This is a genomic window from Escherichia sp. WS2035 (assembly GCF_046487065.1).
GTDB classification, from domain to species: Bacteria; Pseudomonadota; Gammaproteobacteria; order Enterobacterales; family Enterobacteriaceae; genus Escherichia; species Escherichia coli.
Genome location: NZ_JBJQKD010000015.1, coordinates 57,672 through 113,716, shown reverse-complemented (window position 1 = coordinate 113,716; position 56,045 = coordinate 57,672). Strand labels below are relative to the sequence as shown.

Here is a 56,045-nt window from a genome sequence, read left to right as displayed (position 1 = left end):
AAAATTAAGAATCTGCGCCCTTTCAAAGCCCGATAGGCGTAGCGCATCAGGCGATTTAGCGTCTGCCATCAGTCAAAGAAACCATTCCGGCTTAACGCCAAATCGGGCTGAAAGTGCCTTAATGTGGGATATCGTCAGGGAACGTTGTCCAGATAAAATCTGGCTGACCAGGGATTTAGAGCCGATTTCGTTCTTCAAATCTGCATAGGTCAGATTATGTTGATCAATCAGCGTGCGAAGTAACGCCACACCAACAGGCATTGCTGCAACGGCTTTGTCGAACTCTGCAAACTTTTCGTTATTGTTTTCATATTCTGCAATGCGGCTCGCCAGAAAGTCGATAAGTGGATTAGTATCATCTTCTTCAATCAAATATTCGACCAGTTCCAGTGCTTCACGGTAATCATCTTCTGAGTCACTGCCTCCCAGAAAGGGGACTGCATTGACCAGTTCTCTTGTTGCTTTAACAGCGCGTGCAGCATTAGCAGTCATTCTTTGTTCTCTCTGTAGTAACGTGTCAGACGCCCACTTTTCTAAAATGCCAGGTTTGCTCGGCATCATAAGGCATGGTCAGGAGAGGTTTCAGCGCCCGCTTTTGCGCGTATTCGCTGTCACTCATTGGCAGATATTCGGTAAAGCTGGTGGCCTGTGCAGGCAGCACTAAGCTCAATAAAAAAGCGCACATCCCTGTTTTGATGTTCAATTCCCTGAATTCCCTAATGAAGAATTATTCTTCCACCGCTAACTGCGCGAAGCCGCCATTTCCTTCCCAGCCTTCCAGCCGCTGATACACCGTTTCCACCGCATCTTTAATCGGCTGAGTCATCGGGTAGTAAAAGCCGACGATATCCGGCTGGATGCCAAGGAAAATCACTTCGCCAATATCTTCTTTCAACTGGTCGATAAGATAGTTCAGCGGCATGTTATGGGTAGTCATCATAAACATCTCGGCGATGTCAGCCGGGTCGATGATGCGGATCTCGCCAGGGTTTAGCCCCATATCCGTGGCGTCGACAATCAGCAGCCGTGTCGGGCGCAGTTCGCGGATAGCGACAATGTCGTTTTCCGGTGCGCTACCGCCGTCAATCACTACCCAGTTACCTTTCGGCGCGGCGGCGCACTTTTCCGCCAGTAGCGGGCCTGCGCCATCATCGCCCATCATGCTATTGCCAACACAAAGTAAAACGTCAGTCACGCAGTCTCCTCACCATCAAATAGATGGCGTTTTCCTGATGAATATCATGCAGCATACTTAACAGCATTGTACTCCATTCCTTCTGCTGCGAAGTTTGCGCTGCCCGGGCTTTATCGAATGCGTTGGCCAGCATCGGCACATGGTTAATGTCGATGACGATCTCACCATATTTCGGCACGCCTTCCATTTTACGGCGGGCTTCGCTGCCCGCCTCCAGAGTGGCAATCCATGCCAGATAGTCATCCCACGGGCAGGTAAGTGCCGCTTCCAGGCAATCGATAACCCCAAGGTGGTGACCAATCGCCAGGCTGTAATAGACCACCTGCTGCGCCTCGGCGGGCGTGGCATCGTTCTCATCAATAAATTTACGGCTCAGTTGACTGAACACCACCTTTTCACTCATCGGATACGCGCCTCTTCAACAACATGATTCAGATGGCTGACAATCTCGTTCAGACGCGGATCGTTTTCCGCTTCCAGCCAGCGTGCAACCTGTTCTTCGCCCTGCCCTAACTGTGTCAGGAAATCATCGGCAATCTGGCGACCGTAACGATAACCCGCCAGACGACGCGCTTCACGGTCCACTTTCACACGCAACGGTTGCACCATATCAGGATGTAGAATGTCTGCCGGCTGCTCATCTTGCTCACCCGGCCCACGGGCGTGGATTTTCTGCTCCAGCAGGCCGAGCGCCATCGCAAAGCCGTACAGCGTGGCGGCAGGCGTTGGCGGGCAGCCAGGGATGTAGACATCTACCGGAACGATTTTATCCGTACCGCCCCACACGCAGTAGAGATCGTGGAAGATCCCGCCGCTGTTACCGCAGGCACCGTAAGAGATACAGATTTTCGGGTCCGGCGCGGACTGCCACGCACGCAGCGCAGGGGATCGCATTGCACGGGTGACCGCGCCGGTAAACAGTAAAATATCCGCATGACGCGGTGACGGAACGACTTTAATGCCGAAGCGTTCTGCATCGAACAGCGGCGAAAGCGTGGCGAAAATTTCGATTTCGCAACCGTTACAGCCGCCGCAGTCCACGCGATAAACGTAGGCAGAACGTTTGATTTTTTTCAGTAACGACGCCTTCATGCTGGCGATGGATTCATCCACCGTCATCGGGACCGGAATGCCGTTGGCGTCACGGGGGCCTAATAAATTGCTCATCAGATGGCCTCTTTCATATGGCGAGTCAGTTCAATACGGTCGGACGGCACCAGGCATTTCTGGCGCTTACATTCCGGGCAAGTCTCAAAGCTTTCGCGGTGGTTTTCCGCGCGGCTGTCGCCGTTGTGCTTAAGCAGCGCAATGGCGTAGTCGATCTCTTTCTGGACGGCGAAAGGACGATTGCAGACGCGGCAGTTGCACAGCGCGAAGCGGGACTGTTGCAGGAAGTCTTCTTTCTTCCACACCGCCAGTTCGTATTCTTGCGACAGCTTAATCGCCGCCGTCGGGCAGACTTCTTCGCAGCGTCCACAGAAGATGCAGCGTCCAAGATTGAACTGCCACGCCAGCTCTCCTGTGGCGAGGTCAGTTTCAACCGTTAAGGCGTTTGACGGGCAGGCATTGACGCAGGCCGCACAGCCGATGCACTGCTGCGGGTTCTGCTCTGGCTTACCACGGAAGTTTTTATCAACCGCAATCGGCTCCAGCGGATAAGACGAAGTCGCCGTGCCGGTTTTGATGACTTTTTTGATAAAGGTAAACATGGCGATTCCTTATTTCAGCGGCGAGTTTTTACGCTCAATGCTGTAGCGCTCGAGTTCTTTGTACGGCACCACTTTGCTCTTCTTCTTACGTACATCGACCACGGTTATGCGGTCGGTACAGGAGTAGCAAGGGTCCAGGCTACCGATAATCAGCGGCGCATCGGAAACGGTATTGCCACGCAGCATGTAGCGCAGGGTCGGCCAGTTCGCGTAGGTCGCGGCACGGCAGCGCCAGCGGTACAGCTTCTGGTTGTCGCCGGTCATGCTCCAGTGGATATCGTCGCCGCGCGGCGCTTCGGCAAAGCCCAGCGCGAAACGGTGCGGAATGTAGGTAAAGCCTTCCACCATCAGCGGGCCGCCCGGCAGGTTATCCAGACCGTAATCGATCATATTCAGCGCGGTATAGACTTCGTTGATACGCACTTTCAGACGGGAAATAACGTCGCAGCCCTGCTCGCTGTGGACTTCCATTGGCAGCAGGCCATAACCAACAAACGGGTGATCGGCGCGGGTATCGCGAGCGTGTCCGCTGGCGCGGACCATCGGGCCAACGTTACTGAAATCGCGGGCAATTTCCGGGTCCAGACGACCAATGCCGACGGTGCGCTGTTCCATGTTCGGTGTGCTCAGCAGCACATCCACCAGCTCCTGCACTTCACGACGCATCTGTTGCGCCAGCTGGCGGGTCTGAATCATGTCGTCTTTCAGCAGATCGCGACGAATCCCGCCGATCAGGTTCAGGCCGTAGGTTTTACGCGCACCGGTAAGGATCTCTGCCATTTTCATGGAGGTTTCACGCACGCGGAAGAACTGCATAAAGCCGGAGTCAAAGCCGGTAAAGTGACAGGCCAGGCCGAGGTTGAGCAGATGCGAGTGCAGGCGTTCTACCTCCAGCAGAATGGCGCGGATCATCTGCGCGCGTTCTGGCACCTGAATACCCATCGCGTTTTCCACCGACGTGGTATAGGCGGTGCTGTGAGCAAAGCCGCAGATCCCGCACACACGGTCAGAGAGGAAGGTCACTTCGTTGTAACCCATACGGGTTTCCGCCAGTTTTTCCATGCCGCGATGGACGTAGAACAGGCGGTAGTCGGCGTCGATAATGTTTTCACCATCGACGAACAGACGGAAGTGACCCGGTTCGTCAGAAGTGACGTGCAGTGGACCAATCGGCACGACGTTGTTTTTCTTGTCGCCCAGTTCGTTGATGAACTCGTAGGTTTCAGCATCGGTAGTCGGTGCCGGACGCTGACGATAATCCATGCTGTCTTTACGCAGAGGATAAAGTTCATCCGGCCAGTCATCCGGCAGCACCAGACGGCGTTCATCCGGCAGACCAACCGGAATCAAACCGTACATATCGCGCACTTCACGCTCGCCCCACACCGCCGCCGGAACGCGCGGCGTCACGGAAGGATACTCCGGTTTGTTGGCGTCAACTTCAACGCGAACCGTTACCCAACACTTGGTGCCCTTCTCCATCGACAGCACGTAATAAACGGCGTAATGACCATTCAGTTTGCGTTCGTCGTTACCAAACAGCACCGACAGCCAGCCACCCTGCTTGTAGTAGAGAAACTCCACCACTTCCGGCAGGTAGTTCACCTTTACGGTCACGGTCAGCTGATCTTTGGTCTGCCAGGCGTGGTCCAGCACGACGCCAGGAAATGCCTCATTCAGCGCGGCGAGATAATGTTGACCTAATTTTTCTTCAGACATGCTCAAACTCTCTTTAATCACGCCGCCAGCAAGGAGACGAACGCTAAAAATGCAAAGCCAAACCCGGCCCAGGTAATGCGCGGAGTAATATCAAGACGCAGACGGGCCATGCTGTTTTCGAACAGCGCGATAACCAGGACGCCAACCACCAGTTTGACGATGGCAATCACCAGCGCCAGCAGCAGCCCACCGACGGTGAAGGTTTCCATTTGTCCCCACGGAATAAACACCCCGACGAACATCTGCAACACCACCAGCTGTTTCAGGCTGATACCCCATTTCATGACGCCAAAGCCGCTGCCGCTATACTCAGAGAGCGGACCTTCCTGCAACTCCTGCTCGGCTTCCGCCAGGTCGAACGGCAGTTTGCCCATTTCGATAAAGGTGGCGAATGCACAGGCACAAAGCGCCAGCACCAGCGGGATGCTCTGGCTCAGTGGCCAGTGATAAACGGTGTCGGTGATGTTGCTGATGTTGGTGGAACCGGCAACCTGTGCGGCGACCCACAGACCAAGCAGCAGCATCGGTTCAACCAACACGCCAAGCATCGCTTCACGGCTCGCGCCGATAGCGGTAAACGGGCTACCGGTATCCAGACCAGAAATGGCAAAGAAGAAACGCGCGATGGCGAAGAGATACAGTAAGGTGATCAAATCGCCCAGTTGCGGCAGCGGAGAACCGACGGTCACCACCGGCAGCGCAGTGGCGATAGTCAGCATGACGCCCACCATCACATACGGCGTCAGGCGGAACACCCAGCCGGAGGCATCCGGGCCAACGCTCTGGCGGCCCAGCAGTTTGATAATGTCGCGATACTCCTGCAACACACCCGGCCCACGACGGTTATGCAGACGGGCGCGTGCTACGCGGGTAATACCGGAGAGCAGCGGCGCAACGGCAAATAGCACCAGCGCCTGAATTAACGGATATAAAACACTCATTCTCAGGCTCCTCGTGAAACAATAATCACCACCAGCACCGCCAGTTCAACCAGCGCCATCCGGCGGAACAGCAACGCACTCCCCTCGCACTGCCAGCCCGGCACCAGAGACACCGGATTCAGCCATTTGCGTAGTTTCAGCACCGGCGCAAACGCCTGTTTCACCGGCATGGCAAAACCGTGAGCGGTAATCACCATTGATTTTTCATGATCGTAGCCGCACACCCAGGCCGCGCCGCGGGAACGCGACGGCAAACGATCGCCTTTGCAAATCGCCATAATGATGAATGGCAGCAGCGGGCAGGCAATCAACAACAACGTGATCATTGGTTGAGAAACGGTGGTGTTAGCAGGCTCCAGCGGCAGAGGTACAGCAGCAGAGAGCATCGGCAGTAGCCACGGCGCAGCAACACCGCCAATTACGCAGCAAATCGCCAGTGCCACTACGCTTACGCTCATCAGGAGCGGCGAACAGGTGGCGTTTTCGGCTTCTTTGGTACGCGGCGCGCCGAGGAAAGTAACGCCATAAACTTTCGCCATACACATCACCGCCAGCGCACCGGTAATTGCCAGCCCCACGGCGAGCAGCGGCCCGAGAAGACGGGCAACAAACGCGCCACTATTGCTCAGTTTGAAGAAGGATTGATAGATAACCCATTCCCCGGCAAAACCGTTCAGCGGCGGCAGCGCAGCCATTGCCATCAGCCCGACTAACATGGCGATGGAGATAACCGGCATTTTCTTGCCAATACCACCGAGTTTTTCGATATCGCGATGACCGGTACGGAACCAGACGCTCCCCGCACCAAGGAACAGTACGCTCTTGAACAGGCTATGGTTAAGCAGATGGTACAGACCACCAACCAGACCAAGGGCAATCAGCGCCGGTTGTTCGAGCGCGATACCCGTTACGCCAGCGCCCAGCCCCAGCAGGATGATGCCGATATTTTCCAGGGTGTGGTAAGCCAGCAGACGTTGGATATTATGTTCCATCAACGCATACAGACCGCCGACGAATGCGGTGATCATGCCGAGTACCAGCAGTGCGATCCCCCACCACAGCGGTGCATTACCGCCCAGTAGTGACAGAGTTAAAATGCCCAGCAGGCCAATTTTCATGACTACCGTGGAAAACAGCGCGGCAGCTGGCGCAGAGGCGTTGGCATGTGCCTGTGGCACCCAGCCGTGCAGCGGAATAATCCCGGCCAGCAGGCCAAAGCCAATCACACCGAGCAGCCAGATATCGGAACCGAGCGGCAGCTGTTGCATACGCATATCCAGCAGGCGCAGATCCAGCGTGCCGTAACGCTGCCACAGCAGCCAGCAGGCAATCGCCAGCAGCAGAGTGCCAAGACGCCCCAGCGCAAACCACAGTTTGCCCTCTTTGCTGTTGCTGGTGAGGAACACCGCACACAGGGCCATGATTTCGGCCATTACCACGAACATGCCGAGGTTGCTGGCGATGACGGCACAGACGGCGGCAGCCATCAACATATTGATCTGCAAGCCGTTGCACTTCACCTGCGCGTGGCGATGCCAGTCAATGTTGTAGAGGCTGACAAACAGACCGCACAGACCGAGCGTAATCAGCCAAATCGCGTTAAGCGGAGAGATTTGCACATCGTAGCTTACCAACGACAGCGCACCGCTCACGCCAACCGCGCCAGTCAGCACAGTGAAGCCCGCGGCTGCCGTATACAGGCTACCCACCGCGCCGCCAATTCCGGCTATCCAGCCACTTAGCGCTTTTTGAAAAGAAAAGAGAAATGCCAGAACAGCGGCGGCGACAAACCACGCCACGCCGCTATTGATCAGGGAAATTGCGCTCATTTAGCCTCTCCACTTTGAGCCTGCTGAAACAAGGTGAGATCGCCAAAGTCCGTGTTAAAAGTCAGCTCACGCTTACGTTTGCTGACGCGGGCGATATCGGTGTTATCCACCAGATGCAGGGCTTTAGTCGGGCACATCCGCACGCAGGCCGGACCTTGTTCATCAAAGCTACAAAGGTCACATTTGACGGCGATCGCGCGAATACCTGGCACCCAGTCAAGCAATGTGCTGACACGCGCCGGAGCAGGCGGTGCCGGTGGCGCTTTCGGGGTATTGGTGTTTGCCGGAATATCCAGCGGACGGCTGCCGGAAAATTCAATTGCGCCAAACGGGCAGGCGATGCCACACAGTTTGCAGCTTACGCACAAGCTTTCATTCAGCTGTACGGCACCATCAACACGAGTGATGGCGTTAACCGGGCAGACCGTTGCGCAGGGTGCATCTTCACAGTGGTGACAGAGCTGCGGCGCAGATTCTTTTTCATTGAGCATCACTCGCAGGCGCGGCATTGATTGCAGGCCGTGCTGGCGATGCGTCTCTGAACAGGCAGCCTCACAAGTGTGGCAGCCGATACAGAGCGTGGAGTCAGCAATTACAAAACGATTCACCAGGCATTCCTCAGGTGATTGTCATTTTTGACGAAAACATGCCGATGAAATGTCATTTTCGACACTCATCGACACGCCCATCCCCAAACAGGCGTAACGCCTGCAAAACGGGCAAAGCCTCAGCTCATGCTACCGGGCTTTGTCCCTTTACCAGTTGGCTTAAATTCACCGGCACATTGTTTTCAATGGCGGTATATAAGCTGTCGTAAACGCCAGCGATTTTTTCGAGATAGTGTTCCAGAACTTGTTCGCGATCGCGGATGTTGACCTTGCCATCAATCATGCCGTCAATGCTCAACTGCGCCTGCGCAATCCGCTGTTTGTCTTCGCCATCTTTTGTTTCGACGTAATACTCGATGGTGTGGCTGTTAAAGCCATCCGCCAGGGTGACGTAAATGCGAAAATGTTCAAAAAGGACGAAACAGAGTTCTTTGTCCGGCGCGCAGCTCATGGCGTGATGCAGGCGCGCTTTCGATAACGTGATCCCCTGAACCAGCGAATTGCAGTAGATGTGCCACTGGTCCTGTAGGCGACGATGCCGCTGTGCGATGTAATCGGCTTTCTCGCTTATTTCCCAAATAGTCATTGTCAGGTTACCCGTTTAACAGAGATGCCAGCTTTAAGCATTTTCTGTGCCAACTTTTAATTCATTGTTATTAAAGCGATTTCTAAGCTAAAGATGAATTTCGTCGCCGTGTCGACGTGTCATTTCGACATCATCGACATTATTCACCGCAGGGATAATCAACACTGGCACAATTATTGCTTGTAGCTGGCAATAGTTAATGGGAGGCGATATGCACGAAATAACCCTCTGCCAACGGGCACTGGAATTGATCGAACAGCAGGCCGCAAAACACGGCGCAAAACGCGTAACTGGGGTCTGGCTCAAAATTGGCGCATTTTCTTGTGTCGAAACCAGCTCTCTTGCCTTTTGTTTTGATCTGGTTTGCCGCGGCAGCGTGGCGGAAGGTTGTAAACTGCACCTCGAAGAACAAGAGGCCGAATGCTGGTGTGAAACATGCCAACAGTATGTGACGCTACTGACCCAGCGCGTCCGCCGCTGTCCACAGTGTCATGGTGACATGCTACAGATTGTGGCAGACGACGGTTTACAGATTCGGCGGATAGAAATAGACCAGGAGTGAGCGATGTGTACAACATGCGGTTGCGGTGAAGGCAACCTCTATATCGAGGGTGATGAACATAACCCTCATTCCGCGTTTCGTAGCGCGCCATTTGCCCCGGCGGCACGCCCGAAGATGAAAATCACCGGCATTAAAGCGCCTGAATTTACCCCCAGCCAGACTGAAGAAGGCGATCTGCATTACGGTCATGGCGAAGCGGGCACTCACGCGCCGGGCATGAGCCAGCGTCGGATGCTGGAAGTCGAAATTGACGTGCTGGACAAAAATAACCGTCTGGCTGAACGCAACCGCGCGCGCTTTGCTGCCCGCAAGCAACTGGTGCTCAACCTGGTTTCCAGCCCTGGTTCCGGTAAAACCACCCTGCTGACGGAAACTTTAATGCGCCTGAAAGACAGCGTTCCGTGCGCGGTTATTGAAGGTGACCAGCAAACCGTGAACGATGCCGCACGCATTCGCGCTACCGGCACCCCAGCGATTCAGGTGAACACCGGTAAAGGCTGCCATCTTGACGCACAGATGATTGCCGACGCCGCGCCGCGCCTGCCACTGGACGATAACGGTATTCTGTTTATCGAAAACGTCGGTAACCTCGTTTGCCCGGCCAGCTTCGATCTCGGTGAAAAACACAAAGTGGCGGTGCTTTCCGTTACCGAAGGTGAAGACAAACCGCTGAAATATCCGCACATGTTTGCCGCCGCCTCGCTGATGCTGCTCAACAAAGTTGACTTGCTGCCGTATCTCAACTTTGACGTTGAGAAGTGCATCGCCTGCGCCCGTGAAGTCAATCCAGAAATTGAAATCATCCTTATTTCCGCCACCAGCGGCGAAGGGATGGACCAGTGGCTGAACTGGCTGGAGACACAGCGATGTGCATAGGCGTTCCCGGCCAGATCCGCACCATTGACGGCAACCAGGCGAAAGTCGACGTCTGCGGCATTCAACGCGATGTCGATTTAACGTTAGTCGGCAGCTGCGATGAAAACGGTCAGCCACGCGTGGGCCAGTGGGTACTGGTTCACGTTGGCTTTGCCATGAGCGTAATTAATGAAGCCGAAGCACGCGACACTCTCGACGCCTTACAAAACATGTTTGACGTTGAGCCAGATGTCGGCGCGCTGTTGTATGGCGAGGAAAAATAATGCGTTTTGTTGATGAATATCGCGCGCCGGAACAGGTAATGCAGTTAATTGAGCATCTGCGCGAACGTGCTTCACATCTCTCTTACACCGCCGAACGCCCTCTGCGGATTATGGAAGTGTGTGGCGGTCATACCCACGCCATTTTTAAATTCGGCCTCGACCAGTTGCTACCGGAAAACGTTGAGTTTATCCACGGTCCGGGTTGCCCGGTGTGCGTACTGCCAATGGGTAGAATCGACACCTGCGTGGAGATTGCCAGCCATCCGGAAGTCATCTTCTGTACCTTTGGCGATGCCATGCGCGTACCAGGGAAACAGGGGTCGCTGTTGCAGGCAAAAGCACGCGGTGCCGATGTGCGCATCGTTTACTCGCCAATGGATGCGTTGAAACTGGCGCAGGAGAATCCAACCCGTAAAGTGGTATTCTTCGGCTTAGGTTTTGAAACCACCATGCCGACCACCGCCATCACTCTGCAACAGGCGAAAGCCCGCGATGTGCAGAATTTTTACTTCTTCTGCCAGCACATTACGCTTATCCCGACACTGCGCAGTTTGCTGGAACAGCCAGATAACGGTATCGACGCGTTCCTCGCGCCGGGCCACGTCAGTATGGTTATCGGCACTGATGCCTATAATTTTATCGCCAGCGATTTTCATCGTCCGCTAGTGGTCGCTGGTTTCGAACCCCTTGATCTACTTCAAGGCGTGGTGATGCTGGTGGAGCAGAAAATAGCGGCCCACAGCAAGGTAGAGAATCAGTATCGTCGGGTGGTACCGGATGCCGGTAACCTGCTGGCGCAACAGGCCATTGCTGATGTGTTCTGTGTCAACGGCGACAGTGAATGGCGCGGCTTAGGCGTGATTGAATCTTCTGGCGTGCACCTGACGCCGGATTATCAACGATTCGATGCCGAAGCACATTTCCGCCCGGCACCGCAGCAGGTCTGCGATGACCCGCGTGCGCGTTGTGGCGAAGTCTTGACGGGCAAATGTAAGCCGCATCAATGCCCGCTGTTTGGTAACACCTGTAATCCTCAAACCGCGTTTGGTGCGCTGATGGTTTCCTCCGAAGGAGCGTGCGCCGCGTGGTATCAGTATCGTCAGCAGGAGAGTGAAGCGTGAATAATATCCAACTCGCCCACGGCAGCGGCGGCCAGGCGATGCAGCAATTAATCAACAGCCTGTTTATGGAAGCCTTTGCCAACCCGTGGCTGGCAGAGCAGGAAGATCAGGCCCGTCTTGATTTGGCACAGCTGGTAGCGGAAGGCGACCGTCTGGCGTTCTCCACCGACAGTTACGTCATTGACCCGCTGTTCTTTCCTGGCGGTAATATCGGCAAGCTGGCGATTTGCGGCACCGCCAATGACGTTGCGGTCAGTGGCGCAATTCCGCGCTATCTCTCCTGTGGCTTTATCCTCGAAGAAGGATTGCCGATGGAGACACTGAAAGCCGTAGTGACCAGCATGGCAGAAACCGCCCGTGCGGCAGGCATTGCCATCGTTACTGGCGACACCAAAGTGGTACAGCGCGGCGCGGCAGATAAACTGTTTATCAACACCGCTGGCATGGGCGCAATTCCGGCGAATATTCACTGGGGCGCACAGACGCTAACCGCAGGCGATGTATTGCTGGTTAGCGGTACACTCGGCGACCATGGGGCGACTATCCTTAACCTGCGTGAGCAACTAGGGCTGGATGGAGAACTGGTCAGCGACTGCGCGGTGCTGGCGCCGCTTATTCAGACGCTGCGTGACATTCCCGGCGTGAAAGCGCTGCGTGATGCCACCCGTGGTGGTGTAAACGCGGTGGTTCATGAGTTCGCGGCAGCCTGCGGTTGTGGTATTGAACTTTCAGAAGCGGCACTGCCGGTTAAACCTGCTGTGCGCGGCGTTTGCGAACTGCTGGGACTGGACGCCCTTAACTTTGCCAACGAAGGCAAACTGGTGATCGCCGTTGAACGCAACGCAGCAGAGCAAGTGCTGGCGGCGTTACATTCCCATCCATTGGGAAAAGATGCGGCGCTGATTGGCGAAGTAGTAGAACGTAAAGGTGTTCGTCTTGCCGGTCTGTATGGCGTGAAACGAACCCTCGATCTACCGCACGCCGAACCGCTTCCGCGTATATGCTAATAAAATTCTAAATCTCCTATAGTTAGTCAATGACCTTTTGCACCGCTTTGCGGTGCTTTCCTGGAAGAACAAAATGTCATATACACCGATGAGTGATCTCGGACAGCAAGGGTTGTTCGACATCACTCGGACACTATTGCAGCAGCCCGATCTGGCCTCGCTGTGTGAGGCTCTTTCGCAACTGGTAAAGCGTTCTGCGCTCGCCGACAACGCGGCGATTGTGTTGTGGCAAGCGCAGACTCAACGTGCGTCTTATTACGCATCGCGTGAAAAAGACACCCCCATTAAATATGAAGACGAAACTGTTCTGGCACACGGTCCGGTACGCAGCATTTTGTCGCGCCCTGATACGCTGCATTGCAGTTACGAAGAATTTTGTGAAACCTGGCCGCAGCTGGCCACAGGTGGGCTATACCCCAAATTTGGTCACTATTGCCTGATGCCACTGGCGGCGGAAGGGCATATTTTTGGTGGCTGTGAATTTATTCGTTATGACGATCGCCCCTGGAGCGAAAAAGAGTTCAATCGTCTGCAAACATTTACGCAGATCGTTTCTGTCGTCACCGAACAAATCCAGAGCCGCGTCGTTAACAATGTCGACTATGAGTTGTTATGCCGGGAACGCGATAACTTCCGCATCCTGGTCGCCATCACTAACGCGGTGCTTTCCCGCCTGGATATGGACGAACTGGTCAGCGAAGTCGCCAAAGAAATCCACTACTACTTCGACATTGACGATATCAGCATCGTCTTACGCAGCCACCGTAAGAACAAACTCAACATCTACTCCACTCACTATCTTGATAAACAGCATCCCGCTCACGAACAGAGCGAAGTCGATGAAGCCGGAACCCTCACCGAACGCGTCTTCAAAAGTAAAGAGATGCTGTTGATTAATCTCCACGAGCGGGACGATTTAGCCCCCTATGAACGCATGTTGTTCAACACCTGGGGCAATCAGATTCAAACCTTGTGCCTGTTACCGCTGATGTCTGGCGACACCATGCTGGGCGTACTGAAACTGGCGCAATGCGAAGAGAAAGTCTTTACCACTACCAATCTGAATTTACTGCGCCAGATTGCCGAACGTGTGGCAATCGCTGTCGATAACGCCCTCGCCTATCAGGAAATTCATCGTCTGAAAGAACGGCTGGTTGATGAAAACCTCGCCCTGACCGAGCAGCTCAACAATGTTGATAGTGAATTTGGCGAGATTATTGGCCGCAGCGAAGCCATGTACAGCGTACTTAAACAAGTTGAAATGGTGGCGCAAAGTGACAGTACCGTTCTGATCCTCGGTGAAACTGGTACAGGTAAAGAGCTGATTGCCCGCGCGATCCATAATCTCAGTGGGCGTAATAATCGCCGCATGGTCAAAATGAACTGCGCGGCGATGCCTGCCGGATTGCTGGAAAGCGATCTATTTGGTCATGAGCGCGGGGCTTTTACCGGTGCCAGCGCTCAGCGCATTGGTCGTTTTGAACTGGCGGATAAAAGCTCACTATTCCTCGATGAAGTGGGCGATATGCCGCTGGAGTTACAGCCGAAGTTGCTGCGTGTATTACAGGAACAGGAGTTTGAACGTCTCGGCAGCAACAAAATCATTCAGACGGACGTACGTTTAATTGCCGCGACTAACCGCGATCTGAAAAAAATGGTCGCCGACCGAGAGTTCCGTAGCGATCTCTATTACCGCCTGAACGTATTCCCGATCCACCTGCCGCCACTACGCGAGCGTCCGGAAGATATTCCGCTGCTGGCGAAAGCCTTTACCTTCAAAATTGCCCGTCGTCTGGGGCGCAATATCGACAGCATTCCTGCCGAGACGCTGCGCATCCTGAGCAACATGGAATGGCCGGGCAACGTGCGTGAGCTGGAAAACGTCATCGAGCGCGCGGTATTGCTAACACGCGGCAACGTGCTGCAGCTGTCATTGCCAGATATTGCTTTACCAGAACCTGAAACGCCGCCTGCCGCAACGGTTGTCGCCCAGGAGGGCGAAGATGAATATCAGTTGATTGTTCGCGTGCTGAAAGAAACAAACGGCGTGGTTGCCGGGCCTAAAGGCGCTGCGCAACGTCTGGGGCTGAAACGCACGACTCTGCTGTCACGAATGAAGCGACTGGGAATTGATAAATCGGCATTGATTTAACAGATGTGGTTATACTCGATCAACATTCAATGAAAGGAGGCAGTATGGCAGTTTCAGCAAGAAATCAATTAACCGGAACAGTTAGCGCAGTAGCAATGGGCGCGGTGAATGACGAAGTAGAACTGACGCTGGCAGGTGGTGCAAAGCTGGTGGCAATTGTGACTCACAGCAGCCAGCAAGCGCTGGGTCTGGCGAAAGGGAAAGAAGCGATTGCCCTGATTAAAGCCCCGTGGGTAACGCTGGCAACGGAAGACTGTGGACTGAAATTCTCTGCTCGCAACCAGTTTGCTGGCAGCGTGTCGACAATCACCGAAGGCGCAGTGAACGCCACTGTCCATATCAAAACGGATGCGGGTTTTGAAATTGTGGCAGTGGTAACAAATGAAAGTCAGGATGAAATGAAACTCACCACTGGCTCGCGCGTTATTGCATTGATCAAAGCATCAGCCATCCTGATTGCCACCAAAGCGTAAGCGCCGTATTTGCCGGAGAGTATGGCTCTCCGGCAGATTTATTTCTTTGGACGATATTTTTCTGGCAACTCCGGCACCGGACGCTTGTCATCGATGAGATGACGCACGGTTAAGATCGGATGACGCCACAGCATTCTCGGCCCGGCCCAACGCATAATCTGTTTCATCTCTTCACGCTTTGCAGGCTGGTAACAGTGCACCGGACACTGCTTACAGGCTGGTTTCTCTTCGCCGAACACACATTTATCCAGCCGCTTTTGCGCGTAAGCAAACAACGCCTCGTAATGCTCCGGCTCTGCTGACGCCTGCGGGCATTTCGCTTGATAAAGATCGATCATTTTTTTAATCGTCAGTTTTTCACGAGAGATACGCTTGCCGGACATGCTGCCTCCATACTCTTAAGGTGCATTTATATTACAACTTAATTTTAAAGGGGACTATGGCTCTGAAGGAGGAGGTTTCTTCAACCGACGAATTTGGCGATCTTGTTTCATCGTCATCACGCAAAAGCTGCAAAGCAGCATTTTTCGCGGAACCGACATCAAGAACTCACCTTTCGCGTCTTCCCCTGAAATGATTAACTCCGGTATCATGTGCGCCTTATGTGATTACAACGAAAATAAAAACCATCACACTACATTTAACATCAGGGAGCCGGACTTAACCCCATGAGTACAATAGAAAATTTCGACGCCCATACGCCCATGATGCAGCAGTATCTCAAGCTGAAAGCCCAGCATCCCGAGATCCTGCTGTTTTACCGGATGGGCGACTTTTATGAACTGTTTTATGACGACGCAAAACGGGCGTCGCAACTGCTGGATATTTCACTGACCAAACGCGGTGCTTCAGCGGGAGAGCCAATCCCGATGGCGGGGATTCCCTACCATGCGGTGGAAAACTACCTCGCCAAACTGGTGAATCAGGGCGAATCCGTCGCTATTTGTGAACAGATTGGCGATCCGGCGACCAGCAAAGGGCCGGTCGAGCGCAAAGTTGTCCGTATCGTTACGCCGGGCACCATCAGCGATGAAGCGCTGTTGCAGGAACGTCAGGACAACCTGCTGGCGGCTATCTGGCAGGACAGTAAAGGTTTCGGCTACGCAACGCTGGATATCAGTTCCGGTCGTTTTCGCCTGAGCGAACCGGCGGACCGCGAAACGATGGCGGCAGAACTGCAACGTACGAATCCAGCGGAATTACTGTATGCAGAAGATTTCGCCGAGATGTCGCTGATTGAAGGTCGCCGCGGCCTGCGTCGTCGCCCGCTGTGGGAGTTTGAAATCGACACCGCTCGCCAGCAATTGAACCTGCAATTTGGCACCCGAGATCTGGTCGGTTTTGGTGTGGAGAACGCACCACGCGGACTTTGTGCTGCCGGTTGTCTGTTGCAGTATGCGAAAGATACCCAACGCACGACCCTGCCGCATATCCGTTCTATCACTATGGAACGTCAGCAGGACAGCATCATTATGGATGCCGCGACGCGTCGTAACCTGGAAATTACTCAGAACCTGGCCGGCGGTGCGGAAAATACGCTGGCTTCAGTGCTCGACTGCACTGTAACGCCGATGGGTAGTCGTATGTTGAAACGCTGGCTGCATATGCCAGTGCGCGATACCCGCGTGTTGCTTGAGCGTCAGCAAACTATTGGCGCATTGCAGGATTTCACCGCCGAGCTGCAGCCGGTACTGCGTCAGGTGGGCGACCTGGAACGTATTCTGGCGCGTCTGGCGTTGCGTACCGCTCGCCCACGCGATCTGGCCCGTATGCGTCACGCTTTCCAGCAACTGCCGGAGTTGCGTGCGCAGTTAGAAAATGTCGATAGTGCACCGGTACAAGCGCTGCGTGAGAAGATGGGCGAGTTTGCCGAGCTGCGCGATCTGCTGGAGCGAGCAATCATCGACACACCACCGGTGCTGGTACGCGACGGTGGTGTTATCGCATCGGGCTATAACGAAGAGCTGGATGAGTGGCGCGCGCTGGCTGACGGCGCGACCGATTATCTGGAGCGTCTGGAAGTCCGCGAGCGTGAACGTACCGGCCTGGACACGCTGAAAGTTGGCTTTAATGCGGTGCACGGCTACTACATTCAAATCAGCCGTGGGCAAAGCCATTTGGCACCAATCAACTACATGCGTCGCCAGACGCTGAAAAACGCCGAGCGCTACATCATTCCAGAGCTAAAAGAGTACGAAGATAAAGTTCTCACCTCAAAAGGCAAAGCACTGGCTCTGGAAAAACAACTTTATGAAGAGCTGTTCGACCTGCTGTTGCCGCATCTGGAAGCGTTGCAACAGAGCGCGAGCGCGCTGGCGGAACTCGACGTGCTGGTGAACCTGGCGGAACGGGCCTATACCCTGAACTATACCTGCCCGACCTTCATTGATAAACCTGGCATTCGTATTACCGAAGGTCGCCATCCGGTAGTTGAACAAGTACTGAATGAGCCGTTTATCGCTAACCCGCTGAACCTGTCGCCGCAGCGTCGCATGTTGATCATTACCGGTCCGAACATGGGCGGTAAAAGTACCTATATGCGCCAGACCGCGTTGATTGCGCTGATGGCGTATATCGGCAGCTACGTACCGGCGCAAAAAGTCGAGATTGGCCCGATTGACCGTATCTTTACCCGCGTAGGTGCTGCGGATGATCTGGCTTCCGGGCGTTCAACCTTTATGGTGGAGATGACCGAAACCGCCAATATTTTACATAACGCCACCGAATATAGTCTGGTGTTGATGGATGAGATCGGGCGTGGAACGTCCACTTACGATGGTCTGTCGCTGGCGTGGGCGTGTGCGGAAAATCTGGCAAATAAGATCAAAGCGTTGACGCTGTTTGCTACCCACTATTTCGAGCTGACCCAGTTACCGGAGAAAATGGAAGGCGTCGCCAACGTGCATCTCGATGCACTGGAGCACGGCGACACCATTGCCTTTATGCATAGCGTGCAGGATGGCGCGGCGAGCAAAAGCTACGGCCTGGCGGTTGCAGCTCTGGCGGGTGTGCCAAAAGAGGTTATTAAGCGCGCACGGCAAAAACTGCGTGAGCTGGAAAGCATTTCGCCGAACGCCGCTGCTACGCAAGTGGATGGTACACAAATGTCTTTGCTGTCCGTACCGGAAGAAACTTCGCCTGCGGTCGAGGCACTGGAAAACCTCGACCCGGATTCACTGACTCCGCGTCAGGCGCTGGAATGGATTTATCGCTTGAAGAGTCTGGTGTAATAATAATTCCCGATAGCCTTTTGCTATCGGGAATATTAACGACAACTGACGAATCAAATAAAAATACCCTGTATAATAGGAAAACTTATTTTACAGGGTAAAACCATGCCATCTACACGCTATCAAAAAATCAATGCCCATCACTATCGCCATATATGGGCCGTTGGTGATATTCATGGTGACTATCAATTATTACAATCCCGCTTACATCAACTCTCTTTTTGTCCTGAAACCGACTTACTTATTTCGGTAGGCGATAACATCGATCGTGGGCCGGAGAGTCTTAACGTGCTGCGCCTGTTAAACCAGCCCTGGTTTATCTCCGTCAAAGGCAACCACGAAGCGATGGCGCTTGAGGCATTCGAAACTGGCGATGGAAATATGTGGCTTGCCAGCGGTGGTGACTGGTTTTTCGATTTAAATGATTCAGAGCAACAAGAGGCAATAGATCTGTTGCTGAAATTCCATCTCCTTCCACATATTATTGAAATCCCTAACGACAACATAAAATATGTCATCGCACATGCAGATTATCCGGGGAAGGAGTATCAGTTTGGCAAAGAAATAGCGGAGAGCGAATTACTCTGGCCTGTTGATCGTGTGCAGAAATCACTTAATAGCGAATTACAAAAAATAAACGGCGCCGACTTCTTTATATTTGGTCATATGATGTTTGATAACATTCAGACGTTCGCTAACCAGATTTATATAGATACCGGATCGCCGAAAAGCGGGCGGCTGTCATTTTATAAAATAAAGTAGTCTCATGCTTCTTCTGTGAAGCATGAGTAACCCGGCGTTATTGCAGGTCATTATTCATTTTTCGCTACCAGCAAAGAGAGATCCAGCTTCGCCAGCGCGCGGCTGGCACTCTCCGGCAGACCGTCGTCAGTAATGATCTGATCAAACTCGCTTAATGGTAACGCCAGCCATGTCGCCACCTGTCCATATTTCGTCGCATCACAGACCAAAACTCGCTGGCGGCTGGCACTGGCAATCGCCCGTTTCACCGTGACTTTATCTTCTGCTGGCGTAGAGATCCCCCGCACACTCCATGACGATGCAGAAATAAAAGCCTGATCAATCATCAGGCTACGCAGCATGGTCGCAGCGGCTTCCCCAACACAGGAACGGTTTTCCCGACACACTGCGCCGCCAGTGTGAATAATTGTGCAATTACTGTTGTCGAGCAAGTAGTCCGCAATAACGAAGTCGTTAGTAACCACTGTGAGTGGCTCCATGTGAATCAGATGCTGTGCAATCGCTAACGTGGTCGTTCCCGCATCCAGATAGATACAACGTCCCGGCTGAACAAGACTTGCCGCCAGCTTGCCAATAGCCGCTTTTTGCGTCATTGCCAGCGCAGTTTTTACCTGATGAGAAGGTTCATGCGCCACGCGTCCCGGAGACTGGACGCCCCCGGACACCAGCACAACGGCTCCCTGCTGCTCCAGTTTTTGTAAATCCCGACGAATGGTCATATGTGACACATTCATTCTGTCCGTTAGTTCAGCAATACTAACAATGCCTTTTTCAGCTACCATCTCAAGGATGATTTGGCGACGCTCTACGGGTATCAACTTTTGCTCCTTCCTTTGTCCTGCTGACATTCTACGCTATTTGCCTGCGAAACGTGCGCGGCGCAACTAACGCTTAGTTCACATAAAATAACACACAATGTTAATTTTTGTGAATCAGCTCACCATATCGTTATCTTTCCGCGCTTATATTCACAATATCAAACAAAATATCACTTAAATTAACAAGGAGAGCAGATGAAAACGGGATCGGAGTTTCATGTCGGTATCGTTGGCTTAGGGTCAATGGGAATGGGAGCAGCACTGTCATGTGTCCGCGCAGGTCTTTCTACCTGGGGCGCAGACCTGAACAGCAATGCCTGCGCTACGTTGAAAGAGGCTGGTGCTTGCGGGGTTTCTGATAACGCCGCGACGTTTGCCGAAAAACTGGACGCTCTGCTGGTGCTGGTGGTCAATGCGACCCAGGTTAAACAGGTGCTGTTTGGTGAAAAAGGCGTTGCACAACATCTGAAACCCGGTACGGCAGTAATGGTTTCTTCCACTATCGCCAATGCTGATGCGCAAGAAATTGCTACCGCTCTGGCTGGATTCGGTCTGGAAATGCTGGATGCGCCGGTTTCTGGTGGTGCGGTAAAAGCCGCTAACGGTGAAATGACTGTCATGGCCTCCGGTAGCGATATTGCCTTTGAACGACTGGCACCCGTGCTGGAAGCCGTTGCCGGAAAAGTTTATCGCATCGGAGCAGAACCGGGACTGGGTTCGACCGTAAAAATTATCCACCAGTTGTTGGCGGGCGTACATATTGCTGCCGGAGCCGAAGCGATGGCGCTTGCAGCCCGTGCGGGGATCCCGCTGGATGTGATGTATGACGTCGTGACCAATGCCGCCGGAAATTCATGGATGTTCGAAAACCGGATGCGTCATGTGGTGGATGGCGATTACACCCCGCATTCAGCCGTCGATATTTTTGTTAAGGATCTTGGTCTGGTTGCCGATACCGCCAAAGCCCTGCACTTCCCGCTGCCATTGGCCTCAACAGCATTGAATATGTTCACCAGCGCCAGTAACGCGGGTTACGGGAAAGAAGACGATAGCGCAGTTATCAAGATTTTCTCTGGCATCACCCTACCGGGAGCGAAATCATGATCAAGATTGGCGTTATCGCTGATGATTTTACCGGCGCGACGGATATCGCCAGTTTTCTGGTGGAAAACGGTCTACCAACGGTACAAATTAACGGTGTTCCAACAGGTAAAATGCCGGAAGCAATCGACGCACTGGTGATCAGCCTGAAAACGCGCTCCTGTCCGGTGGTTGAAGCCACACAGCAATCGCTGGCGGCTCTGAGCTGGTTGCAACAGCAAGGTTGCAAACAGATCTATTTCAAATACTGCTCTACTTTCGACAGTACGGCGAAAGGGAATATCGGCCCAGTTACCGATGCATTAATGGATGCTCTCGACACACCGTTTACGGTCTTCTCTCCGGCCCTGCCAGTCAACGGACGTACGGTTTATCAGGGGTATTTGTTCGTAATGAATCAACTGCTGGCCGAATCCGGAATGCGCCATCACCCGGTAAATCCCATGACCGACAGCTATCTTCCCCGTCTGGTTGAAGCGCAATCCACAGGGCGCTGCGGCGTCGTTTCAGCACATGTTTTCGAACAAGGTGTGAAAGCCGTTCGTCAGGAGCTGGCTCGCTTACAGCAAGAGGGCTATCGCTACGCGGTGCTTGATGCGCTGACCGAACACCATCTGGAAATTCAGGGGGAAGCCTTGCGCGATGCCCCACTGGTAACGGGCGGTTCTGGTCTGGCGATTGGCCTGGCCCGGCAGTGGGCGCAAGAAAACGGTAACCAGGCTCGCGAAGCAGGGCGTCCGCTCGCTGGGCGCGGCGTAGTGCTCTCCGGTTCATGCTCTCAAATGACCAACCGCCAGGTGGCACATTACCGTCAAATTGCACCAGCCCGTGAGGTTGATGTGGCACGCTGCCTCTCAACCGAAACTCTGGCCGCTTATGCACACGAGCTGGCAGAGTGGGTTCTGGGCCAGGAAAGTGTACTTGCTCCACTGGTTTTTGCCACCGCCAGCACTGACGCATTGGCAGCAATTCAACAGCAATACGGTGCACAAAAAGCCAGTCAGGCAGTAGAAACTCTGTTTTCTCAACTAGCGGCGCGGTTAGCAGCGGAAGGCGTGACACGCTTTATTGTCGCAGGCGGTGAGACCTCCGGCGTAGTCACACAGAGCCTGGGCATAAAAGGGTTTCATATTGGCCCAACCATTTCCCCCGGCGTGCCGTGGGTAAACGCACTGGATAAGCCTGTCTCACTCGCCCTTAAATCTGGCAACTTCGGTGATGAAGCCTTTTTTTCACGAGCCCAAAGAGAGTTTTTATCATGAGCGATTTCGCAAAAGTAGAGCAGTCTTTGCGAGAGGAGATGACGCGGATTGCCAGTTCATTCTTTCAGCGCGGATATGCAACCGGTTCGGCTGGCAATCTGTCGCTGCTTTTACCTGACGGGAATTTACTGGCGACACCGACAGGTTCATGCCTGGGCAATCTCGATCCGCAGCGGCTTTCCAAAGTCACCGCGGATGGCGAATGGTTAAGTGGTGACAACCCCTCGAAAGAGGTGCTCTTTCATCTGGCGCTGTATCGCAACAATCCGCTCTGTAAAGCGGTGGTGCATTTGCACAGTACGTGGTCGACGGCGCTTTCCTGCCTGGAAGGGCTGGACAGCAATAACGTTATTCGTCCGTTCACACCATACGTGGTGATGCGGATGGGAAACGTCCCGCTGGTGCCCTATTACCGACCGGGCGATAAACGCATCGCACAGGATCTGGCGGAACTGGCAGCAGACAATCAGGCTTTTTTACTGGCAAATCATGGCCCAGTGGTTTGCGGTGAAAGCCTGCAAGAAGCCGCCAACAATATGGAAGAGCTGGAGGAAACGGCAAAGCTGATTTTTATTCTCGGTGACCGCCCGATCCGTTATCTGACCGCAGGTGAAATTGCGGAATTAAGGAGTTAATGCAATGCCTCGTTTTGCAGCTAATTTATCCATGATGTTCACCGAAGTGCCTTTTATTGAACGCTTCGCCGCAGCGCGAAAAGCCGGGTTCGATGCTGTGGAGTTTCTGTTTCCCTATGACTACTCCCCCCAGCAAATCCAGCAGCAACTGGTGCAAAACCATCTGACACTGGCGCTGTTCAATACCGCTCCCGGAGATATTAATGCGGGAGAATGGGGATTATCCGCCCTTCCCGGACGTGAGCACGAAGCACGCGCAGACATCGACCTGGCACTGGAATATGCATTGGCGCTCAATTGTGAACAAGTCCATGTGATGGCAGGCGTCGTGCCCGCTGGCGAAGATGCTGAACGGTACCGGGCAGTATTTATTGATAATCTCCGCTACGCTGCCGACCGCTTTGCGCCACACGGCAAGCGAATATTGGTTGAAGCACTCAGCCCCGGCGTTAAGCCTCATTATCTCTTCTCCAGCCAGTATCAGGCACTGGCTATTGTTGAAGAGGTTGCGCGAGATAACGTGTTTATTCAACTAGATACTTTCCATGCGCAAAAAGTAGATGGCAACCTGACACATTTAATCCGCAACTACGCCGGGAAATATGCGCACGTACAAATTGCCGGACTACCTGATCGACATGAACCGGACGATGGAGAAATCAACTATCCGTGGCTGTTCCGCCTGTTCGATGAAGTGGGATATCAGGGCTGGATCGGTTGTGAATACAAACCTCGTGGCCTCACCAAAGAAGGGCTTGGCTGGTTTGACGCCTGGCGCTAATTCGCTCAATCCCTAATTACAACGTACCCATACATCCCCCCATCTACGGATGGGGTAGGTTAACTATAACTTTCAGACAGGGTTTCCCATGTCCACAATTACATTGTTATGCATTGCGTTAGCTGGCGTAATCATGCTGTTGCTACTGGTCATCAAGGCAAAGGTACAACCATTCGTTGCTCTGCTCCTCGTCAGCCTGTTAGTCGCACTTGCGGCGGGTATACCGGCGGGCGAAGTGGGTAAAGTGATGATCGCCGGGATGGGCGGTGTGCTTGGTTCCGTCACTATTATTATTGGTCTTGGCGCTATGCTGGGGCGTATGATCGAACACTCTGGTGGTGCAGAGTCACTGGCTAATTATTTCAGTCGCAAGTTAGGTGACAAACGAACTATCGCTGCGCTGACTCTGGCAGCGTTCTTCCTCGGCATTCCCGTCTTCTTTGATGTCGGCTTTATTATTCTTGCGCCAATCATTTACGGTTTTGCCAAGGTTGCCAAAATATCACCACTCAAATTTGGCCTGCCTGTCGCTGGGATCATGCTCACTGTTCACGTGGCGGTACCGCCGCATCCAGGCCCTGTCGCCGCAGCGGGATTACTCCACGCAGACATCGGCTGGCTAACCATCATCGGTATTGCGATTTCTATTCCCGTAGGGATTGTTGGCTACTTTGCAGCGAAAATAATCAATAAGCGCCAATATGCGATGTCGGTCGAGGTACTGGAACAGATGCAACTGGCTCCAGCCAGTGAGGAAGGCGCGACAAAATTAAGCGATAAAATAAATCCACCGGGCGTCGCGTTAGTCACCTCGCTAATTGTTATTCCTATCGCGATTATCATGGCGGGAACGGTTTCTGCAACACTGATGCCGCCTTCGCATCCCCTGCTTGGTACGCTACAGTTGATCGGCTCACCAATGGTAGCTCTAATGATTGCGCTGGTGCTGGCATTCTGGTTATTGGCTTTACGTCGCGGCTGGAGCTTACAACACACCAGCGACATTATGGGCTCTGCCCTTCCCACTGCGGCGGTAGTGATTTTGGTTACTGGTGCTGGAGGGGTATTTGGCAAAGTGCTGGTGGAATCGGGCGTCGGTAAAGCCCTTGCCAACATGTTACAAATGATTGACCTGCCTCTGTTACCAGCCGCATTTATTATTTCACTGGCGCTGCGTGCATCGCAGGGGTCAGCAACCGTAGCAATCCTGACAACCGGCGGGTTACTCTCAGAAGCGGTGATGGGATTGAATCCAATTCAGTGCGTATTGGTGACGCTGGCAGCCTGCTTTGGTGGGCTTGGCGCGTCACATATTAATGACTCAGGGTTCTGGATTGTGACCAAATATCTGGGGTTGTCGGTAGCAGACGGTCTGAAAACCTGGACAGTGTTAACGACCATTCTCGGTTTTACCGGATTCTTAATTACCTGGTGCGTATGGCTCGTCATCTAATAATCCAGATAAGATATGATGTATCGTTTAAGTGCCTGATAAGGGTGTAATGTATGCCAATATTAACCTCGGTAATATCTCGCTACCGAGGTTAATTTTCACTTTGCAATATAATTACAGTCTCTTGCAAGTTGATTTTATCTTAGTAATAAGAACCGACCAACCTTATTGCCATTTCGATATTAGCAGGCATAGATGCGTCGTAGCCATACATATGGCCATATTTCGGACGTAATACTTCAGTTACTTTTTTAATAATTGCTTCGCGCTGGGCTCGCGCAAAATCAGCATGATTATTTGCCGTTTTATTCATAAATTTACCAAAACTTTCTTCTTTTCTGACTTTAATTGTCGTATCCCGAAGATCATTAAGAAACTGGCGTTGAAATTTAAAATCATCGTGTGAACCAATATTACCATGCCCGCCAATAAAATATTTCCAGTCAAGCATTTCAACCTGACGCAAATTACTGTCATGGTAAACCAACGTATCCGATACGGCGAAGCCCATCATCGGCAGTTGGTCAGGATTCAGGAGATCCGGGCTGTGAGCTACTTTTTCCTGTTTTAGCAACCATACAGAATGGTCGTCGGTATGTCCTGCTTTAACAAATCGGTGTAATTCAATGGTCTGCTTTTCAAATTTAAACTGGTCATCTTTTTTACTTAAAACCTGAGTGGCGACGGGTAAGCGACTGTTCATAAATTGCATTTTTTCAGCAGTGGCTTTACTGGCAATAATACGCAGATTCACGCCTTCTTTCTTCGCCTCATCGTTCCAAAATGGACTATCGCCAATGTGATCCACATGGTAATGAGAATAAACCAGCGCTGTTACGGGTAATGGAGTCACATCACGAATTGCCTGTAATAAATATTTACCGCGACCCTCCGGAGCATCAAACAGCAAAACCCCTTTGTCTCCGACATAAAACGTAGTGGAATAAAAATAGCGTTGAACATAATAAGTTCTCTCGCCAATTTTTTGTAAAATATAAGGCTGAGACATATTTCTTTCAAAAAGGTTATTGAGTTTATCGCTTGGCGATATTATTTTTTCCGCTGAAGGTTCAACATAACTTGCATTAACTGTAGACGAATTTGAAGTCGAAATTTCCGTTTGAGCAAAAACACTACCAGATATAAGAGAAGAGGCTAGAATTGTATATATTTTAATGCCTTGCATACGTAGTCCTTTATTAATGTGTTGTTGATTTATAGCATCTCTGAACAGACTGTTATTTTAGATATTACTACGTTACGAGATTCATTTTTCTTCGAATATTATGTTTATCTCATTCAAAAAATATGTTCATCATTTGATGGTTTAAATAATATCTGCAAGGCATAATACTCCACATCTTTAAAACCTGCCTCAAAAAATCATTCATTAGTAAAAAGGATATTTATATGCAAAACATAGCTGTGGTTTATTATTCAGGATATGGTCACACTAAACTGGTTGCTGAAAAAGTGGCACAAGGCGCCCATGCAGATTTAATTTCGATTGATAACGAAGGAAATATCACTGAGCAGGAGTGGGAAAAACTGGACGCAGCCGATGCCATTATCTTCGGTGCTCCCACCTATATGGGCGGTGCGCCATGGCAATTCAAGAAATTTGCTGATGCCAGTTCCAAAGCGTGGTTTACACGTAAATGGCAGGATAAAGTCTTCGGGGGTTTCACCAACAGCGCCAGCCTGAATGGCGATAAACAAGTTACGCTGATCTATCTGCAAACGCTGGCTTCACAGCATGGCGGTCTGTGGGTGAGTTTAGGTCAGGCTCCTGCCAATGTGCTTGCGTCAACCAGGGAAGATGTAAACAATCTGGGCGGTTCGGTCGGTTTGCTGGTGCAATCTCCAGCCGATGCGGGTGCAGAGCAAATCCCTACGGGCGATCTGGATACAGCCGTGAAATATGGTGAACGCGTGGCGACAATTACTGCGCGCTTAAAATGATGATTGCCGAATGTGATGCTGACGCGTCTATCCGGTCTTCTACATCTAAAAAGTGCCGTCCCCTGGTCAGTCAGATAAAGTTTTAACGCTGTATCCGATAACAGTTCAACATGTACCAAAAGAAAAAAAGCCAGCCTCGCTTGAGACTGGCCTTTCTGACAGATGCTTACTTATTCGCGGAACAACGCTTCGATATTCAGCCCCTGCGTTTGCAGGATTTCGCGCAAACGGCGCAGGCCTTCAACCTGAATCTGGCGAACACGTTCACGGGTGAGGCCAATTTCACGACCTACATCTTCCAGTGTTGCCGCTTCGTACCCCAGCAAACCGAATCGACGTGCCAGCACTTCACGCTGTTTGGCGTTCAGCTCGAACAGCCATTTGACGATGCTCTGCTTCATATCGTCATCTTGCGTGGTATCTTCCGGACCATTCTCTTTTTCATCGGCCAGGATGTCCAGCAATGCTTTTTCGGAATCACCACCCAGCGGGGTGTCTACCGAGGTAATGCGCTCGTTAAGACGAAGCATACGGCTGACGTCATCAACTGGCTTATCCAGTTGCTCTGCGATCTCTTCCGCACTTGGTTCGTGGTCCAGCTTATGGGACAACTCACGTGCGGTTCGCAGGTAAACGTTCAGCTCCTTTACGATGTGAATCGGCAAACGAATAGTACGGGTTTGGTTCATAATCGCCCGTTCGATCGTCTGGCGAATCCACCAGGTTGCGTATGTTGAGAAGCGGAAACCACGTTCCGGGTCAAACTTCTCTACCGCGCGGATCAGCCCCAGGTTGCCCTCTTCGATCAGGTCCAGCAACGCCAGACCACGATTGCCATAACGGCGGGCAATTTTTACCACCAGACGCAAGTTACTCTCGATCATCCGGCGGCGAGAGGCGACATCTCCACGCAGTGCGCGACGCGCAAAATAAACTTCTTCTTCGGCCGTTAACAGTGGTGAATAACCAATCTCACCAAGGTAAAGCTGAGTCGCGTCCAGCACACGCTGTGTGGCTCCCTGCGATAACAGTTCCTCTTCGGCCAAATCGTTATCACTGGGTTCCTCTTCTACTAAGGCCTTTTCGTCAAAAACCTCAACTCCGTTCTCATCAAATTCCGCATCTTCATTTAAATCATGAACTTTCAGCGTATTCTGACTCATAAGGTGGCTCCTACCCGTGATCCCTTGACGGAACATTCAAGCAAAAGCCTGGTTCCGCCGATTTATCGCTGCGGCAAATAACGCAGCGGGTTTACGGATTTCCCCTTGTAACGAATTTCAAAATGCAAGCGTGTTGAACTGGTTCCGGTGCTACCCATGGTTGCTATTTTTTGCCCCGCCTTCACTTCTTGTTGTTCCCGGACCAGCATTGTGTCGTTATGGGCGTAGGCACTCAGGTAATCATCATTATGTTTGATGATAATCAGATTACCGTAGCCGCGCAGCGCGTTACCGGCATAAACAACGCGGCCATCTGCGGTCGCGATAATTGCCTGTCCTTTGCTGCCTGCGATATCAATCCCCTTGTTGCCCCCCTCAGAAGCGCCAAAGGTTTCGATCACTTTGCCCTCAGTCGGCCAGCGCCAGGTGGAGATAGGCGTACTGGTTGATGTACTGCTGACAGTCGGCTCGGTTGTGCTTGCTGTTGGTACCGTTACAGGCACTGTGACCGTGGTCGCAGTTGGCTTGTTGTTCGGCAACATTTTGTTAGCACTCTGTTCACCCGAAGACTCAGAATACGTAATTGTCGGTTGCGACGCAACAGCAACGGTGGAATTTTGTGCAGGCTTGATCACAACTCCTTGCTCTGCTGCGTCGGCCTGGGTAATGGCATTTCCGCCTGTGATTGGCGTACCGGAAGCATTACCCACCTGTAAGGTCTGACCGACGTTCAGCGCGTATGGTGCCTGAATATTGTTGCGCTGAGCAAGGTCACGGAAATCGTTGCCAGTAATCCAGGCGATATAGAAAAGCGTGTCGCCTTTTTTCACGGTGTATGTACTGCCGCTATAACTGCCTTTCGGAATGTTCCCATACTGACGGTTGTAGACGATTCGTCCGTTTTCCATCTGTACCGGCTGCTGAGCTACTGGCTGCACAGGCTGGATTTGCGGTTGTTGAGTAGCCTGAATTTGTGGCTGCTGTACCGGCTGAATTTGCGGTTGCTGCGCTGTAGACGTCGTCCCCATTTTCGGCGGCGGCGTAATCAACATACCAGAATTGGTATTTGCGGGCGCATTGCCATTAACGGAGCTGACCGGTGCCGGTGGATTTGAAGTGTCAGAACAGCCTGCCAGCCATAGCGAAACCAGTGACAATGCCGCAATGCGGCGAACGGTGAATTTTGGGCTTCCCGCGCTCATTTATCCCCCAGGAAAAATTGGTTAATAACCAGTGACATAATTACCGTGCAAGGCACCATACTGAACACTGGAAAAGATGTTCACGATACGCTGACTTGCGGCAAAATAACCAGGAAAAATCCAGGTATTTCCTCACGTTTTAAGCCAGCTCACCCTTCACTAAAGGGACAAAGCGCACGGCCTCCACGGTATCGATAATAAATTCGCCTCCCCGACGACGCACCCGTTTCAAATACTGGTGCTCCTCCCCTACGGGTAAGACGAGAATCCCGCCTTCGTCCAGCTGCGTCATTAGCGCAGTTGGAATTTCAGGCGGTGCCGCCGTAACAATGATAGCGTCAAACGGCGCGCGTGCCTGCCAACCTTGCCATCCATCGCCATGACGGGTTGAAACATTATGTAAATCAAGATTTTTCAGGCGGCGACGCGCCTGCCACTGCAAGCCTTTAATCCGTTCAACCGAGCAAACATGCTGGACAAGATGCGCCAGGATTGCAGTTTGATATCCCGAACCAGTGCCAATTTCCAGCACCCGCGACTGCGGCGTTAGCTCGAGTAATTCGGTCATTCGCGCCACCATATACGGCTGCGAAATTGTCTGCCCCTGACCTATCGGCAAGGCGATATTGTCCCAGGCTTTTTGTTCAAACGCTTCATCAACGAATTTTTCACGCGGCACGGCGGCAAGTGCATTCAGCACCTGCTCATCCTGAATACCTTGCGCACGTAATTGATCCAGAAGTGCTTGTACGCGTCTGCTTACCATTGCGTGCCAACTCCCACGCTGTTTAACCAGTCTGAAACCACATCTTGCGCGCTATGCGCAGTTAAATCCACATGCAGCGGCGTGATGGAAACATAGCCCTCATCTACCGCAGCAAAATCGGTCCCCGGACCGGCATCACATTTACCGCCCGGCGGGCCAATCCAGTACAGCGTATTGCCGCGCGGATCTTGCTGCGGGATCACCTGATCTGCCGGATGTCGTGTACCGCAGCGCGTCACGCGAATACCTTTGATTTGATCCAATGGTAAATCCGGAACGTTAATATTAAGAATACGCCCGGTGCGCAGCGGCTCTTTACACAATGCGCGCAAAATTGAGCAGGTTACCGCCGCGGCAGTGTCGTAATGTTTATGCCCGTCAAGCGAGACGGCAAGCGCCGGAAAACCTAAATGACGGCCTTCCATCGCGGCCGCTACCGTACCGGAATAAATAACATCATCCCCCAGATTCGGCCCGGCGTTAATTCCGGACACAACAATGTCCGGGCGCGGGCGCATCAGAGCATTTACGCCAAGATAGACGCAATCGGTCGGGGTTCCCATTTGCACAGCAATATCACCATTTTCAAAGGTAAACGTGCGCAGGGAAGATTCCAGTGTCAGAGAATTAGAAGCGCCGCTGCGGTTACGATCGGGGGCGACCACCTGAACGTCAGCAAACTCACGCAAGGCTTTCGCCAGCGTTTGTATACCGGGTGCATGTACCCCGTCATCATTACTCAGCAATATGCGCATAATCACCTGTTGTGTTGATAAGTTCCCTGACAACGCTGGTTGCAAAACTTCCCGCCGGAAGCCAGAAACGGATTTCTACGGTGACGTCATCCCACCAGTTCCAGCTTAATTGTTGCGGATACAGCAGCATCGCTCTGCGCGCGGCTTCAACTTTTTCACGCACCAGTAAAGTTTGTAATTCAGTTTCTTCGGCGACAGCTGCTTGTTCGAATGCCAGCGCTTCACGCTGAGTTCCCCATTCGCCACTGCCCAGCAATGCGGCGGTTATCATTAGCTCTTTATCGTTGACGCGACGCTGTAATTCCGCCAGTTCTTCGGTGGTTGCAACAAACCAGCTACCACGTCCGGCTAATTGTAGCGCATCGCCGTCAACAACTTGATTAACGTCTGCTTTTTTGAGGCGCTCAGCAACAATCTGATTAAACAACGCACTGCGGGCTGCCGACAACCAAAAACTCCGTTTATTGCGATCGCGCACCGGAGTATTGGTTTGCGCCCAGCGCAGCGCGCCCTGCAAGTTGCTACCGCCAATCCCAAAACGTTGGGCACCGAAGTAGTTCGGTACACCTTTTACGCAAATATCGATCAGACGTTGTTCAACGTCATCGCGATTGCTCACTTCGCGCAGAACCAGGGTAAAGGCGTTACCTTTCAGCGCGCCTAAACGCAGCTTGCGCTTGTGCCGCGCATACTCCAGCACCTGGCAGCCTTCCAGTTGAAAGGCGCTCAGATCGGGCATCTCTTTGCCCGGCACGCGAGCGCATAACCACTGTTCCGTAACAGCATGTTTATCTTTTTGCCCAGCGAAGCTGACTTCACGGGCATGAATTTTCAGGAATTTCGCCAGTGCATCCGCCACAAAACGGGTATTGCAGCCATTTTTGAGGATTCTAACCAGAATATGCTCACCTTCACCATCAGGCTCAAAGCCCAAATCTTCCACCACCACAAAGTCTTCCGGATTGGCTTTCAGCAGCCCGGTGCCTTGCGGTTTACCGTGGAGGTAAGTGAGATTATCAAACTCAATCATTTTGTTGCCTTAATGAGTAGCGCCACCGCTTCACAGGCAATCCCTTCCCCACGTCCGGTAAATCCCAGTTTTTCCGTAGTAGTGGCTTTCACGTTAACATCATCCATATGGCAGCCGAGATCTTCGGCAATAAACACGCGCATTTGTGGAATGTGCGGCAACATCTTCGGTGCCTGAGCGATGATAGTGACATCGACGTTGCCGAGGGCATAACCTTTCGCCTGAATACGACGCCAGGCTTCGCGCAACAGCTCGCGGCTGTCGGCACCTTTAAATGCCGGATCGGTATCCGGGAACAGCTTGCCTATATCTCCCAGCGCCGCCGCGCCAAGCAATGCATCGGTCAACGCATGCAGCGCCACGTCGCCATCAGAATGCGCCAGCAGCCCTTTTTCGTAAGGAATGCGTACGCCACCAATGATAATTGGGCCTTCACCGCCAAAGGCGTGTACGTCAAAACCGTGTCCAATTCGCATTATGTATTCTCCTGATGGATGGTTCGGGTGAGGTAAAATTCGGCCAGCGCCAAATCCTCCGGGCGCGTTACCTTGATGTTATCCGCGCGGCCTTCAACAAGTTGCGGATGAAAACCGCAATATTCCAGCGCCGAGGCCTCATCGGTAATGGTAGCGCCTTCATTTAGAGCGCGCGTCAGGCAGTCATGTAACAGCTCACGAGGGAAAAATTGCGGCGTCAGCGCGTGCCATAAGCCGTTGCGATCAACGGTATGAGCAATGGCATTTTTGCCCGGTTCGGCACGTTTCATCGTATCGCGCACCGGCGCAGCGAGGATCCCTCCCGTGCGGCTGGTTTCGCTCAACGCCAACAATCGCGCGAGGTCATCCTGATGCAGACAAGGACGAGCGGCGTCATGCACCAATACCCACTGCGCGTCGCCAGCGGCTTTCAGACCTGCCAGCACGGAATCGGCACGCTCTTCACCACCATCAACAACCGTGATTCGTGGATGATTCGCCAGAGGAAGTTGTGCAAAGCGGCTATCGCCAGGACTTATGGCAATGACGACACGTTTCACCCGGGGATGCGCCAGCAGCGCATGCACCGAGTGTTCAAGAATGGTTTGATTACCGATTGAGAGATATTGCTTAGGACATTCCGTTTGCATTCGGCGGCCAAATCCGGCCGCCGGAACCACGGCGCAAACATCCAAATGAGTGGTTGCCATGTTAATTCCCGGGCTGATTTATCGATTGTTTTGCCCCGCAGACTGTGCGCGCTTTGACGCGTCAGGCACCAGACGATAAAACGTTTCGCCCGGCCTGGTCATGCTGAGTTCATTACGCGCACGCTCTTCGAGCGCCTCCTGGCCGCCATTGAGATCGTCAATTTCGGCAAAAAGCTGATCGTTTCGCGCTTTAAGTTTCGCGTTTGTAGCTTGCTGTGCCGCCACATCATTATTGACGCGAGTATAGTCATGTATACCGTTCTTACCGAACCACAGCGAATACTGTAGCCAGACCAGAATAGCCAGCAACAGCAGCGTTAGTTTACCCATCCTGCCCCCTGAAAAACGGCATCTTCATCCCATGCATCCGAAGACGACTCTACATCCTCTGTTGGGGATACCGCGACAACGCGGGCAAATGTACCACATTTGTCCATTGTTACGTATACCCAGGGCGTGCAGAAAATAATCTCATTATTAGTTACGGATTGAATTATGAACAGAATAGACGGGAAAGAACAATTAACCCAATAGCCACATAAACAGTGCACCAAACATAATGCCAACCGTCGCCAGAGTGAAAACAATACTGTAGCGTAGCTTTCCGTCCATCAATGAATGCAGTGCAATCCCCACCACTACAGCGACGGGCATCAGCGCCAGAAAGAAAGGCCAGGTGTAGATAAAAAAGAGCAGCGTGTTAGAGCCATAAATCAACATCGGAATTGCCAACGCGCACAGCCACGATAAAAAACCAACCACAGCGCCTGGCAGCGACCATGTGGTGTCTTCAACCTCAGTAAGGCTGTCGTTATTTGTTAATGTAATGTTGTGGCTGTTACGCATATCTGATCCTGTTACTTTGACGAACCGGGCATGAAACCCGGTGGTGTCTCAGGATCTGATAATATCGTTCTGTCTCAACAGATCTAATAATTGCTGTACCAAATTTGTTACTAATTGTTCACCATTGAGATGAATTTCTGCCGATTCAGGCGCTTCGTAAACGGAATCTATTCCCGTAAAGTTGCGCAGTTCACCGGCACGCGCTTTCTTATATAAACCTTTTGGATCGCGGGCTTCGCAAATCGCCAGCGGCGTATCGACAAACACTTCGATAAAGCGCCCTTCTCCTACGCGTTCGCGAACCATCTGGCGTTCGGCGCGGTGTGGCGAGATAAATGCGGTCAGCACCACCAGTCCGGCTTCAACCATCAAATTCGCCACTTCACCGACGCGACGGATATTCTCTTTACGGTCGGCATCGCTAAAACCGAGATCGCTGCATAATCCGTGGCGAACGTTGTCGCCATCCAGCAGATACGTACTGACGCCAAGTTTATGTAACGCCTCCTCCAGCGCCCCCGCGACGGTTGATTTACCGGAACCAGAGAGGCCGGTAAACCACAGCACAACACCACGATGACCGTGGTGCTGTTCGCGTTGTTGCAGAGTTACTGGGTGGCTATGCCAGACGACGTTTTCGTCATGCAGAGCCATTATTTATCTCCCAGTAAATCGCGCGCACCCCAATGCGGGAAATGGCGGCGAACCAGGGCATTCAATTCCAGTTCGAATGCACTGAATTCAGATGGCGCAGCAGTTGCCTGGCTAACTGGTTCGTGCACCATACCGGCACCTACGGTCACATTACTCAGGCGATCGATAAAAATCAGCCCACCGGTAACCGGGTTTTGCTGATAACGATCTAACACCAGTGGCTCGTCAAAGGTGAGATCTACCAGGCCGATGCCGTTCAGCGGCAGGTTTTCAACTTCGCGTTGGGTAAGGTTATTGATATCAACCTGATAACGAATGCCATCAACACGAGCACGCGTCTTCTTACCGGCAATTTTGATGTCGTAACTCTGGCCCGGGGAAAGCGGCTGTTCCGCCATCCATACCACATCCACCGACGCGCTCTGCACAGCCGGTAACACTTCGTCTGCCGCCAGCAGCAGATCGCCACGGCTGATGTCGATCTCATCCGTCAGCACCAGGGTGATCGCTTCTCCGGCAAAGGCTTCTTCGCGATCGCCATCAAAGGTCACGATCCGCGCGACGTTTGATTCCACACCAGAGGGCAGCACTTTGACACGTTGCCCGACTTCCACACGACCGGATGCCAGCGTTCCGGCGTAGCCACGAAAATCGAGATTCGGACGGTTAACGTACTGCACCGGGAAGCGCATTGGCTGAGCATCCACCACTCGCTGGATCTCCACGGTTTCCAGCACTTCGAGCAGTGTCGGACCGCTGTACCACGGCATACTTTCACTTTGCGAAGCCACGTTGTCGCCTTCCAGTGCGGAGAGCGGCACAAAGCGGATATCCAGATTACCCGGCAGCTGCCCGGCAAAGGTCAGATAATCTTCACGAATACGGGTGAACGTCTCTTCACTGTAATCCACCAGATCCATTTTGTTGATCGCCACGACCAGATGTTTGATCCCCAACAGTGTGGAGATAAAACTGTGACGACGGGTTTGATCGAGCACGCCTTTACGGGCATCGATCAGTAAGATCGCCAGTTCACATGTCGATGCGCCAGTCGCCATATTGCGGGTGTACTGCTCGTGCCCTGGGGTGTCGGCGATAATAAATTTACGCTTCTCGGTAGAGAAATAGCGGTAAGCCACGTCAATGGTGATGCCCTGTTCGCGCTCAGCTTGCAGGCCGTCCACCAGCAGTGCCAGATCCAGCTTTTCGCCCTGGGTGCCGTGACGCTTACTGTCGTTATGCAGCGATGAGAGCTGATCTTCGTAGATTTGGCGGGTATCGTGTAGCAGGCGACCAATCAGGGTACTTTTGCCGTCATCGACGCTACCACAGGTCAGAAAACGCAGCAGGCTTTTATGTTGTTGCGCAATCATCCAGGCTTCGACGCCGCCTTCATTGGCGATTTGTTGTGCAAGTGCGGTGTTCATCTTAAAAATACCCCTGACGTTTTTTCAGCTCCATAGACCCCGCCTGGTCGCGGTCAATTACGCGGCCCTGACGTTCACTGGTGGTGGAAACCAGCATCTCTTCGATGATCTCCGGCAGTGTTTGTGCGTTTGACTCCACCGCGCCGGTCAGCGGCCAGCAGCCCAGCGTACGGAAACGCACCATCCGTTTTTTAATCACTTCGCCCGGTTGCAGGTCGATACGGTTGTCATCAATCATCATCAACATACCGTCGCGTTCCAGAACCGGACGTTCCGCAGCGAGATACAGTGGAACAATGTCAATATTTTCCAGCCAGATGTATTGCCAGATATCCTGCTCGGTCCAGTTAGAGAGCGGGAAGACGCGGATGCTTTCGCCTTTGTTAATTTGCCCGTTGTAGTTGTGCCACAGCTCCGGGCGCTGATTTTTCGGATCCCAGCGATGGAAGCGGTCACGGAAAGAGTAGATTCGCTCTTTAGCGCGGGATTTCTCTTCGTCGCGGCGCGCACCACCGAAGGCGGCATCAAAACCGTATTTGTTCAGCGCCTGTTTCAGGCCTTCAGTTTTCATAATATCGGTATGTTTCGCGCTGCCATGAACGAATGGATTAATCCCCATCGCTACGCCTTCCGGGTTTTTATGCACCAGCAGCTCGCAGCCGTAGGCTTTAGCCGTACGATCGCGGAACTCATACATCTCGCGGAATTTCCAGCCGGTATCGACATGCAGCAACGGGAAAGGCAGCGTACCTGGATAAAACGCCTTGCGCGCCAGATGCAGCATGACGCTGGAATCTTTACCGATAGAGTAGAGCATCACCGGATTTGAGAATTCTGCCGCCACCTCGCGAATAATGTGGATGCTTTCCGCCTCCAGTTGCCGCAGGTGGGTAAGTCGTTTTTGATCCATAACCGTTCCTTTGCAATACCGCTATTTTCTTGCCATCAGATGTTTCGACTATAGGGAGCGTAAGAGAACGAATGAAATTACCAATTAGAATGAGTAGTTCCTTAACGGAATAACGATTTGGCAAAGCTAATATCAAAAAGTGCTTAAGGCACCGGATTTCGGGCGTTTAGGAAGATTTGAAATTGTTTTAGCGCAGCGGCAGTTTCATACTATGGCGGTAAAAAAATTTGCATGGTATTTAAGGACTCACTATGTTTTCCGCATTGCGCCACCGTACCGCTGCCCTGGCGCTCGGCGTATGCTTTATTCTCCCCGTACACGCCTCGTCACCTAAACCTGGCGATTTTGCTAATACCCAGGCACGACATATTGCTACTTTCTTTCCGGGACGCATGACCGGAACTCCTGCAGAAATGTTATCTGCCGATTATATTCGCCAACAGTTTCAGCAAATGGGTTATCGCAGTGATATTCGGACATTTAATAGTCGGTATATTTATACCGCCCGCGATAATCGCAAGAGCTGGCATAACGTGACGGGAAGTACGGTGATTGCCGCTCATGAAGGCAAAACGCCGCAGCAGATCATCATTATGGCGCATCTGGATACTTACGCCCCGCTGAGCGATGCTGACGCCGATGCCAATCTCGGCGGGCTGACGTTACAAGGAATGGATGATAACGCCGCAGGTTTAGGTGTCATGCTGGAACTGGCCGAGCGCCTGAAAAATACGCCTACCGAGTATGGTATTCGATTTGTGGCGACCAGCGGCGAAGAGGAAGGAAAATTAGGCGCTGAGAATTTACTCAAGCGGATGAGTGACACCGAAAAGAAAAATACGCTGCTGGTGATTAATCTCGATAACTTAATTGTTGGCGATAAATTGTATTTCAACAGCGGTGTAAAAACCCCTGAAGCAGTAAGGAAATTAACGCGCGACCGGGCGCTGGCAATTGCCCGCAGCCATGGAATTGCCGCCACCACAAATCCAGGTTTGAATAAAAACTATCCGAAAGGCACCGGGTGTTGTAATGACGCAGAAATATTCGACAAAGCCGGTATTGCTGTACTTTCGGTGGAAGCGACTAACTGGAATCTTGGCAATAAGGATGGTTATCAGCAACGAGCAAAAACAGCCGCATTCCCTGCGGGAAATAGCTGGCATGACGTAAGACTGGATAATCAACAGCATATTGATAAGGCACTTCCTGGAAGAATAGAACGTCGCTGCCGTGATGTTATGCGGATAATGCTACCGTTGGTGAAGGAGCTGGCGAAGGCATCTTAATGGGTTTGAAATGATTACTCCCTTGCCTGCAGGAAATCAATGCCACCAGAAACAGAGTATAAAAAAGGGGTGCAGGAGGCCAAACCATCACAATTCAGTACGCGGGGTTTTACCCCGCGTGGTGGCTACTTCTTCGATTCGTAAGCGAGAACTGCCTTAAACTCCATACCACGTTCTCTGATACTCAACTCACACAACGAGTCGCCTACCATCAACGTGAATCCCAGTACTGTACAACACAGTACGATGATTGCCACAAGGGCATATTTTGTCAGCATGTCTTGCCTCCCTGCAAAGAAGAGACTAACATCCGAATTGCTACGTTCGAACGCGAGCCTCAGGTTGATAGAAATATCGCCTGGGGCTTTTGTCCATCTGGAACCTTGCGAATGCTTAACGCCAGACAGCCTCAAGCACCCAATGCCATTCTATACCTGTTAATTTTCCCTGCGATGTTCACCTTTAAATGCCGGAATGCTGCTCGCAAAAAATAAAAACGCCTCCATCATTTCTGACAGAGGCGTTTAATTTATCCGGCAATATTTACCCTTCGTGTAATCCACATTCCCTTTTTAAGCCAAAGAAACGCGTTTCTTCTTCCGCCATGCCGGGTTCCCATTTACGGGTTGTATGGGTATCGCCCACCGATAAATATCCTTCATCCCATAATGGGTGATATTTCAGGCCATGTTTTTGCAGGTACTGATAAATAGTTCGGTTATCCCAGTCGATAATCGGCAGCACTTTAAATACGCCACGCTGAATTGCCAGCACCGGTAAATTGGCGCGGCTGCCGGATTGTTCACGGCGCAGGCCAGCAAACCAGGTTTGCGCATTCAGTTCTTTCAGCGCCCGGTTCATCGGTTCGACTTTGTTGATGTCATTGTACTTTTCAATGCCTTCAACGCCCTGCTCCCACAGTTTGCCGTAGCGTGCTTCCTGCCAGGCGGCGCTTTCGGTAGCACGATACACTTTCAGGTTGAGCTTGAGTTTGTCCGTTAACTCGTCAATAAAGCGGTAGGTTTCCGGGAACAGATAGCCGGTATCGGTGAGGATCACTGGAATATCCGGGCGAATCTGATTCACCAGATGCAGGCTCACCGCCGCCTGAATGCCAAAGCTGGAAGAAAGTACATATTCACCGGGCAGATTATCCAGCGCCCAGGCTACGCGGCCTTCAGCGTCCAGTTTTTCCAGTTGGGCGTTAGTTTCCGCCAGCGCCAGAATCCGGTCTACCTTTGGCAGTTCGTTCAGGGCGTTTAGATCGAGTTTGGACATAAGTTCCTCACTGTTTGCCTTGCCTGATGCAACGCTCACACGTCTTATCAGGCCTACAAGACCGGGCTGATGGTTAATCCCACAAATCGCGCGCCGGATCGAGCACCGGGCGAATGATGCCCGCACGCACCGTAAAGTCGCCGAAGCCTTCACCCGCTTCGCGCTCTTTCGCCCAGCGCCCTATCAGTTCATCAAGCGACGCCAGGATTTCCGGCTCGGTGATGTTTTCTTTATACATCCGTGGGATACGTGTCCCAATGCGGTTGCCGCCAAGATGCAGGTTGTAGCGACCCGGCGCTTTCCCCACCAGACCCACTTCCGCCAGCATCGCGCGACCACAACCGTTCGGGCAGCCTGTTACACGCATCACGATATGCTCATCGCTGACACCATGTTTCGCCATTAAATTATCGATGTTGTCGATAAAAGACGGCAGGAAACGCTCCGCTTCCGCCATCGCCAGCGGGCAAGTCGGGAATGACACGCAGGCCATTGAGTTTTCACGCTGCGGCGTGACGGCATTCATTAACCCGCTTTCTTTGGCGATCTTCTCGATCTTCGCTTTCTCGCTTTCCGGCACGCCGGCGATGATCAGATTCTGGTTCGCCGTAATGCGGAAATCACCTTTGTGGATCTTCGCGATCTCCAGCAAGCCGGTTTTCAGCGGGCGCCCCGGATAATCAAGAATTCGACCATTTTCGATAAACAGCGTCAGGTGCCAGTTATCATCAATGCCCTTAACCCAGCCAATACGATCGCCGCGTCCGGTAAACTCATACGGGCGAATCGGCTCGAATTTGATCCCCGCGCGACGTTCAACTTCCGCTTTAAACGTCTCAACCCCTACGCGCTCCAGCGTGTATTTGGTTTTGGCATTTTTACGATCGGTTCGGTTACCCCAGTCACGCTGAGTTGTCACGACGGCTTCCGCCACCGCCAGCGTATGCTCCAGCGGCAGATAGCCAAACTCACTCGCCGTGCGGGCGTAGGTTTTCTTGTTGCCGTGTTCGATGGAAAGCCCACCGCCCACCAGCAGGTTAAAGCCCACCAGCTTGCCGTTTTCGGCGATCGCCACGAAGTTCATGTCGTTGGCGTGCAGATCGATATCGTTCTGCGGCGGGATCACTACCGTGGTTTTGAACTTACGCGGCAGGTAGGTCTGACCAAGGATCGGCTCTTCATCAGTAGTGGCGACTTTTTCCTGATCGAGCCAGATCTCCGCATACGCGCGGGTACGAGGCAGCAGATGTTCAGAAATTTTCTTCGCCCATTCATATGCTTCCGCATGCAGCTGCGACTCGTAAGGGTTCGAGGTGCAGAGTACGTTACGGTTCATGTCGTTGGCGGTCGCCAGCGCATCAAGACCGACCGAGTGCAGCATCTGGTGCACCGGTTTGACGTTCTTTTTCAGAATGCCGTGGAACTGAAACGTCTGGCGGTTGGTCAGGCGAATGCTGCCATAGATGGTGTTTTCACCGGCAAATTTGTCGATCGCCTGCCACTGTTTAGTGGTAATCACCCCACCCGGCAGACGACAGCGAAGCAGCATCGCGTGGCGCGGCTCCAGCTTCTGTTCAGCACGTTCGGCGCGAATGTCGCGGTCATCCTGCTGATACATGCCGTGGAAGCGGATCAGCAGGAAGTTATCGCCCTTAAAGCCGCCGGTCAGACCGTCGTTTAAATCTTCCGCAATGGTGCCGCGCAGGTAGTTGCTTTCAAGCTTCATGCGCTCGGCGTCTGTCAGTTTTCCTTCGACCACTAAAGGCCCTGGATGTTTTTCGCTCATTAGTAGACATCTCGCTGATAACGGCGCTCTACGCGCAGCTCACTTAAAAATTCATCCGCCGCTTCGGTGTCCATGCCACCAAATTCGGCAATCACTTCCAGAAGTGCCTGCTCAACGTCTTTCGCCATGCGATTAGCGTCGCCGCAGACATAAATGTGGGCACCGTCATTGATCCAGCGCCACAGCTCTGCGCCCTGTTCGCGCAGTTTGTCTTGTACGTAAATTTTTTCTTTTTGATCGCGCGACCAGGCGAGATCGATGCGCGTCAGCACGCCTTCTTTGACGTAACGCTGCCATTCCACCTGGTAGAGGAAATCTTCCGTAAAGTGTGGGTTGCCAAAGAATAGCCAGTTTTTACCCGGCGCTTCGTCGGCGGCACGCTGCTGCATAAAGGCACGGAACGGCGCGATGCCGGTGCCAGGGCCAATCATGATCACCGGGGTTTCCGGATTGGTTGGCAGGCGGAAGTTGTCGTTATGTTCGATAAATACGCGGACTTCACCCTCTTCTTCCACACGATCCGCGAGGAAGCTGGAGGCACCACCGGCACGGGCGCGGCCTTCCACGTCGTAACGCACCACACCAACGGTAACGTGCACTTCGTTCTCGACTTCCGCCTGCGAGGAGGCGATGGAATACAGGCGCGGGGTCAGTGGGCGCAGCAGATTAATCAGCGCTTCGGCATCCAGTTGCGCCGGAGAGAAACGCACCATGTCGACAATCGGCGTCGTCGCGGCGTAATGCTGTAACTTCGCTTTATCGCCCACCAGCGGCAGCAGCGTTTCGCTGCGGGTAAGCGTGGCATAGTTCTCAACAATGTTGGCGGTGTTGACGGTCAGTTCGAAGTGCCACTGTAGCGCTTCGTTCAGAGGCAACGTTTTGCCCTCGACGGTGACAGGTTCATCGCCTTTCAGCCACAGCAGTTCGACAAGTTCTTTCACCAGTGCCGGATCGTTTTGATACCAGACGCCCAGCGCGTCACCCGGCTGGTAACGCAGGTCAGAGTCACCTAAGTCAATTTCAATGTGACGAACGTCTTTTTCAGAGTTACGCCCGGTAATTTTCTGGTTAACAGAGAGGCTCGCCACCAGCGGCGCGTCTTTGCTATACGGGCTGGTGTGGATTTCATTTACCGTGCCAGTAGCGACGGATTGCGAAGGTGCCGCGACAGGCGCACGCGATTTAAGCGCATCAACCACGCGGGCGCGCCACTCGCTGGCAGCAGCCTGGTATTCAACGTCGGCATCGACACGGTCGAGCAGGCGTTCACCGCCCAGTTCCGCCAGCTTACTGTCAAAATCTTTCCCGGACTGGCAGAAAAATTCATAAGAGCTATCGCCGAGGCTAAACACGGCAAACGCGGTGTTTTCCAGCTTTGGCGCTTTTTTGGAGAACAGGAACTTATGCAGCGCGACGGCTTCTTCCGGCGGTTCCCCTTCCCCTTGCGTTGACGTCACCACGATAAGCAGTTTTTCGCTGGCGATTTGTTTGAATTTATAGTCGCCCGCGTTCACCAGCTTAACGTTCAGTTTTGCCGCTAATAAATCATCGCGTAATGCTTCAGCAACCCGACGCGCATTGCCAGTTTGCGAGGCGGAGATAATAGTTATACCCGGCATTTCTGCGGCGGGCGCTGGCGTCGCTGCAAGCGCAGCAGGCTGCTGGTTGAGCACGCCCCAGAAATAGCCAGAAACCCAGGCAAGCTGGGTAGGAGTTAAATCGGTCGTGGCCGCCTGAAGGCGTGCCAGTTGCTCCGGGTTCAACGGAAGCAACGCGGAAGGTGGGACCTGTGTCGTCATGCGTCGTTATGTTCCAGTAAGCAAAGCTGTTTCTGCGCCCTGTCAGCGCCCATAAAACAGAAGAGAAGGTAAGGTTAACGGGGTGAACGGTGTGGATTAAAGACGGGATAGCGATAACTAATAACCAAATCGACTAACCTGTTTTAGCAATAGTCTTTAACAACAAAATAGATTAACCAACCCAATGAAAAACAAATGAATATTGCCCATCAATAAGATAAATCAGCGATTTTGCGCAACAAAGTCGTTTTAGATAATGCGAAAAAACAGCCTTTCCGGTACTCTACGGCGGTTTTATCGTCATGTAGAGAAATTATGATGTCCACCACGTTATTTAAAGATTTCACCTTCGAAGCCGCTCACCGCTTGCCGCACGTCCCACAAGGGCATAAATGTGGTCGCCTGCACGGGCATTCCTTTATGGTGCGACTGGAAATTACCGGGGAAGTCGATCCGCATACGGGCTGGATTATCGATTTCGCTGAACTGAAAGCGGCGTTTAAACCAACTTATGAGCGCCTCGATCACCATTATCTCAATGATATTCCAGGTCTGGAAAACCCAACCAGCGAAGTTTTAGCAAAATGGATTTGGGATCAGGTTAAACCCGTTGTGCCGCTGTTAAGTGCGGTGATGGTAAAAGAAACCTGCACCGCAGGTTGTATCTATCGCGGCGAATGATAAGAGTGTGTCGGCGGTCAATTTCCCTTAAGTAACGCTATGTTAGGGTGTTGTGTTCTGGATATCTGGGGCATGACATGGAAGACGACTGCGACATTATTATTATCGGTGCCGGAATTGCTGGCACCGCTTGCGCGTTACGCTGCGCGCGAGCGGGTTTATCCGTTTTGTTACTGGAACGAGCGGAGATTCCCGGCAGCAAAAATCTTTCCGGCGGGCGTTTATATACCCATGCGCTCGCGGAACTCCTCCCGCAATTTCACCTGACCGCGCCCCTTGAACGACGCATCACTCACGAAAGTCTTTCTCTGTTAACGCCAGATGGCGCAACGACGTTTTCCAGCTTACAGCCCGGCGGTGAATCCTGGAGTGTATTACGTGCACGATTCGATCCGTGGCTGGTTGCCGAAGCCGAAAAAGAAGGTGTCGAATGCATCCCCGGTGCGACGGTAGATGCACTGTATGAAGAAAACGGCAGGGTGTGTGGTGTCATTTGTGGTGACGATATTCTTCACGCCCGTTATGTGGTGCTGGCAGAAGGTGCCAACAGCGTCCTGGCGGAACGCCACGGGTTAGTGACTCGTCCTGCTGGCGAAGCGATGGCATTGGGAATCAAAGAAGTGCTGACGCTGGAACCATCCGCTATTGAAGAACGTTTTCATCTGGAGAATAACGAAGGCGCAGCGTTGTTGTTCAGCGGCGGGATCTGTGATGACTTACCCGGCGGCGCATTTCTTTATACTAATCAACAAACGCTCTCGTTAGGGATTGTTTGCCCGCTCTCCTCCCTTACGCAAAGTAGTGTTCCGGCAAGCGAGCTGCTGACTCGCTTTAAAACGCATCCGGCAGTGCGCCCGCTTATCAAAAACACGGAATTACTGGAGTATGGTGCGCATCTGGTGCCAGAAGGTGGCCTGCGCAGTATGCCGGTGCAATACGCCGGTAACGGCTGGCTGCTGGTGGGCGATGCGTTGCGCAGTTGCGTCAATACCGGAATTTCCGTGCGCGGCATGGATATGGCGCTAACTGGCGCGCAGGCGGCGGCACAAACGCTGATAAGCGCCTGCCAACACCGCGAGCCGCAAAATCTGTTTCCGCTTTATCATCACAACGTAGAGCGCAGCCTGCTGTGGGATGTTCTACAGCGTTATCAGCATGTTCCGGCGCTTTTGCAACGTCCTGGCTGGTATCGGGTGTGGCCTGGGTTAATGCAGGATATTTCCCGTGATTTATGGGATCAGGGGAATACACCTGTTCCACCGCTGCGCCAGTTGCTCTGGCGTCATTTACGTCGTCACGGCCTGTGGCATCTGACGGGCGATGTTATCAGGAGTCTGCGATGTCTGTAGCCCGTAATCTCTGGCGCGCTGCTGATGCGCCGCACATTGTTCCGACTGACTCCGTTGAGCGCCAGACGGCACAACGGTTGATTAACGCCTGTCCAGCAGGTCTTTTTTCGCTCACACCTGAAGGTGGCTTACGTGTTGATTATCACGGCTGCCTGGAGTGTGGCACCTGCCGTTTGCTGTGCGACGAATCAACACTACAACAGTGGCGCTATCCGCCTTCCGGATTCGGCATCACCTACCGCTTTGGATAAATAATAAGGATAATTTATGCCCCTCTTACACCTGCTCCGCCAGAATCCGGTGATTGCTGCCGTTAAAGATAATGCCAGCCTGCAACTGGCAATCGACTCTGAATGCCAGTTTATTTCCGTGTTGTACGGCAATATCTGCACCATTAGTAATATCGTTAAAAAGATTAAGAACGCCGGGAAATATGCTTTTATTCATGTTGATTTGCTGGAAGGCGCGTCAAATAAAGAAGTGGTGATTCAGTTTTTGAAACTGGTAACCGAGGCGGACGGAATTATCAGTACCAAAGCCTCAATGCTGAAAGCAGCAAGAGCGGAAGGTTTTTTCTGTATTCATCGACTGTTTATTGTTGATTCGATTTCGTTTCACAACATTGATAAGCAAGTTGCGCAATCGAATCCGGATTGTATTGAGATCCTGCCAGGCTGCATGCCTAAAGTGCTGGGCTGGGTGACGGAGAAAATCCGCCAACCGCTGATTGCTGGCGGGCTGGTGTGCGATGAAGAAGATGCGCGTAATGCGATTAACGCGGGTGTTGTGGCGCTTTCCACCACGAATACTGGGGTCTGGACGTTAGCGAAAAAATTGCTTTGACGGGATAATCGTAACAAGTTGAATTTGGTGTGATTTGTAGGCTGCACGCCACATCCGACATTCAGCGCCTGATGCGACGCTTGACGCGTCTTATCAGGCCTACAAGTCCCCAGCCCAGAACCATCGGCAGGATCATCCGGCAGCACGTTATTGGCAATCTGCGTGAATGTTTGTCACCAGTGCCTCCAGCACCACTTTCCAGTCATCAACTACGCCAACATCTGCCTGTGAAAATACCGCTGCACTGGCGTCATGATTAATCGCCACCACAAACTTGCTATTGCGTACGCCCGCCATTAACGCTGCTGCGCCGGAAGCGCCAACAACAATACACACCTCAGGTGCCAGCAGATGTCCGGAAATACCAATCACTTTTTCGGCATCAACGCCACCGTTCATCACTCGTGCCCGACTGTAGCCCACTTCGGCTCCCATCTTTTCTGCCAGCATAGCGATTTCCTGGTTATCTGCCTCTCCGCCCTGCCCCACCACCAGCACCCGTCTGGCTTCAGCTAATGGGTCGCGGATAACATTTTTCAGATTTTCTATGCTAACCAGCCAGTCGGGAAGCACACCTGGGACAATGTTCAGTTGCTGCATCCCAGAGGGCAACGTGGCGTTTTTATCTGCTCCCGCCTGACGTGCCAGCGAAAGGCATAGCGGGCGTTTGTCTGTTTGCAGCGTCGCCGTCAACGCATTTCCCCAGTGGGATTTGCGCACGCTTACGGTTGGAATATCTAACGAAGTCACCTGGCAGATGCTTGCACCATGTAAACGCCAGGCCAGCCGGGTCGACAGTTCATCGCCAAACGCGCCCGGAGGAAAAAGGACAACGTCCGCAGGCGTTCGTTGCCACTGTTCCACCAGTGCATCCAGCACCTGTTCCGCAACCATCGGCTGTGGTTCTATTTGCCAATGTGCCAGGGTACAACCGCTGAAATCCTGCGCCGCCAGCCAGCTCGCTATTGCGGCATGGTCCTGATTTATTGTCACAATTACGATATTCATGGCTGCATCCTTTGGCGTAAATAGTCCTGCCATAGCTTTTGCGCTTTTTCTGCTACCGTTTGCCCACCAATCAGCGTCGCTCCGCGTCGTTGCTCTGCTCTTGCCAGTTGCAGACACTGCATCGCTGGCAATTCGACAGCAACAGTTTTACGGATAATTGCTGCTTTCCCCGCAGCCATTCGCTGGCGCATTCCCGGAACTGGCAAGGCCACTTCACCGCACTGACGCACGGCAATCACCGCAGGCAAGCGAACCCGGCAACAGCGCACCCCATGTTCAGTACGCTGTTCGAGGGTGATAAACGGTGCGTCGAGAGTAAAGCGCTCCACCTGGGTGAAGCAGGGCCAGACCAGCATTTCCGCCAGCAAAAATGGCGTTTGCCCATTCTGCCCTTCGCTGCTTTGGCAGCCGGTAATTATCAGATCCAGCGGATTCTGACGCTGCCATTCGGCAATATGGCGAGCGACAAATTCCGGCGCAAAGCGCAGATCTGCCGCCGTCTCCAGCAATACAGCTTCCTCAAACCCAAGAGCCATGAGATAGCGCAGCCAGTGCAACGCCCGTTCATCCCCCATGCTCAACGCGGTTAAAGACATCGGCGTACCGTTTTTTCTCTGCGCCAACAGCAGCGCAGCTGCGGCCTGTTCATCAGCACCGAGTAAACTTCGCAGAAGCGAAACATCCGGTCCGCTATTACCCTGAGCCGCCGCCTGCCACTCTTTTTCCGCCAGCATTCCGGCATCCGGTTCGGCTTTAAACGCTAACAGAATGTTCATTCGCACCTCCTACATTTCCCGCCGCCACCAGCGGGAGTGCTTTGGTTTCTGGTGCCCATAGCCAGGTCACAACAAAACCAACCAACAACACTGCCGCCAGGAGTAATAAGGTGGCTTGCATTCCCCACTGCGCCAGCACCCACGGCAGCAGGCCAGTACTTACCGCCGCCCCCAACCGACTCATGGCGGTGGCAAAACCGACGCCCAGCGAGCGAATGTCAGTAGGAAAACTTTCCGCAGGCAAAATGCCCACCAGATTACTGACTGCCGAAATGGTGGTGCTGAAGAGAACAAAAAGCAGCAGCGTTAATGAACTGCCGGAAGGCAAACAGGCCATCACTACCAGCGTTGCCGCCAGCAGCAAAAAACTTCCCAGCAAAAACTTGCGATGTGCCAGCAGGTGCGTCAGAACTAATCCCAGCAGCGCGCCCACAATTAACAACGCATTAAGCATCAGACTGGCAGTCAGCGCATCTTCCAGTCCAATAGTCTGGGCGATAGTTGGCAGCCAGGTATAAATCACAAACCATGGGATTACGAGGCAGACAAAGAAGACGCTGTTAAACGCTGTGCGCCGCCAGTAGCGCGAAGAGAACAAGGTTTTGATGTGTTTATGGGTCGCCGTTGCCACTTCATCGCCCAGTAAAACATGCGGGCCAAAATAGCGATGAACGATAGCGTGAGCTTCTGCAAAACGCCCCTGGCGCAGTAGCCAGCGTGGCGATTCCGGCGTGCCCCAACGTAGCAGCGTAATCAGCAAGGCTGGTAACGCCGCTGATGCCAGCAGCCAGCGCCAGGCCTCCGGGCTTTCGGAAATAAAGTGATGTCCGGCAATACTTGCCAGCACATAGCCTACGGTCCACACCACACTGAATGCGCCCAGCAAAATACCGCGATGGCGGCGCGGGGAAAATTCAGCCAGCAAGGTGTGACCGACTGAGTAATCGCCTCCCAGACCAATGCCGATCAAAATGCGTAATCCAATAAGATGCTCTGGCGTGGTGGCAAAAAATTGCAAGAACGAAGCGAGCGTAATCAGCATAAAACTGAAGGTGAAGATTTTTTGCCGCCCGATATGGTCGGAGATCCACCCCAAAACCAGGCTGCCAAGAAACAAACCAAGTAACGCCGAGCCGCCGATCATTCCCGCCATAAACGGCGTCAGTTGCATGGCGGGCGTAAGCTGAATAATGGCATAACCAATGACGCCGAGAACATAACCGTCGGTCAGGTGTGCGCCGAAAGTGAGCGCAGCAATTCGACAGTGAAAACGGTTAAGCGGTAAATCATCCATTCGCACCGGTGAAGTGTTCATCTTTACCCCTTCATTGTCCGGTAATAAGAACGGCTTCTCGCCTGAGAAGCCGAAAAGGCAACGCACCGTCATCGCGGAACGCTGCCTGACACATTATTTTTCAATCGGATAGATAGTACCCGTGTTCATAATGCCATTAGGATCGAACTGCTTTTTCAGCCCTTCCAGCAACGCCCACGCGCTGCCGTGTTCCAGTTTGCTCCAGTGAACGCGATGTTTACCGATACCGTGGTGATGCACCATCGAACCGCCGAGGCGAATGGTTTCTTCGCAGATGATTTTGTTGAGCGGATTGTGGTACTTGTCGATTTCCTCTTCCGGCTTACAGTCAACGACGTTGTAGTCGTAGACGAAGTACATGTTGGTGCCGTTCTGATAGCTATGAGAGGAGTGACCGCCCAGCATGGTGATGTCGTCGGCGTGCGGGAACTCGGTACGAATACGGTTAATAACGCTTTCGTAGATTTCGTGAATGCAGCTCCAGCAGCCGGACACTTCAGTGGTAAAGCCCATGTTGCCGGTTTTGAGGATCTGCACACGTTCGGCAGCCACTTTATCCGGTCCCCAGTTCAGGTTGTTAAACCAGGTTTCGATCAGCTTGCTGTCCACGCGCTGGCACTGCGGGTAGCGCGCCACGATTTCAGCAATCCCTTCACCCGTCGCCTTCGCAATGCGAGGGTTACCTTCAGCCATAAAGATCAGCACGCATTTGCCGTCGGCAAAATGGGTGAAGTGTTGGGTGCCATCTTCAGCATCATACAAACGAGCAATCGACGGACGATACCCTTCCACCATGATTTCACGCAGGATGTTGAAGCCGGTTTTCATATCTTCCAGGATATAGCCGTAGAAGAGATTGTTTTCCGGCGTAAATTTGAAGATTTTCACTGTGACTTCAGTGATATAGCACAGTGCACCTTCGTTGCCGATGATGATATGACGAATGTCCGGGCCAGCCGCGCGACGTGGCACGTTTTTAATGCGTGTGACGGTGCCATCTGCCAGCACCGCTTCCAGACCAACGACCATATCTTCGATTGCGCCGTAGAGTGTGGAGAACTGCCCGATACTGCGGGTCGCCACCAAGCCGCCCATCTGCGCCAGCGGCTTTGACTGCGGAGAATGCCCCGTGGTGTAACCTTTTTCGCGCAATGCGTTTTCCAGCACCTCCAGCGGAACGCCACATTGCGCCGTGGCCTGCATATTCTCAATATCAATATTAATGATTTGATTCATGGCGGAGCCGTCGAGCACCACCGAGTTTTCCACAACGGTTTCCAGTCCACCTTCGGTGGCGGAAGCACCGGTACGTGGCACACCGTTAATTTTGTGCGCATTCATAAAATTCAGCACACGGGATACTTGTTCTGTGGAACCGAGTTTTACGACCGCTGCCGGAATCGGCAAAGTATAAATTCCATGAATATCCGGAAATTTACGAAAACGGTCAATACTGTTTTTCTTTAATACCGTTTCATCGGTAATAACGCGATCTGCACCAACAATTTCCTTTAGCTGGTCGACAATCGCTACGCGAGATAAAGACATAATAATTCCTTCCTGATAATAAAAATGGAATAGTTATTAATAAGAGAAAACAGAAACCACCGTTATGAATTAGCGCACTAAATAACCGCCATCAACCACTAATAAATGTCCGTTGACATAATTCGATGCCGGACTTGCGAGGAATACGGCTGCCCCCATTAAATCCTGAGTATCACCCCAACGGTTTGCCGGAATATGATCAAGAACACGCTGGTTAGTTTCTGGATTACTACGGGTCGCCAGCGTAATATCGGTTGCATAATAACCAGGAGCAATACCATTCACCTGAATATTATATTGGCCTAATTCATCGCAATAGGCTTTGGTGAATCCGGCAAGAGCATGTTTAGTGGCAGAATAAGCAGGTGACCATTGACCACCTAAGTAAGAGAACAATGAACAGATATTAATGATTTTACCGCTTTTCTGCGGGATCATAATTTTTGCCGCTTCGTAGCTTAACTCGAATGCGGCGGTCAGGTTCACGTCAATCATCGGGTCCCAGTCGGCACGACCAAAGTCCAGCACCTTATTCAGCTTACAAATACCGGCATTATTGACCAGAATATCGACGGTACCGAAGCGCTCACAGCAGGCAGCGATAATCTTCTGCGGCGCGCCTTCTGCGGTGATATCCACCTGCATAAAATCAACTTCAACGCCCTGTTTTTCAATCATTTCCTTTGTTTCGCCGTTATCTTTGACGAAACTAGGAATAAAGACATTTGCGCCAGCTTTGGCCAACGCCATGGCAAATGCCTGGCCTAAACCGCTATTCCCGCCGGTAACAATTGCTGTTTTACCTTTCAGGGAGAAAAAATCCATTGAGAACGCATTGAGAGATTCGATTGACATAGTTAGCTCCAATTTCCGTAAGGCAAAAAAAAAGAAAGGTAACTTCCCCCGCGAGAGGGAAGTTACCTTTCTCATTATCTCTGGTAACTGGAGATAATTTTTAGCATAAGGACATAACTGCTAATGTGATCGTAATCACAGTGTGATGTTCGTATTGTCAAATAATTTAAAAAAGCAGAAGCGTGATTACTCTCACACAACACCTCTGCTTTCCATGTTATTTCTTATTGCAATTACTAGAGACCTGAGAAAAGTAATCCACCTGAAAGGGCGGCTTACTTTTCTCTTTTTTTTGTCTATTACAAATGGGAATACGATATGCAACACAACTCATATCGCCGTTGGATAACCCTCGCGATAATTAGTTTTAGCGGCGGCGTTAGTTTCGACCTGGCTTATTTACGTTATATTTATCAAATTCCCATGGCAAAATTTATGGGATTCAGCAATACCGAGATAGGTTTAATAATGAGTACCTTTGGTATTGCGGCCATTATTTTCTATGCCCCTAGCGGCGTTATTGCCGATAAATTTTCACATCGCAAAATGATTACTTCCGCGATGATCATTACCGGATTACTGGGTCTGTTAATGGCAACATATCCACCGCTGTGGGTAATGCTCTGTATTCAGGTCGCCTTTGCGATAACGACGATTTTAATGCTGTGGTCGGTGTCGATTAAAGCCGCATCGTTGCTGGGCGATCATAGCGAGCAAGGGAAAATTATGGGCTGGATGGAAGGGCTGCGCGGCGTCGGTGTAATGTCGCTGGCGGTGTTTACCATGTGGGTCTTTTCTCGCTTTGCACCGGATGACAGCGCCAGCCTGAAAACGGTCATTATTATCTATAGTGTGGTTTACATTCTGCTGGGCATTTTGTGTTGGTTTTTTGTTAGCGATAACAACAACCTACGCAGTGCCAATAACGAAGAAAAACAGTCATTCCAGCTTAGCGACATCCTGGCCGTTTTGCGCATCAGCACTACCTGGTATTGCAGCATGGTGATTTTTGGTGTCTTCACCATCTACGCCATTCTGAGTTACTCCACCAACTATCTGACCGAAATGTACGGCATGTCGCTGGTGGCGGCGAGCTACATGGGGATTGTGATCAACAAAATCTTCCGCGCGCTGTGCGGCCCACTTGGCGGCATTATCACCACCTACAGTAAAGTGAAATCCCCTACCCGCGTGGTCCAAATCCTTTCCATCATCGGTTTGCTGGCGTTGACAGCCCTGCTCGTCACGAACTCTAACCCGCAATCGGTCGCGATGGGGATTGGCTTGATTTTATTACTGGGATTCACCTGTTACGCCTCACGCGGGCTGTACTGGGCCTGCCCTGGCGAAGCGAGAACACCGTCTTACATTATGGGCACCACGGTAGGTATTTGTTCGGTGATTGGATTCCTGCCGGATGTCTTCGTTTACCCGATTATCGGCTACTGGCAAGACACCCTGCCCGCTGCAGAAGCCTATCGCAACATGTGGCTAATGGGCATGGCGGCGCTTGGCATGGTGATCATCTTTACCTTTTTGCTGTTCCAAAAAATTCGTACTGCTGATAGCGCCCCCGCAATGGCTAGCAGCAAGTAAGCCAGGAAAATTACAGGAGAAAAATCATGTCGAAAAAATACATCATAGGGATTGATGGCGGAAGTCAGAGCACAAAAGTGGTGATGTACGATCTGGAAGGTAATGTGGTTTGCGAAGGCAAAGGCTTATTGCAGCCGATGCACACGCCAGATGCCGATACCGCAGAACATCCTGACGATGATTTATGGGCATCACTATGTTTTGCCAGTCACGATTTGATGAGCCAGTTTGCCGGGAATAAAGAAGATATTGTCGGCATTGGCCTGGGCTCAATCCGTTGCTGCCGTGCGCTATTGAAAGCCGATGGTACGCCAGCCGCGCCGTTGATTAGCTGGCAGGATGCACGCGTTACACGCCCTTACGAACACACTAATCCTGACGTGGCCTATGTCACCTCTTTTTCGGGTTATCTGACACATCGCTTAACCGGCGAGTTTAAAGACAATATCGCCAACTATTTTGGTCAGTGGCCGGTGGATTATAAGAGCTGGGCATGGAGCGAAGATGCTACGGTAATGGAAAAGTTTAATATCCCCCGCCAGATGCTTTTTGACGTGCAAATGCCGGGCACCATTCTTGGGCATATCACACCACAAGCTGCGCTGGCGACACATTTCCCGGCTGGGCTGCCGGTTGTTTGTACCACCAGTGATAAACCGGTAGAAGCTCTGGGAGCCGGGTTACTGGATGATGAAACGGCGGTAATTTCTCTTGGCACCTATATCGCGTTGATGATGAACGGCAAAGCACTGCCGAAAGATCCGGTGGCGTACTGGCCGATTATGTCTTCTATTCCGCAAACATTGCTGTATGAAGGTTACGGTATTCGCAAAGGCATGTGGACGGTGAGCTGGCTGCGCGACATGTTAGGCGAGTCGTTAATTCAGGATGCCAAAGCACAGGATCTTTCACCGGAAGATTTGCTCAACAAAAAAGCGTCTTGCGTGCCGCCTGGCTGTAATGGTCTGATGACGGTGCTGGACTGGCTGACCAATCCGTGGGAACCGTACAAACGCGGGATTATGATCGGTTTTGATTCCAGCATGGATTACGCATGGATATATCGTTCGATACTGGAAAGCGTGGCGCTGACGCTGAAGAATAATTACGACAATATGTGTCATGAAATGAATCACTTTGCAAAGCATGTGATCATTACTGGCGGCGGTTCGAACAGCGATCTGTTTATGCAGATTTTTGCCGACGTGTTCAACCTTCCGGCACGCCGAAACGCCATTAACGGTTGTGCAAGTCTGGGGGCTGCGATCAATACGGCGGTAGGTCTGGGGCTATACCCGGATTACACAACGGCTGTCGATAAAATGGTTCGCGTGAAAGATATCTTCATACCGATTGAGAGCAATGCCAAACGCTACGACGCGATGAATAAAGGCATTTTCAAAGACCTAACCAAACATACTGATGTGATCCTGAAAAAATCGTATGAAGTGATGCATGGGGAATTGGGGAATGCGGATTCGATCCAGAGCTGGTCGAATGCGTAAGTGAGATAAACAGTGCCGGGTAGATGATTAATCCCGGCATATTCACGTTTCCACTACAAAATACCGGGTAACCACTGCTGAATATTGTTCTCTCCTGAGCAGCGTTTATGCTTTAATTGCTAAACCGATTTAATTAGTTTAGCAATTAGTATATTGGAGCCTTTATGAGCACAAGAGTATGGGTACTCGGTGATGCGGTTGTTGATTTATTACCCGAAAGCCAGGGGAGACTACTACAGTGTCCTGGTGGGGCGCCTGCTAATGTTGCAGTCGGTATCGCAAGGCTGGGGGGGAAAAGTGCCTTTATTGGCAAAGTTGGCGATGATCCTTTCGGTCGCTTTATGTATCAAACACTGAGTACAGAAAATGTTGATACACGTTATATGTCTCTTGATCCTCAACATCGCACCTCAATTGTGGCTGTAGGACTTGATGAGCAAGGAGAAAGAAACTTTACCTTTATGGTACGCCCAAGTGCCGATCTTTTTTTACAACCTGATGACCTTCCTGCATTTGGGCCGGGTGAATGGCTCCATCTTTGTTCCATTGCGCTCAGTGCAGAACCTTCCCGAAGTACCGCATTTCTGGCTATGGAGAAAATACGTCAGGCTGGCGGAAACATCAGTTTTGATCCCAATATCCGCAGCGATCTCTGGCAGAGTGAAGCGCTGTTAAGGAAATACCTTGATCGTGCGCTTTCGCTGGCGAATATCGCTAAATTGTCCGAAGAAGAGTTGTTATTCATCAGTGACGAAAGCCAGGTTCAGCAAGGCGCATATTCATTAGTACAACGTTATCCGTTGACTTTATTGCTTATTACACAAGGAAAAAATGGCGTACTTGTGTATTTTCAGGGGCAGTTTATCCACTATCCCGCCAAACCTGTTTCTGTCGTCGATACGACCGGGGCAGGAGATGCTTTTGTCGCTGGATTACTTGCCGGTCTGGCTGATTCTGGAATACCAACAAATACCAGACAGCTTGAACGAATCATTGCACAAGCTCAGATTTGTGGTGCTCTGGCGACCACGGCTAAAGGCGCGATGACCGCCTTACCCCGACAACACGATCTCCCTTCACAATAGTGATCCTGCTGTTGTATCTGTAACCCGATTTGTCGTGCCTGTCACATTTACTAAATCGGTTTAGCGAAAATAATTGCTCTGGCTAAAAAGTCAGCTTTATTATCAACACCTAAACCGGTTTAGCATTTTAGCAATTTTTATAATTCTCTGATGGGACGCGACAAATTATGTATAAAAAAACAACTTTGGCAGTGTTAATTGCTTTGCTGACCGGTGCTACAACGGTACATGCGCAAACGGATATTAGCAGTATCGAATCTCGACTGGCGGCGTTGGAACAACGTTTAAAAAATGCGGAATCCCGCGCCCAGGCGGCAGAAGCAAGGGCCAAAACAGCTGAATTACAGG

The 56,045-nt window shown here is 52.0% G+C and carries 59 protein-coding genes (1 of these 59 only partly in view); 24 read left to right on the top strand and 35 right to left on the bottom strand.

Features of this window, described 5'->3' with window-relative positions:
* Positions 1-72 precede the first annotated feature (72 nt).
* From ACJHX4_RS21260 to hycA, 11 genes are all read right to left on the bottom strand, one after another.
* A complete protein-coding gene (locus ACJHX4_RS21260; RefSeq protein WP_000126294.1) occupies positions 73-492 on the bottom strand; it encodes a type II toxin-antitoxin system HigA family antitoxin in 420 nt (139 codons plus the stop codon).
* A 25-nt stretch (positions 493-517) separates the two neighbouring features.
* Positions 518-703, bottom strand: coding sequence for a hypothetical protein (locus ACJHX4_RS21255; protein ID WP_001312049.1), 186 nt, complete (start codon positions 701-703; stop codon positions 518-520).
* Positions 704-727: 24 nt separating this feature from the next.
* The gene (hycI, locus tag ACJHX4_RS21250; protein WP_000132953.1) at positions 728-1,195 is read right to left on the bottom strand and encodes a hydrogenase maturation peptidase HycI; all 468 of its coding nucleotides are present in this window, start codon (positions 1,193-1,195) and stop codon (positions 728-730) included.
* A complete protein-coding gene (gene hycH / locus ACJHX4_RS21245) occupies positions 1,188-1,598 on the bottom strand; it encodes a formate hydrogenlyase assembly protein HycH (protein ID WP_001291913.1) in 411 nt (136 codons plus the stop codon). Before hycH ends, hycI begins: the two co-directional genes overlap by 8 nt.
* A complete protein-coding gene (hycG, locus tag ACJHX4_RS21240; RefSeq protein ID WP_000067398.1) occupies positions 1,595-2,362 on the bottom strand; it encodes a formate hydrogenlyase subunit HycG in 768 nt (255 codons plus the stop codon). The genes hycH and hycG overlap by 4 nt, the downstream gene beginning before the upstream one ends.
* Complete coding sequence (gene hycF / locus ACJHX4_RS21235; protein WP_000493799.1) at positions 2,362-2,904, bottom strand: formate hydrogenlyase subunit HycF; 543 nt, start codon at positions 2,902-2,904, stop codon at positions 2,362-2,364. The genes hycG and hycF overlap by 1 nt, the downstream gene beginning before the upstream one ends.
* Before the next feature lie 9 nt (positions 2,905-2,913).
* Positions 2,914-4,623 (bottom strand): formate hydrogenlyase subunit HycE, encoded by a 1,710-nt coding sequence (gene hycE / locus ACJHX4_RS21230; RefSeq protein ID WP_247773417.1) that lies wholly within the window; start codon positions 4,621-4,623, stop codon positions 2,914-2,916.
* Positions 4,624-4,640: 17 nt separating this feature from the next.
* Positions 4,641-5,564, bottom strand: coding sequence for a formate hydrogenlyase subunit HycD (hycD, locus tag ACJHX4_RS21225; protein WP_000115226.1), 924 nt, complete (start codon positions 5,562-5,564; stop codon positions 4,641-4,643).
* Between the two features lie 2 nt (positions 5,565-5,566).
* Positions 5,567-7,393, bottom strand: a complete 1,827-nt coding sequence (hycC, locus tag ACJHX4_RS21220; RefSeq protein ID WP_001274391.1) for a formate hydrogenlyase subunit 3 — start codon at positions 7,391-7,393, stop codon at positions 5,567-5,569.
* A complete protein-coding gene (gene hycB / locus ACJHX4_RS21215; protein WP_001079175.1) occupies positions 7,390-8,001 on the bottom strand; it encodes a formate hydrogenlyase subunit HycB in 612 nt (203 codons plus the stop codon). The genes hycC and hycB overlap by 4 nt, the downstream gene beginning before the upstream one ends.
* A gap of 124 nt (positions 8,002-8,125) precedes the next feature.
* A complete protein-coding gene (gene hycA, locus ACJHX4_RS21210; protein WP_000158058.1) occupies positions 8,126-8,587 on the bottom strand; it encodes a formate hydrogenlyase regulator HycA in 462 nt (153 codons plus the stop codon).
* A 211-nt stretch (positions 8,588-8,798) separates the two neighbouring features.
* On the opposite strand from hycA, the gene hypA reads away from it, so the two are divergent.
* The 7 genes from hypA to ACJHX4_RS21175 all read left to right on the top strand — a co-directional run bounded on the left by hypA (position 8,799) and on the right by ACJHX4_RS21175 (position 15,041).
* Positions 8,799-9,149 carry a hydrogenase maturation nickel metallochaperone HypA gene (gene hypA / locus ACJHX4_RS21205; protein WP_001299100.1) on the top strand — a complete coding sequence of 117 codons (351 nt, stop codon included), beginning with the start codon at positions 8,799-8,801 and terminating at the stop codon, positions 9,147-9,149.
* Between the two features lie 3 nt (positions 9,150-9,152).
* Positions 9,153-10,025 (top strand): hydrogenase nickel incorporation protein HypB, encoded by an 873-nt coding sequence (gene hypB, locus ACJHX4_RS21200; protein ID WP_000337665.1) that lies wholly within the window; start codon positions 9,153-9,155, stop codon positions 10,023-10,025.
* On the top strand, positions 10,016-10,288 hold the full coding sequence (gene hypC, locus ACJHX4_RS21195; protein ID WP_000334881.1) for a hydrogenase 3 maturation protein HypC: 273 nt from the start codon (positions 10,016-10,018) through the stop codon (positions 10,286-10,288). Before hypB ends, hypC begins: the two co-directional genes overlap by 10 nt.
* Positions 10,288-11,409 (top strand): hydrogenase formation protein HypD, encoded by a 1,122-nt coding sequence (gene hypD / locus ACJHX4_RS21190; protein WP_001212982.1) that lies wholly within the window; start codon positions 10,288-10,290, stop codon positions 11,407-11,409. Before hypC ends, hypD begins: the two co-directional genes overlap by 1 nt.
* On the top strand, positions 11,406-12,416 hold the full coding sequence (gene hypE / locus ACJHX4_RS21185; RefSeq protein WP_001059911.1) for a hydrogenase maturation carbamoyl dehydratase HypE: 1,011 nt from the start codon (positions 11,406-11,408) through the stop codon (positions 12,414-12,416). Before hypD ends, hypE begins: the two co-directional genes overlap by 4 nt.
* A 73-nt stretch (positions 12,417-12,489) precedes the next feature.
* Positions 12,490-14,568, top strand: a complete 2,079-nt coding sequence (flhA, locus tag ACJHX4_RS21180) for a formate hydrogenlyase transcriptional activator FlhA (RefSeq protein WP_000122674.1) — start codon at positions 12,490-12,492, stop codon at positions 14,566-14,568.
* A 44-nt stretch (positions 14,569-14,612) separates the two neighbouring features.
* The gene (locus tag ACJHX4_RS21175) at positions 14,613-15,041 is read left to right on the top strand and encodes a molybdopterin-binding protein (protein ID WP_000301062.1); all 429 of its coding nucleotides are present in this window, start codon (positions 14,613-14,615) and stop codon (positions 15,039-15,041) included.
* A 38-nt stretch (positions 15,042-15,079) separates the two neighbouring features.
* On the opposite strand, the gene ACJHX4_RS21170 is transcribed toward ACJHX4_RS21175, so the two are convergent.
* Positions 15,080-15,424, bottom strand: coding sequence for a nitrous oxide-stimulated promoter family protein (locus tag ACJHX4_RS21170; RefSeq protein WP_000015482.1), 345 nt, complete (start codon positions 15,422-15,424; stop codon positions 15,080-15,082).
* A gap of 285 nt (positions 15,425-15,709) precedes the next feature.
* Between ACJHX4_RS21170 and mutS the strand changes: the two genes are divergently transcribed.
* Both mutS and pphB read left to right on the top strand, forming a co-directional pair.
* A complete protein-coding gene (gene mutS, locus ACJHX4_RS21165; RefSeq protein ID WP_000103863.1) occupies positions 15,710-18,271 on the top strand; it encodes a DNA mismatch repair protein MutS in 2,562 nt (853 codons plus the stop codon).
* Between the two features lie 105 nt (positions 18,272-18,376).
* Positions 18,377-19,033: a protein-serine/threonine phosphatase gene (gene pphB, locus ACJHX4_RS21160; RefSeq protein WP_001531910.1), complete on the top strand. Its 657-nt coding sequence runs from the start codon at positions 18,377-18,379 to the stop codon at positions 19,031-19,033.
* A gap of 50 nt (positions 19,034-19,083) precedes the next feature.
* Here pphB and ygbI read toward each other — a convergent pair whose 3' ends face one another.
* Positions 19,084-19,851 carry a DNA-binding transcriptional repressor YgbI gene (gene ygbI / locus ACJHX4_RS21155; protein ID WP_001296319.1) on the bottom strand — a complete coding sequence of 256 codons (768 nt, stop codon included), beginning with the start codon at positions 19,849-19,851 and terminating at the stop codon, positions 19,084-19,086.
* A gap of 195 nt (positions 19,852-20,046) precedes the next feature.
* Here ygbI and ltnD point away from each other — a divergent pair, with 195 nt between their 5' ends.
* The 5 genes from ltnD to ACJHX4_RS21130 all read left to right on the top strand — a co-directional run bounded on the left by ltnD (position 20,047) and on the right by ACJHX4_RS21130 (position 25,083).
* Positions 20,047-20,955, top strand: coding sequence for an L-threonate dehydrogenase (gene ltnD, locus ACJHX4_RS21150; protein WP_000847996.1), 909 nt, complete (start codon positions 20,047-20,049; stop codon positions 20,953-20,955).
* Entirely contained in the window at positions 20,952-22,214 is a 1,263-nt protein-coding gene (gene otnK / locus ACJHX4_RS21145) for a 3-oxo-tetronate kinase (protein WP_000590411.1), read from the top strand. Before ltnD ends, otnK begins: the two co-directional genes overlap by 4 nt.
* The gene (locus tag ACJHX4_RS21140) at positions 22,211-22,849 is read left to right on the top strand and encodes an aldolase (protein ID WP_001279004.1); all 639 of its coding nucleotides are present in this window, start codon (positions 22,211-22,213) and stop codon (positions 22,847-22,849) included. The genes otnK and ACJHX4_RS21140 overlap by 4 nt, the downstream gene beginning before the upstream one ends.
* A 4-nt stretch (positions 22,850-22,853) precedes the next feature.
* A complete protein-coding gene (locus ACJHX4_RS21135) occupies positions 22,854-23,630 on the top strand; it encodes an HPr family phosphocarrier protein (protein WP_001136914.1) in 777 nt (258 codons plus the stop codon).
* Between the two features lie 88 nt (positions 23,631-23,718).
* On the top strand, positions 23,719-25,083 hold the full coding sequence (locus tag ACJHX4_RS21130) for a GntP family transporter (protein ID WP_000104433.1): 1,365 nt from the start codon (positions 23,719-23,721) through the stop codon (positions 25,081-25,083).
* Between the two features lie 142 nt (positions 25,084-25,225).
* Here ACJHX4_RS21130 and ACJHX4_RS21125 read toward each other — a convergent pair whose 3' ends face one another.
* On the bottom strand, positions 25,226-26,269 hold the full coding sequence (locus ACJHX4_RS21125) for an MBL fold metallo-hydrolase (RefSeq protein WP_001161583.1): 1,044 nt from the start codon (positions 26,267-26,269) through the stop codon (positions 25,226-25,228).
* Positions 26,270-26,493: 224 nt separating this feature from the next.
* On the opposite strand from ACJHX4_RS21125, the gene ACJHX4_RS21120 reads away from it, so the two are divergent.
* Positions 26,494-27,045, top strand: a complete 552-nt coding sequence (locus ACJHX4_RS21120; protein ID WP_001179444.1) for a flavodoxin family protein — start codon at positions 26,494-26,496, stop codon at positions 27,043-27,045.
* Between the two features lie 170 nt (positions 27,046-27,215).
* Here ACJHX4_RS21120 and rpoS read toward each other — a convergent pair whose 3' ends face one another.
* The 12 genes from rpoS to cysD all read right to left on the bottom strand — a co-directional run bounded on the left by rpoS (position 27,216) and on the right by cysD (position 36,984).
* The gene (gene rpoS / locus ACJHX4_RS21115) at positions 27,216-28,208 is read right to left on the bottom strand and encodes an RNA polymerase sigma factor RpoS (RefSeq protein ID WP_000081550.1); all 993 of its coding nucleotides are present in this window, start codon (positions 28,206-28,208) and stop codon (positions 27,216-27,218) included.
* Between the two features lie 62 nt (positions 28,209-28,270).
* Positions 28,271-29,365, bottom strand: coding sequence for a murein hydrolase activator NlpD (gene nlpD, locus ACJHX4_RS21110; RefSeq protein WP_306278776.1), 1,095 nt, complete (start codon positions 29,363-29,365; stop codon positions 28,271-28,273).
* Positions 29,366-29,549: 184 nt separating this feature from the next.
* Positions 29,550-30,176, bottom strand: coding sequence for a protein-L-isoaspartate O-methyltransferase (gene pcm, locus ACJHX4_RS21105; protein ID WP_000254708.1), 627 nt, complete (start codon positions 30,174-30,176; stop codon positions 29,550-29,552).
* On the bottom strand, positions 30,170-30,931 hold the full coding sequence (surE, locus tag ACJHX4_RS21100) for a 5'/3'-nucleotidase SurE (protein WP_001295182.1): 762 nt from the start codon (positions 30,929-30,931) through the stop codon (positions 30,170-30,172). The genes pcm and surE overlap by 7 nt, the downstream gene beginning before the upstream one ends.
* Positions 30,912-31,961: a tRNA pseudouridine(13) synthase TruD gene (gene truD, locus ACJHX4_RS21095; RefSeq protein ID WP_000568920.1), complete on the bottom strand. Its 1,050-nt coding sequence runs from the start codon at positions 31,959-31,961 to the stop codon at positions 30,912-30,914. Before truD ends, surE begins: the two co-directional genes overlap by 20 nt.
* The gene (gene ispF, locus ACJHX4_RS21090) at positions 31,958-32,437 is read right to left on the bottom strand and encodes a 2-C-methyl-D-erythritol 2,4-cyclodiphosphate synthase (RefSeq protein ID WP_001219237.1); all 480 of its coding nucleotides are present in this window, start codon (positions 32,435-32,437) and stop codon (positions 31,958-31,960) included. The genes truD and ispF overlap by 4 nt, the downstream gene beginning before the upstream one ends.
* The gene (gene ispD / locus ACJHX4_RS21085) at positions 32,437-33,147 is read right to left on the bottom strand and encodes a 2-C-methyl-D-erythritol 4-phosphate cytidylyltransferase (protein WP_000246149.1); all 711 of its coding nucleotides are present in this window, start codon (positions 33,145-33,147) and stop codon (positions 32,437-32,439) included. The genes ispF and ispD overlap by 1 nt, the downstream gene beginning before the upstream one ends.
* An 18-nt stretch (positions 33,148-33,165) precedes the next feature.
* Entirely contained in the window at positions 33,166-33,477 is a 312-nt protein-coding gene (gene ftsB, locus ACJHX4_RS21080) for a cell division protein FtsB (RefSeq protein ID WP_000517479.1), read from the bottom strand.
* Positions 33,478-33,669: 192 nt separating this feature from the next.
* The gene (locus ACJHX4_RS21075; protein ID WP_001246113.1) at positions 33,670-33,993 is read right to left on the bottom strand and encodes a DUF3561 family protein; all 324 of its coding nucleotides are present in this window, start codon (positions 33,991-33,993) and stop codon (positions 33,670-33,672) included.
* Positions 33,994-34,041: 48 nt separating this feature from the next.
* Positions 34,042-34,647 carry an adenylyl-sulfate kinase gene (gene cysC, locus ACJHX4_RS21070; protein ID WP_001173651.1) on the bottom strand — a complete coding sequence of 202 codons (606 nt, stop codon included), beginning with the start codon at positions 34,645-34,647 and terminating at the stop codon, positions 34,042-34,044.
* Positions 34,647-36,074, bottom strand: a complete 1,428-nt coding sequence (cysN, locus tag ACJHX4_RS21065; RefSeq protein WP_001090370.1) for a sulfate adenylyltransferase subunit CysN — start codon at positions 36,072-36,074, stop codon at positions 34,647-34,649. Before cysN ends, cysC begins: the two co-directional genes overlap by 1 nt.
* 1 nt (position 36,075) lies before the next feature.
* A complete protein-coding gene (cysD, locus tag ACJHX4_RS21060) occupies positions 36,076-36,984 on the bottom strand; it encodes a sulfate adenylyltransferase subunit CysD (RefSeq protein WP_000372392.1) in 909 nt (302 codons plus the stop codon).
* Positions 36,985-37,235: 251 nt separating this feature from the next.
* On the opposite strand from cysD, the gene iap reads away from it, so the two are divergent.
* The gene (iap, locus tag ACJHX4_RS21055; RefSeq protein ID WP_000490439.1) at positions 37,236-38,273 is read left to right on the top strand and encodes an alkaline phosphatase isozyme conversion aminopeptidase; all 1,038 of its coding nucleotides are present in this window, start codon (positions 37,236-37,238) and stop codon (positions 38,271-38,273) included.
* 125 nt (positions 38,274-38,398) lie between these two features.
* On the opposite strand, the gene ACJHX4_RS21050 is transcribed toward iap, so the two are convergent.
* The 4 genes from ACJHX4_RS21050 to cysJ form a co-directional block, all read right to left on the bottom strand.
* Positions 38,399-38,551 (bottom strand): Hok/Gef family protein, encoded by a 153-nt coding sequence (locus ACJHX4_RS21050; protein ID WP_000956458.1) that lies wholly within the window; start codon positions 38,549-38,551, stop codon positions 38,399-38,401.
* A 265-nt stretch (positions 38,552-38,816) separates the two neighbouring features.
* Complete coding sequence (gene cysH / locus ACJHX4_RS21045; protein WP_000039862.1) at positions 38,817-39,551, bottom strand: phosphoadenosine phosphosulfate reductase; 735 nt, start codon at positions 39,549-39,551, stop codon at positions 38,817-38,819.
* A 73-nt stretch (positions 39,552-39,624) separates the two neighbouring features.
* Entirely contained in the window at positions 39,625-41,337 is a 1,713-nt protein-coding gene (cysI, locus tag ACJHX4_RS21040) for an assimilatory sulfite reductase (NADPH) hemoprotein subunit (protein WP_001290706.1), read from the bottom strand.
* Positions 41,337-43,136, bottom strand: coding sequence for an NADPH-dependent assimilatory sulfite reductase flavoprotein subunit (gene cysJ / locus ACJHX4_RS21035; protein WP_000211915.1), 1,800 nt, complete (start codon positions 43,134-43,136; stop codon positions 41,337-41,339). Before cysJ ends, cysI begins: the two co-directional genes overlap by 1 nt.
* 318 nt (positions 43,137-43,454) lie before the next feature.
* On the opposite strand from cysJ, the gene queD reads away from it, so the two are divergent.
* From queD to ACJHX4_RS21015, 4 genes are all read left to right on the top strand, one after another.
* Positions 43,455-43,817, top strand: a complete 363-nt coding sequence (queD, locus tag ACJHX4_RS21030) for a 6-carboxytetrahydropterin synthase QueD (RefSeq protein WP_000108301.1) — start codon at positions 43,455-43,457, stop codon at positions 43,815-43,817.
* A 77-nt stretch (positions 43,818-43,894) separates the two neighbouring features.
* Positions 43,895-45,166, top strand: a complete 1,272-nt coding sequence (locus ACJHX4_RS21025) for an FAD-dependent oxidoreductase (protein ID WP_001296323.1) — start codon at positions 43,895-43,897, stop codon at positions 45,164-45,166.
* Positions 45,157-45,417: a ferredoxin family protein gene (locus ACJHX4_RS21020; RefSeq protein ID WP_000109516.1), complete on the top strand. Its 261-nt coding sequence runs from the start codon at positions 45,157-45,159 to the stop codon at positions 45,415-45,417. The genes ACJHX4_RS21025 and ACJHX4_RS21020 overlap by 10 nt, the downstream gene beginning before the upstream one ends.
* A gap of 16 nt (positions 45,418-45,433) precedes the next feature.
* Positions 45,434-46,009 carry a glycerol-3-phosphate responsive antiterminator gene (locus ACJHX4_RS21015; RefSeq protein ID WP_001130266.1) on the top strand — a complete coding sequence of 192 codons (576 nt, stop codon included), beginning with the start codon at positions 45,434-45,436 and terminating at the stop codon, positions 46,007-46,009.
* Between the two features lie 147 nt (positions 46,010-46,156).
* Here ACJHX4_RS21015 and ACJHX4_RS21010 read toward each other — a convergent pair whose 3' ends face one another.
* From ACJHX4_RS21010 to ACJHX4_RS20990, 5 genes are all read right to left on the bottom strand, one after another.
* On the bottom strand, positions 46,157-47,017 hold the full coding sequence (locus tag ACJHX4_RS21010; RefSeq protein WP_001296324.1) for an electron transfer flavoprotein subunit alpha/FixB family protein: 861 nt from the start codon (positions 47,015-47,017) through the stop codon (positions 46,157-46,159).
* Positions 47,014-47,793: an electron transfer flavoprotein subunit beta/FixA family protein gene (locus tag ACJHX4_RS21005; protein ID WP_001296325.1), complete on the bottom strand. Its 780-nt coding sequence runs from the start codon at positions 47,791-47,793 to the stop codon at positions 47,014-47,016. Before ACJHX4_RS21005 ends, ACJHX4_RS21010 begins: the two co-directional genes overlap by 4 nt.
* Complete coding sequence (locus ACJHX4_RS21000; RefSeq protein WP_000218265.1) at positions 47,771-49,180, bottom strand: MFS transporter; 1,410 nt, start codon at positions 49,178-49,180, stop codon at positions 47,771-47,773. The genes ACJHX4_RS21005 and ACJHX4_RS21000 overlap by 23 nt, the downstream gene beginning before the upstream one ends.
* Positions 49,181-49,201: 21 nt before the next feature.
* The gene (locus ACJHX4_RS20995) at positions 49,202-50,656 is read right to left on the bottom strand and encodes an FAD-binding oxidoreductase (RefSeq protein ID WP_000059422.1); all 1,455 of its coding nucleotides are present in this window, start codon (positions 50,654-50,656) and stop codon (positions 49,202-49,204) included.
* A 69-nt stretch (positions 50,657-50,725) separates the two neighbouring features.
* On the bottom strand, positions 50,726-51,511 hold the full coding sequence (locus ACJHX4_RS20990; RefSeq protein WP_000021342.1) for an SDR family oxidoreductase: 786 nt from the start codon (positions 51,509-51,511) through the stop codon (positions 50,726-50,728).
* 318 nt (positions 51,512-51,829) lie between these two features.
* Between ACJHX4_RS20990 and ACJHX4_RS20985 the strand changes: the two genes are divergently transcribed.
* The 4 genes from ACJHX4_RS20985 to ACJHX4_RS20970 form a co-directional block, all read left to right on the top strand.
* Positions 51,830-53,107 carry an MFS transporter gene (locus ACJHX4_RS20985; RefSeq protein WP_001164534.1) on the top strand — a complete coding sequence of 426 codons (1,278 nt, stop codon included), beginning with the start codon at positions 51,830-51,832 and terminating at the stop codon, positions 53,105-53,107.
* A gap of 26 nt (positions 53,108-53,133) precedes the next feature.
* Entirely contained in the window at positions 53,134-54,612 is a 1,479-nt protein-coding gene (locus ACJHX4_RS20980) for an FGGY-family carbohydrate kinase (RefSeq protein WP_000039736.1), read from the top strand.
* A gap of 164 nt (positions 54,613-54,776) precedes the next feature.
* Positions 54,777-55,697 carry an aminoimidazole riboside kinase gene (locus ACJHX4_RS20975; protein ID WP_000107665.1) on the top strand — a complete coding sequence of 307 codons (921 nt, stop codon included), beginning with the start codon at positions 54,777-54,779 and terminating at the stop codon, positions 55,695-55,697.
* 167 nt (positions 55,698-55,864) lie between these two features.
* On the top strand, positions 55,865-56,045 hold the 5' portion of the coding sequence (locus tag ACJHX4_RS20970; RefSeq protein ID WP_000277210.1) for a carbohydrate porin. It continues 1,337 nt past the right edge of the window; 181 of the gene's 1,518 nt are visible here — the first part of the coding sequence; it begins with the start codon at positions 55,865-55,867; its stop codon lies beyond the right edge, outside the window.

What these genes read in the sequence shown, in the direction of transcription:
- ispD (WP_000246149.1), bottom strand. Translation starts at nt 33,147, where the DNA reads ATGGCAACCACTCATTTGGATGTTTGCGCCGTGGTTCCGGCGGCCGGA.
- ACJHX4_RS21140 (WP_001279004.1), top strand. Translation starts at nt 22,211, where the DNA reads ATGAGCGATTTCGCAAAAGTAGAGCAGTCTTTGCGAGAGGAGATGACG.
- flhA (WP_000122674.1), top strand. Translation starts at nt 12,490, where the DNA reads ATGTCATATACACCGATGAGTGATCTCGGACAGCAAGGGTTGTTCGAC.
- ACJHX4_RS21020 (WP_000109516.1), top strand. Translation starts at nt 45,157, where the DNA reads ATGTCTGTAGCCCGTAATCTCTGGCGCGCTGCTGATGCGCCGCACATT.
- otnK (WP_000590411.1), top strand. Translation starts at nt 20,952, where the DNA reads ATGATCAAGATTGGCGTTATCGCTGATGATTTTACCGGCGCGACGGAT.
- surE (WP_001295182.1), bottom strand. Translation starts at nt 30,931, where the DNA reads ATGCGCATATTGCTGAGTAATGATGACGGGGTACATGCACCCGGTATA.
- hycE (WP_247773417.1), bottom strand. Translation starts at nt 4,623, where the DNA reads ATGTCTGAAGAAAAATTAGGTCAACATTATCTCGCCGCGCTGAATGAG.
- hycG (WP_000067398.1), bottom strand. Translation starts at nt 2,362, where the DNA reads ATGAGCAATTTATTAGGCCCCCGTGACGCCAACGGCATTCCGGTCCCG.
- rpoS (WP_000081550.1), bottom strand. Translation starts at nt 28,208, where the DNA reads ATGAGTCAGAATACGCTGAAAGTTCATGATTTAAATGAAGATGCGGAA.
- ACJHX4_RS20980 (WP_000039736.1), top strand. Translation starts at nt 53,134, where the DNA reads ATGTCGAAAAAATACATCATAGGGATTGATGGCGGAAGTCAGAGCACA.
- hypC (WP_000334881.1), top strand. Translation starts at nt 10,016, where the DNA reads ATGTGCATAGGCGTTCCCGGCCAGATCCGCACCATTGACGGCAACCAG.
- hypD (WP_001212982.1), top strand. Translation starts at nt 10,288, where the DNA reads ATGCGTTTTGTTGATGAATATCGCGCGCCGGAACAGGTAATGCAGTTA.
- truD (WP_000568920.1), bottom strand. Translation starts at nt 31,961, where the DNA reads ATGATTGAGTTTGATAATCTCACTTACCTCCACGGTAAACCGCAAGGC.
- ACJHX4_RS21130 (WP_000104433.1), top strand. Translation starts at nt 23,719, where the DNA reads ATGTCCACAATTACATTGTTATGCATTGCGTTAGCTGGCGTAATCATG.
- pcm (WP_000254708.1), bottom strand. Translation starts at nt 30,176, where the DNA reads ATGGTAAGCAGACGCGTACAAGCACTTCTGGATCAATTACGTGCGCAA.
- cysH (WP_000039862.1), bottom strand. Translation starts at nt 39,551, where the DNA reads ATGTCCAAACTCGATCTAAACGCCCTGAACGAACTGCCAAAGGTAGAC.
- ACJHX4_RS20995 (WP_000059422.1), bottom strand. Translation starts at nt 50,656, where the DNA reads ATGTCTTTATCTCGCGTAGCGATTGTCGACCAGCTAAAGGAAATTGTT.
- queD (WP_000108301.1), top strand. Translation starts at nt 43,455, where the DNA reads ATGTCCACCACGTTATTTAAAGATTTCACCTTCGAAGCCGCTCACCGC.
- ACJHX4_RS21000 (WP_000218265.1), bottom strand. Translation starts at nt 49,180, where the DNA reads ATGACGGTGCGTTGCCTTTTCGGCTTCTCAGGCGAGAAGCCGTTCTTA.
- ACJHX4_RS21135 (WP_001136914.1), top strand. Translation starts at nt 22,854, where the DNA reads ATGCCTCGTTTTGCAGCTAATTTATCCATGATGTTCACCGAAGTGCCT.
- mutS (WP_000103863.1), top strand. Translation starts at nt 15,710, where the DNA reads ATGAGTACAATAGAAAATTTCGACGCCCATACGCCCATGATGCAGCAG.
- ACJHX4_RS21075 (WP_001246113.1), bottom strand. Translation starts at nt 33,993, where the DNA reads ATGCGTAACAGCCACAACATTACATTAACAAATAACGACAGCCTTACT.
- ACJHX4_RS21015 (WP_001130266.1), top strand. Translation starts at nt 45,434, where the DNA reads ATGCCCCTCTTACACCTGCTCCGCCAGAATCCGGTGATTGCTGCCGTT.
- cysD (WP_000372392.1), bottom strand. Translation starts at nt 36,984, where the DNA reads ATGGATCAAAAACGACTTACCCACCTGCGGCAACTGGAGGCGGAAAGC.
- hypA (WP_001299100.1), top strand. Translation starts at nt 8,799, where the DNA reads ATGCACGAAATAACCCTCTGCCAACGGGCACTGGAATTGATCGAACAG.
- ACJHX4_RS21175 (WP_000301062.1), top strand. Translation starts at nt 14,613, where the DNA reads ATGGCAGTTTCAGCAAGAAATCAATTAACCGGAACAGTTAGCGCAGTA.
- cysJ (WP_000211915.1), bottom strand. Translation starts at nt 43,136, where the DNA reads ATGACGACACAGGTCCCACCTTCCGCGTTGCTTCCGTTGAACCCGGAG.
- ACJHX4_RS20990 (WP_000021342.1), bottom strand. Translation starts at nt 51,511, where the DNA reads ATGTCAATCGAATCTCTCAATGCGTTCTCAATGGATTTTTTCTCCCTG.
- ACJHX4_RS21010 (WP_001296324.1), bottom strand. Translation starts at nt 47,017, where the DNA reads ATGAATATCGTAATTGTGACAATAAATCAGGACCATGCCGCAATAGCG.
- ACJHX4_RS21025 (WP_001296323.1), top strand. Translation starts at nt 43,895, where the DNA reads ATGGAAGACGACTGCGACATTATTATTATCGGTGCCGGAATTGCTGGC.
- hycD (WP_000115226.1), bottom strand. Translation starts at nt 5,564, where the DNA reads ATGAGTGTTTTATATCCGTTAATTCAGGCGCTGGTGCTATTTGCCGTT.
- hypB (WP_000337665.1), top strand. Translation starts at nt 9,153, where the DNA reads ATGTGTACAACATGCGGTTGCGGTGAAGGCAACCTCTATATCGAGGGT.
- hycA (WP_000158058.1), bottom strand. Translation starts at nt 8,587, where the DNA reads ATGACTATTTGGGAAATAAGCGAGAAAGCCGATTACATCGCACAGCGG.
- pphB (WP_001531910.1), top strand. Translation starts at nt 18,377, where the DNA reads ATGCCATCTACACGCTATCAAAAAATCAATGCCCATCACTATCGCCAT.
- ACJHX4_RS20975 (WP_000107665.1), top strand. Translation starts at nt 54,777, where the DNA reads ATGAGCACAAGAGTATGGGTACTCGGTGATGCGGTTGTTGATTTATTA.
- ftsB (WP_000517479.1), bottom strand. Translation starts at nt 33,477, where the DNA reads ATGGGTAAACTAACGCTGCTGTTGCTGGCTATTCTGGTCTGGCTACAG.
- cysI (WP_001290706.1), bottom strand. Translation starts at nt 41,337, where the DNA reads ATGAGCGAAAAACATCCAGGGCCTTTAGTGGTCGAAGGAAAACTGACA.
- ACJHX4_RS21125 (WP_001161583.1), bottom strand. Translation starts at nt 26,269, where the DNA reads ATGCAAGGCATTAAAATATATACAATTCTAGCCTCTTCTCTTATATCT.
- ACJHX4_RS21170 (WP_000015482.1), bottom strand. Translation starts at nt 15,424, where the DNA reads ATGTCCGGCAAGCGTATCTCTCGTGAAAAACTGACGATTAAAAAAATG.
- hycC (WP_001274391.1), bottom strand. Translation starts at nt 7,393, where the DNA reads ATGAGCGCAATTTCCCTGATCAATAGCGGCGTGGCGTGGTTTGTCGCC.
- cysN (WP_001090370.1), bottom strand. Translation starts at nt 36,074, where the DNA reads ATGAACACCGCACTTGCACAACAAATCGCCAATGAAGGCGGCGTCGAA.
- ispF (WP_001219237.1), bottom strand. Translation starts at nt 32,437, where the DNA reads ATGCGAATTGGACACGGTTTTGACGTACACGCCTTTGGCGGTGAAGGC.
- ACJHX4_RS20985 (WP_001164534.1), top strand. Translation starts at nt 51,830, where the DNA reads ATGCAACACAACTCATATCGCCGTTGGATAACCCTCGCGATAATTAGT.
- cysC (WP_001173651.1), bottom strand. Translation starts at nt 34,647, where the DNA reads ATGGCTCTGCATGACGAAAACGTCGTCTGGCATAGCCACCCAGTAACT.
- iap (WP_000490439.1), top strand. Translation starts at nt 37,236, where the DNA reads ATGTTTTCCGCATTGCGCCACCGTACCGCTGCCCTGGCGCTCGGCGTA.
- ACJHX4_RS21260 (WP_000126294.1), bottom strand. Translation starts at nt 492, where the DNA reads ATGACTGCTAATGCTGCACGCGCTGTTAAAGCAACAAGAGAACTGGTC.
- ACJHX4_RS21050 (WP_000956458.1), bottom strand. Translation starts at nt 38,551, where the DNA reads ATGCTGACAAAATATGCCCTTGTGGCAATCATCGTACTGTGTTGTACA.
- ACJHX4_RS21005 (WP_001296325.1), bottom strand. Translation starts at nt 47,793, where the DNA reads ATGAACATTCTGTTAGCGTTTAAAGCCGAACCGGATGCCGGAATGCTG.
- hycF (WP_000493799.1), bottom strand. Translation starts at nt 2,904, where the DNA reads ATGTTTACCTTTATCAAAAAAGTCATCAAAACCGGCACGGCGACTTCG.
- hycH (WP_001291913.1), bottom strand. Translation starts at nt 1,598, where the DNA reads ATGAGTGAAAAGGTGGTGTTCAGTCAACTGAGCCGTAAATTTATTGAT.
- ltnD (WP_000847996.1), top strand. Translation starts at nt 20,047, where the DNA reads ATGAAAACGGGATCGGAGTTTCATGTCGGTATCGTTGGCTTAGGGTCA.
- ACJHX4_RS21120 (WP_001179444.1), top strand. Translation starts at nt 26,494, where the DNA reads ATGCAAAACATAGCTGTGGTTTATTATTCAGGATATGGTCACACTAAA.